Below are 57,275 nucleotides of genomic sequence, written 5' to 3' on the forward strand. Positions count from 1 at the left end.
TCGAGACCTCCGAGAAGCTGGACGCCCCGCTGATCGTGGTCGCCACCGAAGGCGGCAAATCTGCCAAGGCCATTCGCAAGTACTTCCCGCAAGCCTGGATCCTGGCCATCACCACCAACAAGAAAACTGCAGCCCAACTGGTTCTGACCAAGGGTGTGGTGACTCACGTGGTTGACAGCATTGCCTCTACCGACGATTTCTATCGCATCGGCAAAGAAGCGGCGCTGGAAAGCGGCATGGGTCTGAAGGGTGACGTGGTCGTCATGGTCTCCGGTGCCCTGGTACCGAGCGGTACCACCAACACCGCCTCCGTTCACCTGCTCTGATCTGCGTTAAACCCATGGTGAAGAAGACGCCGGCCTCAAGCCGGTGTCTTCTCTATTGCCCTTCGACCGGAGGGTCAGTGAAGGGATTGACTTGCTCAGCGCTGGCGGGCCTTGAATCTGGGATTGCTCTTGCAGATCACGAACAGCTTGCCGCGGCGACGGACAATCTGGCAATCCGGGTGGCGGGACTTGGCTGATTTGAGGGAGGAGAGCACTTTCATGACTTGTCTTTTCCTTTGTTGAAGAATTGGCCGAAACGTTGACCAAAGCGGGCGACCTGACCCTCCTTGCCGATCTGCTTCTGCTTGCCGGTATAGAAGGGGTGCGAGGCACTGGAGACATCCAGCGTCACATAGGGATAGGTCTTGCCGTCTTCCCACAATTTGGTGCGATCTGTCTTGAGGGTGGAACCCACCAGAAAATAGGTGTTGGCGGTCAGATCGTGAAACAGGACCTGACGGTATTCGGGGTGAATGTTGGGGCGCATGATACTCGCTCTATGAATTGGTATGTTATCTTATAACAATTAAATCATGCTCCTGTTGAGAATGAATATCAACTATTTTTTAGGGCGCTATCAGGGTAGATGAAGGGGGCATGGAGCATAAAACGGGCGGGTATGAGCCGCCCGGGAGAAGGAAAACAGGTTATCTGCGACGTCACTGCAACTTTGATTGAAGGCCTGCTTGGGGAAGCAGATAATCCCTCCTTTACTTTTGATTTTTACTGTATAAAAATACAGTTATAAATCATGGAGACTTATCCTATGCGTCTGGAAATCATCATCGACAAGAAACATCAGATCCCCACCACTACCATGGAGGCGCTGCGTCAGGAGCTGCTCAAGCAGTTGGGCGAGAAGTTCCCCGACCTGCATGTGCGGGTCGCGCCGGGCGGCGCCATGGCGATGACGGTCAGCCGTGCCAGCAAGGAAGACAAGGAGCTGGCGGAAGCCATGGTGCAGGAGGTGTGGGAGAACGCCGACAGCTGGATGCCGGAAAACGCCGCCTCCTGAGGCGCGATGGCAACCGCGTGAGCGTAAATAAGGCTGGCCAGGCCTGAAACCGGATTATCGGATCAAATGAAACGCAGCCCTGGGCTGCGTTTTCTGTATCTGGCTATGTTGCGACTCGCACTGTTTAGCCTCTGCTGAAGACAGATGCGCTTACAATCCGGCCCACCGTTTGAGGCTGTTGACCTGCACTCTCTGATCGGCCTGGGTTATCTCGCCATTGGCGCGAAGTGCCTTGATGGCGACAGGCAGGGCGGCGCGCACCTCGGCGGCCGTCATGCCGGCGTGCAGGGCAGGGTGATAGGCGAGCTTGAGCAGCACATAGTCGAGTCCGGTGGGGAAGCTGTCGATGCTGTTGTCGTTGAAGATGGAGGGAAACACCTTGTCCGAGTCGTTGGGTAGCCCCATCACCTGGGTGAGCTCTTCCACCACGCAGTCGAGAAAACGTCCCTTGGCGCGGCTGTAATCCACGGGAATGATGATGGTGGCGCGCGCTATCTCGTAACGGGCATTGATGGCGAAATTGGCCATGCACAGTCCCTCCTTGAGCGCCGTCGTGATGGCTGCACCCTGGCCCATGGTCCGTTTGGCCCAGCTCGCCATCCGGGCACGTTCGGTCATGATGAGCGTGATGTTGGGTTTGTCGTTCACCAGGGTGATGGGGCGGCCTATGATGCCAGCCAGATGCTGGCTCTGGATCTTGACCACTTCGGTTTGCAGCTGCTTGTCGCCAAACTCGTTGATGAGCTTGAGGCGGATGGGCTGTTGCCAGCGGGCAAATCGCACGTTCTGCTCCTCGCCATACTCCCGTTTCATGGCGACTTCGAAAAAGCTGTCGATGAGATACGCATCGCTCTGCCAGCGCTCGGCGGCAGTGAGGGGCAGCGCCAGTAGCTGCGCCATCATGATCCACACTCCCGTCAGCCATCCCTTGAACACGACGGAACGGGGGCGCGGCAACGGGGGACGGCGAAATGAGATCATGTTTCCTCCTTGAAACGGCTATCGATCAGCGAGCGGCACGCTCAAGGTCACGCCAGGTAAGCCAGAGCCTGAGATCAAACTCCAGTTGATGATAGTCCGGCTCCATGTGCTGACAGAGCTGGTAGAAGGCCTTGTTGTGATCCTTCTCTTTCAGGTGGGCCAGCTCGTGTACCACTATCATCTTCAAAAAGGCAGGGTGGGCCTCCTTGAACAGGGCGGCGATGCGGATCTCGTTCTTGGCCTTGAGCTTGTTGCCTTGCACCCGGCTGACGTAGGTGTGCAGACCGAGGGCATCCTTGATCACGTTGATCTTGCCGTCGAAGATCACCTTGGAAAGGGGTGCCGAGCTTTTGAGGTAGCGATTCTTCAACTCCATGGTGTAACCCAGCAATGCCTTGTCACTCTGGATCAGGTGACTGCCCGGGTAGCGTTTTTCCAGCATGTCGCCGAGCTTTCCCGCCGCGATCAGCTGTTGTACCTGGGCCTTGAGCTGGTCCGGGTAGCCCCCGAGATAGGTCAGTTCCGCCATGGTTTGTCACTCGTCACATCAAAAAAAGAGCGCCATTGTAGTCATCCCGCGTCGGCTTGGATAGAGCTTGCGCTTGCCCGAAACGGGTCGTCTGCCCAAACAAAAGGGCCGTCACTGCGATCAATGACGGCCCTTTTCGGCGATGGAGCGGGATCAGCGCCTGCGATAGAGACCCGGATCCACCTCTTCATACTGGCTCACCAGATATTGATAGAAGGCGAGACTGGATGGGGTTGTCGGTTTTTTCAGCTCGTCTGCAACCCGCTCTGGTTTGGCGATGATGAACTTGGGGCTCTGGCGCTTGATGTCGGCCAGCACCCGCTCACGCACATCGTAGGGCGGATTGACGTTGGCAAAGAAGAGGTAGGCCGACGCTGGTTGGCGATCGGTCCACAGATAGTATTGCGGCTGAATGCCATCGACCCAGATCTTGTCGGTCGGGCCGGTTTCGGCCTTGATTCGGTCGACCCGCACCTGGGCTGGCGGGTTGAACGGCTTGCCCTTCAGGCTGCCCTCCCAGGCGTTGTTGAGCAACAGGGCAAGCATGGCCAGCGAGGCTAGCCAGGGGGTGGCACTGCGCACATCCCAGGCGCGCCACAGGGGCACCAGGATCAGCACGGGCAAGGCCCACAGCAGGCTGTTGCCGAGCACTTCCCGTACTCGTTCCAGCGACCACTCCTTGGTGCTCCAGCCATAACCGAGCTGCTGGGCCAGCAGCCAGCTGGCAGTCAGCACCACCAGCGAGATGCAGAGCAGGCCGAGACCATCGGCCTGCTGTTCGCTGCGATCGAGCAGACAGGCGAGCGGCAGCAGGGCCAGCGGCAGATAGAGAACGTCGTAGTGATCAAACACATGGCCGGAGACAGAGTTGGCAATCAGGGTAAAGATCACGCCAAACAGGGTGGCGCACAGGGCGGGCAGATACCACTCCTGACGCCGGCCCATCATCAGGACGATGAAGGCGGGCAGCAGCATGATGAGGCCGGTACGCAGCAGGCCGACGCTGCCCACATCCGGCGAGAAGCCTGTGCCGTAGCTGCCCTCGAAGAAGATGTCGAAGGCGTAATACTTGAATTCGGCCAGCAGGCTGTGGTGCTGGAAGTACGCGAACAGGGGGCCGCCAATCAGGGCCAGACCCAGCAGGCTGGAAAAGAGCAGGGCGAGGGCGCAGCGCCACTGTTCGCGCAGGCACCAGTGGCAGAACAGCACCAGATACCAGGCGCCCCAGAAGGCGCCGTTGTTGGTGCGCATCCAGGCCACAATGGCAAAGGTCAGCGCCGCCACCAGGGCTGGGCCCCAGCTGAAGCGTTTGTCCAGCAGCATGGTGATGAAGGCCCACTGGGCGATGAGGGCCAGGTGGAATGTCCAGTCCTCTGTCATGTTGCCGTAGTAATAGCGGGTGCTGTAGAGCGCCAGCACTGCCAGCATGGTGCCGAGGCGGGCGCGCAGGGAGAGGCCAAGCTGAGCGAATGCCTGCCAGCTGGCCAGCAGACCGAGCCAGCAGAGCGCCCATTCCAGCAGCCAGATCCCGAAGAAACCGCCCATATGATAACCGAGCGCATCGAGGGCGAAGATCATGGGGCCCTTGATGTCGATCATGTCCCGATAGAGCACGCCCCCTTCGCTCCACATCTTGCCCATCACCGCAAACAACGAGGCATCGAAACCGGGGGCCATGCCATGAAACAGCGGATTGCGCAGACAAAACAGCAAGGCCAGCAGACCGGTGAGCAGGATGACTAGCGGCCTCAGGCCCGGATTGACACGAGGAGCGGTAAAACGGATGGCATGATTCATGGGTGACCTGTTCCTGCTGGGAAGTCTCGAAAGCGGGCCTATCTTGCCGAGCCTGACTGCGCTATGCAATGGGCGAGGGTAATGTGCTTGAAATAATTTGCAAAAGTGCCGCTTCCCGGCAAGAAAGCGGCACTTTTTCTGACACAGGAAGGAGAAGCGGTAACGTGAGTCCCTTACCCGCCGACTCACGGCATGGCGTGAGGGCCGTGATACTCCACCAGCTCCGGCAGGGGGGCGAGTTCGGGCAGATAACGGGCCCAGCGGATGAAGGCATCCGCCAGCGTAATGCCGAGCTCCTGATTGTGCTGGGTCAGGGTGCGAGCCAACGCCGTGTAGCCCTCCTTGCCGGAGGCGGTATAGGCACTGGATACTCCCCGATAGATGGCGTCTGCCTCGACTGGCTGCCAGCAGCCTGGCGCGCTTTCCCACTCCAGACGGGTGATCCTGGCCCCCTTGGGACGATCAGCCTGATAACAGAAGCGCATCCCGGCTGTGTAGGGGAAGCTGCCGTTACCATTGCCCGTCACGCCGTTGTTGGTGGCGTTGTCGATGGCGCCTTCCAGCGCCTCTGCCAGCTCATGGCCATGCACCCGGTAGAGGGTGAGGGGGATGGCAAACGGGAGCAGGCGACCTGCGATGTCTGCTTCGCTCAAGGGGCCCGGCTCCAGGGAGCAGCGCACCCCCCCTGCATTGTGCAGGGCGAAATCCACCTGACCAACCTGTTCGCGGGCACCGATCAGCATGGCGTGGGCCACAAGCGGAGCAACCTGGCTGCCGGCGGGCAGATTGGCATCGGGCAGGCGCTGATGATGGAGCGGCCCGGCGAGATGGGTCACGATGCGCTGGGTCATGGTCTCGAGCTCGGGCCGGTAGCGTTTGGCCAGATGCTGCTCGAGCTCGGGGGCCGGCTCGCAGAAGTTCAGCCCGGCAGGGGGCTCTGAGGCAAACGGCCAGGGTTGCCAGGGCAACCATTCCAGTTGGCCTTGACTGCGACTCACACGTCCGCGGGCATCAAACTCCAGCTCGCATACCCCCAGGCAGAGCGCACTGTGGGCGGCATGGAGGATAGCCACGTCGTTCACCATCAACGGATAACTGCCATCGCTCTCGAGCCCCAAGGGCGCGAGATCCCCCAGTTGACTGTGGGTATGGCCGCCAATGATGAGGCTCAGTTCCGGAAAGCGGGCAGCAAGGCGCTTGTCTTGCTCCCGTCCCAGGTGGCTAAGCAAAATAATGTGATGGATGCCCGCAGCCTTGATCTCGCCGATCGCGGCGGTCAGGGTGTCATCGATACCATGAAAGCGGGTATGGGGATCCGGATTGGCGATGGCGGCCATCTGCGGCAGCGTGATGCCAAGCAGCGCAAAGGGGACGCCGTCTATGATGCGTTTGTGCCAGGGACGGCTGGCATCATGAAGCATGGGCAGGCCCTGCAGGCGCAGCGGGGTATCGGCCGGCTCCTGGCTGCTGTCGAGGTTGGCGGCCAGCACGGGAAAATCGAGCTGGCGCAAAAATTCCACCAGAGGACCGTTGCCCAGATCGAACTCGTGATTGCCGATCACCATGGCATCGGGTCGCAACAGGCTCAGCAAGTCGGCATTGGCCCGTCCCTTGAAGCGGTTGAAATAGAGTGACCCCTGAAAGGTATCGCCACCGTGCAGGAACAGGCAGGTCTGGCCCGCCGCATCAGCCTGCTGGCGCAGGGCGGTGAGTCTGGTAAGAATGCGGGCATAGCCGCCACACGGGGTGCGCCATTCTGACTCGCCAACAGGGAAGAAGCGCATGGGGGCGCCATCGAAATGGGAGTGGCAGTCACTGAAATGGGCAAGTTGAACCGTAATACTCATCTCGGTCCTCCTTAGAGAAAAAGAGCACCGAGTCTACTCCAACCTCGGGGGAAGATACTAGCCCGGCAGGACGCCGGGCTAGTAAGGGAAGAGAAGGACCAAGCGGGAGCCTGCTCAGGGAATCCCGTTGGTCCCACGCAGATCTCAGGCGGGAACCATGATCTGGGTGGCGAGGATCACCACCACCAGGCCGACGGCGACCGGTACCGAGGTGCGTTTGACCACCTCGAACGGGGAGAGGTTGCCCATGCCCGCACAGGCAACCACCACGCCGGAGACGGGCGAGATGGTGCGACCCAGGTTGGAGGCTTGCAGCATAGGGATGACCAGATAGGCGGGATTGACGCCGAGGCTGGTGGCCAGGTGCGGGATCAGCTCCACGAAGGCGTAGAAGGGAGCATTGCCGGAGCCTGTGGTAAAGGCGGCCAGTGTGGTGATGACCACCAGTACCAGCATGATGACGATACCGCCGGTGCCAAAGCTCTGGGCCAGATCCAGGAGGTTCGCGATGAAGCCCAGCCCCATCAGACCCTGGGCAAATACACCGGCCCCCACCAGCAGCATGACCACGCCGGCGAAGGCGTCAGCCATGCTGCGCCAGCATACCTGCAGACCGTCGAGCAGATCCTTGCCATTGCGCTTGCGCACCAGCTCCAGCAAGGCAGCCAGCACCAGACAGATGACGATGATGGTCACTATGTCGAGTTTGGGGCCCACTTTGCCGTCAAACAGCAGCACGCCGATGATGGGGGTAAACGGCAGTATGGCGTAGAAGCCGGGAGCATCCGTGATGAGATCGCTCGGTGCGACAGGCTCGTTGTGCTCGCCCGATTTCTGGTCCAGATAACGCTGCCAGAAGAAGTGGGCGACCGCCATGGCGGCTATGGCCACCAGCGAGATGGGCAGGGTCAGCTTGAAGGCAAAGTCGAGCAGCTCCATGTTGGCGGCCTGGGCGGCCATCACGACGTCACCCGAGGTGGGCGCCAGAATGATGGCGGCCGGAGAAGCACACACAGCGGCTGCGGCGCCACGGGAGATCCCCATGTTGACCATCAGCGGGAACAGGGTGGCCATCAAGAGTACGCCCAGACCGGTGGCAGAGCTCACCGCCAGCGACATGGCACAGGCGACCAGATAGGCGGCCACCAGCAGTATGTAGGGGGATTTGATGATGCCGAGCGGCTTGCTGGCCAGCTTCACCAAAATGGTGTTGGCGCCGATGTGGCTCATGTAGCCGGCAAAACCGCACAGCACCATGATCAGCATGCCCAGGCCACCGCCACGATCCACCAGCAGGAAGCGCACATATTCGAAGATATCGGTGGCGACATGGCCGGTGGAGGTGACGCTGGCGGGCAGCACCGTCTTGCCCATCAGGGCGGTAATGGTCAGCAGCAGCAAACCGCCGCTGAGCAGTACCCCGGTGGCCGAGTAGCCCTTGAAGATGTAGCGCCCCACGGTCAGGGTGACCAGGGTACCAATAAGGAGTTCCATCATAGAGTGAGTTCCTGAGTACGAAATGAAGGTGGATGCATTTCATGGGTTAACTTGGTGGTTAATCTGGTCAATTGCGGAAAGCATCAACAGAAAACTCGGCGATTATTATCTAATAAGGGGTAACTCACCATGATGTTGGTCATCACTTGTGATCTCGCTTGCAAATCAATGGGGACGCGGGGTTGCGACTTGTCTGGCTGGCACATAGTCTTTGTGACGGGAGTAGATGACTGCCGACGGGAACGCGGTTAATCTCTTGTTTCGTCTATTAATACGTTGATTATTAATTAAAATAACACTCCAGTCATCAACGAGGTCAAGGCAGCATAAATGGGCATGGTCAGCAAAGTTTTCATGGTGGCACTCTTGCTCCATGCTGCTACGGTCGGGGCCGAAACGTCGCATTATGCCGGCATCAAGGTGGAGCCGGATATCAAGGTGGATTTCCAGTTTTATCGGGTTTTTGGGCAGGATGTCGCCAGTGTGGCCCGGCAGATAGCAAAACAGGGGCCTGCCCAGGCCAGAGGCCATATCGGCATGGCCAGTTACCAACTTTCCTGGCAACTGCAGACCCGCCCCGGGGTGAGCCGCTGCGAGCTGGAACAGGTCAAGGTCATGACCCGCATCAAGGTGATGGTGCCGAACTGGATGGACAAGGCCAGAGCTTCCGCCGCCGAGCGGCAAAAGTGGGACGCGCTGGTGGGGGCCATGTTCGACTACGAGAGCCGTCACAAGGACATATTGCTGGAGAGCGTCAGCCTGCTAGGCATCAAGTTGGTACAACTGCCGGTGGCGCGTGATTGCGCCGCCTTGCAATATCAGGCTTGGCAACAGGGGCAGGAGGTGCTTGCCAGCTCCCGTGAGCGTTTCACTCTGTTGCAGCAGCAGACCGATCATGGCCGCAAACTTGGGCTGGTCTGGCCCAAAGGCATCTAGCACATCGACATGCATGACAAGCGATAAAACGGGCTCCCATCGGGGAGCCCGTTTTTATTGTATCCAAGCCGTCAGCTGCACCAATGGGCTAATTGAGGGGCTTGCCCTTGAGCAGTTTGCGTATCCAGTAGCGGGCAGGATGAAGCGCTTCCAGCAGGTCGGTGGCCAGTGGCAAGGGATCGCCGCAGATCTCGCTGGCGAGCAGTTCGCCGCACAGAGGCGCCGAGCACAGGCCCCGCGAACCGAGTGCCCCCAGCACGTAGAGGCCCGGATTAAGCGGCAGTGGTGCAGCGTTTTGCTGATCACGCTGAAGCTGGGCGTAGTGATCCGCCAACCCTGCCAACCTGGCGATTGGCCCTGCCACCGGCAGGTGATCCCGGCTGGCGCAGCGCACGCCGACTCTGGCCTCATTGCTGCTTACATCCACCTCTGCTGGCCAGGCCTGTTCCGGCAGGCAGACTTGCAGTCGAGACTGGTTCTGAGCTTGTTCTTCTGTGCTGAATGCCTGTGTGCTCTGATTGCGGCCATAGCTGGCGCCGATGCAGTGTTCTGCATTATGGGCTGGCGTGAGATAGCCATCGTAACAGAGCACCGTCTTGAGCTGGCTCAGGGTTGCGGTGGTCGGTACATGGCTCACTTGACCGCGCACCGGATAGAGTGGCAGCTCGGCAAAGGGGATCAGGGCTGGCAACTGATGACCGGCAGCCACTACCAGATTGGGGGCCTGCCATTGACGACCCTCACGGCTTGCAACCAGCCAGCCATCCACTTGCTCATGAACAGCCGTGACAGGGCAATCGTACTCCACTTGCAGCAGACCGCTTGATAGCGCTTCCTTTATTGCTGCGCGGGTGAGGTCGGCCGGACAGAGCCAGCCCCCCAGCGGATAGCTGACCCCGGCATGACCCGAGGGCAGACCACATTCCTGTTCGGCTTCAACGGTCGTCAGCGGGCGCATCAACGCGGGCGGGAAGGGGCCCAGTTGCATCTTGGCCAGCTTGGCGGTGGATTTGTCGTCATAGCCAAGTTGCACCACACCGCATAAATCAAAGGCGATGGGATGGCGCTCGGCCAGGGTCAGCAGCCGTTGGCGTGCATAGCCGAAGGCCAGTGAATAAAAGCGTGACAAGGCATCGTGCTCGCCGTTGAGCAGGGGATAGAGTGCCCCCTGTCGATTGCCGGAGGCACCGGTGGCCAGTTCATTGTCCTCGCAAAGCAGAGTGACCTTGCGGCCCCGCTCTACCAGAGAGAGCGCAGTCATGGCAGAGGCGATGCCGCCGCCGATGATCACTACCTCGCCGCCTCGCCCCGCCGGTCTGGCATACCAGGGGGCAATGGTGCGCTGTGGTCTCTTGTCTACCCGCTCGCCTGCCAACATTGCCCACTTGCTGCCATGGCCCTTGACCTTCTTCATGGCAAAGCCGGCGGCAATCAGGCCACGACGCACGAAGCCGGCGCTGGTAAAGGTGGAGAGGGTTGCACCGGGACGAGCAAGGCGGGCCAGGCCGTCGAACAAGTCTTGCGTCCACATCTCGGGATTTTTTGCCGGTGCGAATCCATCCAGATACCAGGTATCCACCAGCCCCTGTTCACCATGAGGTACTTGCGGCAGCATCTCCTTGATGTCCCCCAGCCAGAGATCGAGCCGAATACGGCCGCCCGCAAAGTGCAGACGATGGCAGCCAGGGACGGGCAGTGGCCACTGTGCTATGAGTGCCTGGCTGAAGGGGGCAAGCTCGGGCCAGGCGGCCAGCGCCTTGTGAAGATCGTCACGGGTGAGGGGGAATTTTTCGAAACTGATGAAGTGCAAACGGGCGCCGTTGCCGGTTTGGGGTGCCTGTTCCAGGAAGGCTTTCATTGTCGCCAGAAAGTTAAGGCCTGTGCCGAAACCTGTTTCACCTATCACGAAACTGTCACTATTGTGGTGCGAAAATCGCGCTGGCAACCCATTTTGCTGCAAAAAGACGTAGCGGGTTTCACTTAGACCGTTATCATTGGAAAAGTACACATCCCCGAAGTCACTGGAGACTGGAGTTCCCGCTTCATTCCAGTCCAATCGGGCATGATGTAAGGATGTTTGACTCACGTTTCCCTCTGCTCGCGTCATAAGAACGCGGGCATTCTACGTGAAAGCAGACCAGTTTGGCAGCCGAAAGCGGGTAGACTTGGCGCCAGTTTTTCCAGACGAGATGAATTAATGAGAAGAGCAGTGATCACCGGTATCGGCGTCATCTCCAGTATCGGCAACAACAAGGAAGAAGTGCTGGCCTCCCTGAAAGCAGGTAAATCCGGCATCACCTATTCCGAGCAGTTCGAGCAGCACAACCTGCGCAGCCGTGTCTGGGGTAACATCAAACTCGAGCCGTCTGAACTGATCGACCGTAAAGTCATGCGTTTCATGGGTGACGCTGCGGCCTATGCCTATCTCTCCATGCAACAGGCCATTGATGATGCCGGTCTGCAGGAAGATCAGGTCTCCAACGAGCGTACCGGCCTGGTGGTCGGTTCCGGTGGTGCCTCCGGCAAGAACACCTCGGAGTCCTGCGATATCGCCCGTGAAAAAGGCGTCAAGCGGGTGGGTCCCTACATGGTGCCGCGTACCATGTCTTCCACCACCTCCGCTTGTCTGGCCACTCCGTTCAAGATCAAGGGTGTCAACTACTCCATCAGTTCCGCCTGTGCTACCTCTGCGCACTGCATCGGTCATGCCATGGAACTGATCCAGCTGGGCAAGCAGGATGTGGTCTTCGCCGGCGGCGGTGAAGAGCTGGATTGGTCCTCCACCATACAGTTCGACGCCATGGGCGCCCTGTCCACCAAGTACAACGACACCCCGGAAAAAGCGTCCCGTACCTATGACGCCGACCGCGATGGTTTCGTTATTTCCGGTGGCGGCGGCATTCTGGTGGTCGAGGAGCTGGAACACGCCCTGGCCCGTGGTGCTCACATCTATGCCGAGCTGACCGGTTACGGTGCCACCTCCGATGGCTACGACATGGTCGCTCCGAGCGGTGAAGGCGCCGTGCGTTGCATGAAGATGGCGATGCAGGGTGTTGGCAAGGTGGATTACATCAACACCCACGGCACCTCTACCCCGGTCGGTGATACCAAGGAGCTGGAAGCCATCCAGACCCTGTTTGGCACCCAGGGCCCCAAGATCTCCGCCACCAAGGCGATGACTGGCCATGCGCTGGGCGCTGCTGGCGTGCATGAAGCTGTCTACTCCCTGCTGATGATGGAACATGGCTTTATCGCCCCCAGCATCAACATCGAGACTCTGGACGAGAAGGCCGAAGGTCTGCCCATAGTACGCGAGTACGAAGCGGCCGATCTCAATACCGTCATGTCCAACAGCTTCGGCTTTGGCGGTACCAACGCATCACTGGTATTCAGCAAGTTCAAGGCTTGATGAATCGATGATGTGAAAAAAGGCGCCGAAAGGCGCCTTTTTTATTGGCAGCGGGGTAACCCTCAAGCAGGATCTGGCAGGGGCCGCCGCATGTAAACGGCGCCTTCACCATATTCGTTCAGTGGTTTGGGTGTAGCGGCAGGGACAAAGCCCTGTTTGTGCCAGAAGCGAGCCGCGCCCTGTACCGCTACCAGACCCACATGTTCATAACCTTCCTCACTGGCAAAGGTAAGGGCGGTCTCCAGCAGCAGCTGGCCAACGCCCTTGCCGCGCGCCTGCTTTGAGACGGCCAGATCGTGCAGATAGAACTCGTCGTTTCCCGCCAGGGTCTGCATCCGTACCGACAGGGACGGTGGCTGGTGGGCTTGCCAGGGATGGCAAAGCAGGTAACCCAGCACCTTGCCCTGATATTCGGCCACCCAGCAGCAGTCGGGAGCCAGGTCGGCCTTGTTGCTCATGACCTCGAGGGGCTCAGGATCCAGCTGCTGATAGCACTCGTCCTGAATGGCCATGATAGTGGGCCAGTCGTTGGCCCTGGTGGTACGGATCGTGATCATAGTGAGAGGGCATCACTGCCTGGGTACGCTGATTAATTAATGTGTGCGTTTGCCAGCCTATCAGAATGCGGCCAGGAACTGAACAATCATTTCCAAACGATGCCTTTGATGGCAAGCCTTTTATCGGGCTGCCTGCTTGCTGACGATGTTGATCAGGCGATAACGCAGGGAGGGGGCATCCGCCGGTACATCGGTGAGCTGCTCCTTGCTGACGGTCAAGCGATACCGGTAGCCGGGTTCAAACTGAAATCCTTCAATCTGTTGGTAGAAGAGGCTCCAGGCTTGCTGTTCATCGCTGCGAACCTGCATGCACTGCATGGGGCCGACACCGACACAGTCAATCAGCTGGCTGTTGATGTAGAGGGTTTCCCCTTGTGACGGGGCGGGGGCGCTCTGGCAAGCGGTGAGCAGCAGGGCGGCACTAAGGAAGAGTGGTCTCATGATGGACTCCTTTTGATCGAAAAGGGGCATTAGAGCGGCAAATAAAAAGGCGGTCAATGACCGCCTTGGTAACAAACCATGTCGACTCAGGGCATCAGCGCTGATCGATAGGAGTGAATTCCCGCAGTGCCTGCCCTGTATAGAGCTGACGCGGACGACCGATCTTCTGATCCGGATCCGAGTGCATTTCGTTCCAGTGGGCAATCCAGCCGATGGTACGGGAGATGGCGAAGATCACGGTGAACATGGACATGGGGATGCCGATGGCCTTCATGATGATGCCGGAGTAGAAGTCCACGTTCGGGTAGAGCTTCTTCTCGATGAAGTAGGGGTCGGACAGCGCAATGCGTTCCAGCTCCATGGCCACTTCCAGCAGCGGATCCTTGATCTGCAGCTCTTCCAGCACTTCGTGACAGGTCTGACGCATCACCTGGGCACGGGGATCGTGGTTCTTGTAGACACGGTGACCGAAACCCATCAGACGGAAGGGATCGTTCTTGTCCTTGGCCTTGGCGATGTACTCGGGAATGCGTTCCACCGAGCCGATCTCTTCGAGCATCTTGAGGCAAGCTTCGTTGGCACCACCGTGGGCCGGACCCCACAGGGAGGCGATCCCGGCGGCAATACAGGCAAACGGGTTGGCACCGGAGGAGCCGGCCAGACGCACTGTGGAGGTGGAGGCGTTTTGCTCGTGATCCGCATGCAGGGTAAAGATGCGGTCCATGGCGCGTTCGACGATGGGATTGACCTTGTACTCTTCGGTCGGCACGCCAAACATCATGTGCAGGAAGTTGCCGGCATAGGAGAGGGCGTTACGCGGCTGCATGAACGGCTGACCGATGGAGTACTTGTAGCACATGGCGGCCAGGGTCGGCATCTTGGAGAGCAGACGGAAGGCACAGATCTCGCGATGCTCTTCATTGTTGATGTCGAGCGCATCGTGATAGAAGGCAGACAGCGCACTGACCACGCCGCACATGATGGCCATGGGGTGGGAGTCACGACGGAAGCCGCGGAAGAAGAAGGCGATCTGTTCGTGCACCATGGTATGGCGGGTGACCAGACGATCGAATTCCGTGTACTGCGCCTTGGTGGGTGCCTCGCCGTACAGCAGGATATAGCAGACTTCGAGGTAGCTGGCCTGGGTGGCCAACTGGGCGATGGGGTAACCACGGTGCAGCAAGACACCCTGATCGCCGTCGATATAGGTAATGGATGATTTACAAGCACCGGTTGCCATAAATCCGGGGTCAAAGGTGAAGTACCCTTGCGCGCCCAATTTTCTGACATCAATCACGTCGGGTCCGACAGTCCCTGACAGGATCGGTAGTTCTACCGGGTCTTTACCGGGCAGATGTAGGGTGGCTATCTTATCAGCCATAGCACGTCTCCTTTGCTCTTTTATAATTGGTTCCAGCTCTACTTTATTACGAGTTTGATGACGCTGGCAAAGGTTCTGACCCGTACCAGGGCGGCTGGAGCGCCTTATTTGAAACAGAGTTCAGGGTCGTTGTCAATTTTGCTGGATGATCATTAATGATTTGTTAAATGAGTTGTGAGATCTGGTTTACGGTTTTGAGTTTTCTTTGTAGCTAATTGATTGTCATTGGTTAAGCCCGCCGATATACTGCGCCTCGTGGGTGATGGCTGTCGGTGTTTGAAACGCTTTCGCAAAGCCGGATGTGATATTGAAAATGTTATTTTTGGCTTTCCCGAGTTGTTTTGGTAACAAAAACCTAACAAATGCCACTCCGTGCCCTCATAAGCGTGTAAAAACAATAACTAACGTGCTCAATGGAGCTGAGTGGGCAAAGCCGTGAAAAATAAACAGAGACCTGTAAACCTCGACCTACAGACGATCAGCTTTCCTGTCACCGCCATCGCTTCCATCTTGCATCGTGTCTCAGGGGTGATCACCTTTGTGGCGCTCTCTATCTTGCTGTGGATGCTTGGTACTTCACTCGCCTCTCCCGAAGGATTTGAAACAGTGGTGTCCATCATGGACAACTTCCTGGTCAAATTCGTGTTGTGGGGGATCCTGACTGCGCTGGCTTACCACATTGTGGGCGGTCTGCGTCACCTGGTCATGGACATGGGCTATTGGGAAGAGCTGGAATCCGGTAATCAGAGTGCCCGTGTGGCCTTCGTGATCACCGCGATTTTGGCGTTATTGGCGGGGGTACTGGTATGGTAACCAATTCTGCAACATTCGGGCGCAGCGGTGTTCATGATTACATCCTGATCCGCGCCACCGCCCTCATCATGACGGCTTACGTCCTCTATCTGGTTGGTTTTGTCGCCTTCAATGACATCAGCTACGAGGTATGGACCGGCTTTTTCGCCAAAACTTTCACCAAGGTATTCACCCTGTTGACCCTGCTGTGCGTACTGATCCACGCCTGGATTGGTCTGTGGCAGGTGCTGACTGACTATATCAAGCCGGTGGGACTGCGTGGCGCACTGCAATTTGCGCTGGTCGTGGTGCTGTTTGTCTATCTGATGACTGGTTTCGTCGTGCTGTGGGGTGTGTAAGGTGACTATTCCAACTCGTGAATTTGATGCGGTCGTGATTGGTGCCGGTGGTGCCGGTATGCGCGCCGCGCTGCAGATTGCCCAATCCGGCAAGAGCTGCGCTCTGTTGTCCAAGGTCTTCCCGACCCGTTCTCATACTGTTTCCGCCCAGGGCGGGATCACGGTTGCGCTGGGCAATGCCCACGATGACAACTGGCAATGGCACATGTATGACACCGTCAAAGGCTCCGATTACATCGGTGACCAGGAAGCGATCGAATACATGTGCAAGACAGGCCCCGAGGCCATCTATGAGCTGGAGAACATGGGCTTGCCCTTCTCCCGCTTCGACAACGGCTCCGTTTACCAGCGTCCGTTTGGCGGCCAGTCCAAGAATTTTGGTGGCGAGCAGGCGGCCCGTACTGCGGCTGCTGCTGACCGTACCGGCCACGCCCTGCTGCACACCCTCTATCAACAGAACGTCAAGAGCAAGACCACCGTTTTCTCCGAGTGGTATGCGCTGGATCTGGTGAAAAACCAGGATGGTCACATCGTTGGCTGTACCGCCATCGACATGGAGAGCGGCGAAGTCGTCTACTTCAAGGCCAAGGCCACAGTGCTTGCCACCGGCGGCGCCGGTCGCATCTACCAGTCCACTACCAATGCCCACATCAACACCGGTGACGGTGTCGGCATGGCGCTGCGCGCTGGCGTTGGCGTACAGGACATGGAGTTCTGGCAGTTCCACCCGACCGGCATTGCCGGGGCAGGGGTACTGGTGACCGAAGGGTGTCGCGGTGAAGGCGGCTATCTGTTGAACAAGGATGGCGAGCGCTTCATGGAGCGTTACGCGCCGAACGCCAAGGACCTGGCCGGTCGCGATGTGGTGGCTCGTTCCATCATGATCGAAATCCGCGAAGGCCGTGGTTGCGATGGTCCCTGGGGCCCGCACATCAAGCTCAAGCTGGATCACCTCGGCAAAGAGGTGCTGGAATCCCGTCTGCCAGGGATCTGCGAGCTCTCTCGCACCTTCGCCCACGTGGATCCGGTCAAAGAGCCCATCCCGATTATCCCGACCTGCCACTACATGATGGGCGGCGTGCCGACCAACGTGAACGGCCAGTGTCTGGCCCAGGATAAAGACGGCAATGACGTTCCTGTGGTCGGTTTGTTTGCGGTAGGGGAGATAGCCTGCGTCTCCGTGCACGGTGCCAACCGCCTCGGCGGCAACTCTCTGCTGGATCTGGTGGTGTTTGGTCGCGCGGCCGGTATGCACCTGGTCAATACCCTGGGCGAGATGGATCACGGTCGCGATGCCAGCGAATCTGACATCGACGCTGCCATGGCCCGCTTCAATCGCTGGGAAAACACCCGCGATGGGGAAGACCCGGTCCAGATCCGCAAGGACCTGCAGACCTGCATGCAGAACAACTTCTCCGTATTCCGTGAAGGTGACGCCATGGCCGAAGGGCTGGCCGAGCTCAAGCTTATCCGCGAGCGTCTGAAGAATGCCCGTCTGGATGACACCTCCAAGGAGTTCAACACCCAGCGCATCGAGTGCCTGGAGCTGGACAACCTGATGGAGACGGCGTTCGCCACCGCGGTGGCGGCCAACTTCCGTACCGAGAGTCGTGGTGCTCACAGTCGCTTCGATTTCCCGGATCGCGACGATGAGGGTTGGCTGTGCCACAGCCTCTATCATCCGGACACAGAGTCCATGACCCGTCGCGCTGTCAACATGTCTCCGAAAACACGCGAGGCATTCCCACCCAAGGTGCGGACTTACTGACCGATGGTGGAGACAAGCACCATGAAGGGCACATTATCGGCGTATCGCTACATTCGCCGGTCTGTGAAGAGGTGGGAGGCATTCCCATCTCTCTTCTCCAAGGTGCGGACTTAACGATTGCGGAGCCAAACAACATGAACGTCACATTCTCTGTCTACAGATACAATCCGGATGTTGATAACGTCCCCTATATGAAGGAATATCGTCTTGATATTCCTGAAGGTTCCGACATGATGGTGCTCGATGCACTGATCCAGTTGAAAGAGCTGGATCCCACTCTCGCCTTCCGCCGCTCATGCCGCGAAGGAGTCTGTGGATCAGACGGTCTCAACATGAATGGCAAGAATGGTCTTGCCTGCATCACCCCGCTCTCCGATCTGCTGAAGAAGGGCAATAACGTCGTTATCCGCCCCTTGCCTGGCCTGCCGGTGATACGCGATCTGGTGATCGACATGACCCAGTTCTACACCCAGTGGGAGAAGGTCAAACCCTTCCTCATCAACGATGAAAAATTGCCGCCCGTGCGTGAGCACCTGCAATCCCCCGAAGAGCGCGCCAAGCTGGATGGCCTGTACGAGTGTATTCTCTGTGCTTGCTGCTCCACCTCTTGCCCCTCCTTCTGGTGGAACCCGGACAAGTTCATCGGCCCGGCCGGTCTGCTCGCAGCCTACCGCTGGTTGGCTGACAGCCGCGACACCGCCGCCACCGAACGACTTGGTAACCTGGATGACGCCTTCAGCGTGTTCCGTTGCCACGGCATCATGAACTGCGTGAACGTCTGTCCCAAGGGCTTGAACCCGACCAAAGCCATCGGTCAGATCAAGTCGATGCTGCTCAATCGGGCTGTTTAGTATCAGGGCCAGGGCGTCACGCGCCAGGCCCGACCTCTGGATAGCCATCCGACCCCATGGCTGGATGGCTATTTAAACCCTACAAGCTGCGCTGCAGTGAACAAGATGTACAAGGGATAGAAATGCATAACGGCGTGATGAAGGCCTGGTTGGAGTCATCTCACCTGGCTGGTGCGAATGCAAGCTATATTGAGGATTTGTACGAATCCTTCCTGGAAGACCCTGAATCCGTAGCCGAAGAGTGGCGCAGCCTGTTTAGCGAGCTGCCCCAGGTCAATGGCCACGCGGTTGAACAACCTCACTCCCGAGTCCGCGATTATTTCCGTCGTCTGGCCAAGGATCCCTCCCGTTACAGTGCCCCCGTCTCCGATCCGCAAGTGGATGCGAAACAGGTGCGCGTGCTGCAACTGATCAACGCCTTCCGTTTCCGCGGTCACCAGAATGCCAATCTGGATCCCCTTGGTCTCTGGACCCGTGAAACCGTTGCCGAACTGGATCCTGCTTTCCACAATCTGCAGGGCGCAGACATGGAGGCCACCTTCAATGTCGGCTCCTATGCCATCGGTCGCGAGACCATGGTGCTCTCCGATCTCTACGCCTCGCTCAAGAAAACCTACTGCAGCAGCATAGGTGCCGATTACATGCACCTCACCTCTACCGAGGAGAAACGCTGGCTGCAGGACAGACTCGAATCCATCGAGGCCAAGGGCAACTACAGCCTCGAAGAGAAGACCCGTTTTCTCGAGAGCCTGACCGCTGCCGAAGGGCTGGAAAAATACCTGGGTGCCAAGTTCCCCGGTGCCAAGCGTTTCTCCCTGGAAGGGGGCGATGCCATGGTGCCCATGCTCAAGGAGTTGATCCGTCGCGCCGGTGAGCAGGGTTGCAAAGAGGCCGTCATCGGCATGGCCCACCGTGGCCGCCTGAACGTGCTGATCAACGTGCTTGGCAAGCGGGCACAAGAGCTGTTCGACGAGTTCGCCGGCAAGCATGGCGAGTCCTGGGGCACAGGGGATGTGAAGTACCACATGGGCTTCTCCTCCGATTTCGCCACCCCGGGCGGCAACGTTCACCTGGCGCTCGCCTTCAACCCGTCTCACCTCGAGATCGTCAACCCGGTTGTCATCGGTTCCGTCCGTGCGCGGATGGACAGACGTGGCGACAAGGATGGCTCCAGCGTTCTGCCCATCACCATTCACGGTGATTCGGCCATCGCCGGTCAGGGTGTGGTTGCCGAGACTTTCAACATGTCCCAGACCCGTGCCTATGGCGTGGGCGGGACTGTGCGCATCGTCATCAACAACCAGGTCGGTTTCACCACCTCCAACATGCGTGACGTGCGCTCCACCGAATATTGCACCGACATCGCCAAGGCGGTGCAGGCCCCCGTGCTGCACGTCAACGGTGACGATCCGGAAGCCGTGGTGCTGGTGACCCAGATTGCGCTGGATTACCGCAATACCTTCAAGCGCGACGTGGTGATCGAGCTGGTCTGCTACCGTCGTCACGGTCACAACGAGGCGGACGAGCCGAGCGCGACCCAGCCCTTGATGTACCAGAAGATCAAGCAGCACCCGACTCCGCGCAAGATCTACGCCGATCAGCTGGTAGCCGAAGGCAGCATCAGCCAGGAGCTGGCCACCACCCAGGTCAACGACTATCGCGATGCCCTGGACAAGGGGGAGCGCGTGGTCAAGGAGTGGCGTCCGATGGAGCTGCATTCCGTCGACTGGACCCCGTACCTGGGTCACGACTGGGCCATGCACTATGACAGCACTGTGGCGATGGATCACCTCAAGTCACTGGGTGAGCGCATCAGCCAGTACCCGGCCGCCCACACGCTGCAGCGTCAGGTCGAGAAGATTTACGAAGACCGCCGTCTGATGGCGGCTGGCGAGAAGCTGCTGGATTGGGGCTTTGCCGAGACCCTGGCTTACGCCACCCTGGTGGACAAGGGTGCCCGCATCCGCATCACGGGTCAGGATTCCGGCCGTGGTACTTTCTTCCACCGCCACGCCGTGCTGCACAACCAGAACGATGCCAGCACCTACACGCCGCTGTGCAATATCCACGATGAACAGGGTCCATTCGAAGTCTTCGACTCCGTCTTGTCCGAAGAGGCGGTACTGGCCTTTGAATACGGTTATGCCAGCGCCGAGCCGGCCGGTCTCACCATCTGGGAAGCCCAGTTTGGCGACTTTGCCAACGGAGCCCAGGTGGTGATCGACCAGTTCCTCTCCTCCGGTGAGCAGAAGTGGGGCCGTATGTGCGGTCTGACCATGCTGCTGCCCCACGGTTACGAGGGGCAGGGGCCTGAGCACTCCTCCGCGCGGCTGGAACGTTATCTGCAGATGTGCGCAGAGCACAACATGCAGGTGTGCGTACCATCCAACCCGGCTCAGGTATTCCACATGCTGCGTCGTCAGGTGGTGCGCCCCATGCGCCGTCCGCTGATCGTGATGTCGCCCAAATCCCTGCTGCGCCATCCGCTGGCGGTGAGCAAGCTCGAAGAGCTGGCCGAAGGCACCTTCCAGAATGCCATAGGCGAGATCGATGCCCTGGATCCCAAAGGGGTCAAGCGCGTGGTGTTCTGCTCCGGCAAGGTTTACTACGACTTGCTCGATGCCCGTCGCAAGGCCGAACAGCAGGACGTGGCGCTGGTGCGTATCGAACAGCTCTATCCCTTCCCTGAAGCGGAAGTGCGCGCCATTCTGGCCGATTACGCCCATGTCACCGATTTCGTCTGGTGTCAGGAAGAGCCGCAGAACCAGGGCGCCTGGTACTGCACCCGTCATCACTACGATGGCGTGCTGCCAAGCGGTGCCCGTCTGCGTTATGCCGGTCGCCCGGCCTCGGCCTCACCCGCCGTCGGTTATATGTCGGTCCATACCAAGCAGCAGAAAGCCCTGGTGGAAGACGCCCTTACTCTGGCCTAAGCCCTGAACAAGAAGTAACAAGGAACTGATTACATGACTATCGAGATCAAGGTACCGGACCTGCCGGAATCAGTGGCGGACGCCACCATCGCCACCTGGCACAAGAAACCGGGTGATCTGGTTGCCCGTGACGAAGTACTGGTTGACATCGAAACCGATAAAGTCGTGCTGGAAGTCCCCGCGCCGGAAGCCGGTATTCTGGGTGATATCCTGCAAGCGGAAGGGGCGACCGTGTTGTCCCGCCAGCTGATCGCCATGCTCAAGCCGGCTCCCGTGGCCGGTGAAGAGACCAAAGAGAAGCCGGTGGAAGCGGTTGCCGACGACGGCGCAGATGGCTTGAGCCCCTCCGTTCGCCGTCTGGTGGCCGAGCACGCCATCGACGTTGCCAAACTGACCGGCACCGGCAAGGGCGGTCGCGTCACTAAGGAAGACGTGGAAGCCTTCATCAAGGGTGGCAACAAACCTGCCGCCGCGCCGGTCGCTGCTGCGCCCGTGGCAGCGGTAGCGCCACTGGTGGGTCGCACCGAGAAGCGCGTGCCCATGACTCGTCTGCGCAAGCGCATTGCCGAGCGTCTGCTGGAAGCCAAAAACACCACTGCCATGCTGACCACCTTCAACGAGATCAACATGGCGCCCATCATGAAGCTGCGCAAGCAGTACGGCGAGATCTTCGAGAAGAAGCACGGCATCAAGCTCGGCTTCATGTCCTTCTACGTCAAGGCTGTGGTGGAGTCTCTGAAACGCTACCCGGAAGTGAACGCCGGGCTGGACGGTGACGACATCGTTTACCACAACTATTTCGACGTCAGCATCGCCGTTTCTACCCCCCGCGGGTTGGTGACCCCTGTGCTGCGCGATTGCGACAACATGAGCCTGGCCGACATCGAGAAGGCCATCAAAGACTTGGCTGGCAAGGGCCGTGACGGCAAGCTGACCGTGGATGAACTGACTGGCGGCAACTTCACCATCACCAACGGTGGTGTGTTTGGCTCCCTGATGTCCACCCCCATCATCAACCCGCCCCAGAGCGCCATCCTGGGTATGCACAAGATCCAGGACAGACCCATGGCGGTGGACGGCAAGGTCGAGATCCTGCCGATGATGTACCTGGCCCTCTCTTATGATCACCGCATCGTCGACGGTCGTGAGTCGGTGGGCTTCCTGGTCTCCATCAAGGAGCTGCTGGAAGACCCGACCCGTCTGTTGCTGGATGTCTAGGCAATCAGCAAAATTCTGAGCGAATTAGAAAGATAACAAGGGGCCCTTGAGGCCCCCTTCACAGGGGATTGAGAAACACGAGCCCCGGACGGAAATACCTACAACACGGATAGAGCATCTATGAATCTGCATGAATATCAGGCAAAAAAGCTGTTTGCCGAGTATGGCCTGCCGGTCTCCGAAGGTTATGCCTGTGCAACCCCGCAGGAAGCGGCCGAAGCGGCCGATAAAATTGGCGGCACCACCTGGGTCGTCAAGTGCCAGGTCCACGCCGGTGGCCGCGGTAAAGCGGGCGGTGTCAAGCTGGCCAAGAGCAAGGACGAGATCCGCGCTTTTGCCCAGAACTGGCTCGGCAAGAACCTGGTGACCTATCAGACTGACGCCAACGGTCAGCCGGTGACCAAGATCCTGGTGGAATCCTGCACCGACATCGCCAAGGAGCTCTATCTGGGCGCCGTGGTCGATCGTGGCAGCCGTCGCGTGGTCTTCATGGCCTCTACCGAAGGTGGCGTGGATATTGAAAAGATTGCCCACGAAACCCCGGAACTCATTCACAAGGCCGCCATCGATCCCCTGGTGGGCCCGCAGGCCTATCAGGCCCGCGAGCTGGCCTTCAAGCTGGGTCTGGTCGGCGATCAGATCAAGCAGTTCACCAAGATCTTCATGGGTCTGGGCCAGATGTTCCTGGATTGCGACTTCGCGCTGCTGGAAATCAACCCGCTGGTGATCACGACTCAGGGCAACCTGCACTGCCTGGATGGCAAGATCAACATCGATGCCAACGCCCTGTATCGCCAGCCCAAGCTGCGCGAGATGCACGATCCCTCCCAGGATGACCCCCGTGAAGCGCATGCCGCTCAGTGGGAGCTGAACTATGTGGCGCTCGATGGCAACATCGGCTGCATGGTCAACGGCGCGGGTCTGGCCATGGGCACCATGGACATCGTCAATCTGCACGGCGGCTCACCGGCCAACTTCCTGGACGTCGGCGGCGGCGCTACCAAGGAGCGTGTAACCGAGGCGTTCAAGATCATCCTCTCCGACAGCAAGGTGCAGGCCGTACTGGTCAACATTTTCGGCGGCATAGTGCGCTGCGACATGATCGCGGAAGGCATTATCGGCGCGGTCAAGGAAGTGGGGGTCAAAGTGCCCGTGGTAGTGCGTCTGGAAGGCAACAACGCCGAACTGGGTGCTCGTAAACTGGCCGACAGCGGCCTCAATATCATCGCCGCAACGAGTCTGACTGACGCAGCTCAGCAAGTGGTTAAAGCAGCGGAGGCCAAATAATGAGCGTTCTGATCAACAAAGACACCAAGGTGATCTGCCAGGGCTTTACCGGCGGTCAGGGTACCTTCCACTCCGAACAGGCGATTGCTTACGGTACCCAGATGGTCGGCGGCGTGTCGCCAGGCAAGGGTGGCACCACCCACCTGGGCCTGCCGGTGTTCAACACCGTGCGTGATGCGGTTGAAACCACAGGCGCCACCGCTTCCGTCATCTATGTGCCCGCACCCTTCTGCAAAGACGCCATCCTGGAAGCCATCGATGCGGGCATCAAGCTCATCGTCACCATCACCGAAGGCATCCCGACCCTGGACATGCTCGAGGTCAAGGTGAAGCTGCAGGAAACCGGCGTGCGCATGATTGGTCCGAACTGCCCGGGTGTGATCACCCCGGGTGAGTGCAAGATCGGTATCATGCCGGGCCACATTCACAAGCCGGGCAAGGTGGGTATCGTCTCCCGCTCAGGCACCCTGACCTACGAAGCGGTCAAGCAGACCACGGACGAGGGCTTCGGCCAGTCCACCTGTGTCGGTATCGGTGGTGACCCCATCCCGGGTTCCAACTTCATCGACATTCTGGAGATGTTCCAGAACGATCCCAAGACCGAAGCCATCGTGATGATCGGCGAGATCGGCGGCAGCGCCGAGGAAGAAGCGGCGGCCTACATCAAGGCCCACGTCACCAAGCCGGTGGTCTCCTACATAGCAGGCGTCACAGCCCCGGCTGGCAAGCGCATGGGTCATGCGGGCGCCATCATCGCCGGTGGCAAGGGCACGGCAGCAGAGAAATTTGCCGCCCTGGAAGATGCCGGCGTGAAAACCGTGCGTTCCCTTGCCGATATCGGCAAGGCTCTGCGTGAAGTAACCGGCTGGTAAGTTAGTTAGCCTGTTATTTCTGATAGAAAAATGCCGCCCAATGGGCGGCATTTTTTATGGCTGATAAACGTTAGGCTTCACTTCGAACCAACCTACATTATTTTCTGCTTTTTAGGTTGTGGCTGAGCCTGCGAAGCCCAACGCTTACCGCAGACCGTTGCCAACCTTGAAAAATCGGGCCATAAGGCGTATAACCACGCGCTTTACTGGTCTATTTAGCGAGCCCCTCCATGCAGCAAGTCGAGAAAATGCAGCCAACTCCTTTTTGGCAGGAAAAGACCCTGCAGCAGATGACCATGACGGAGTGGGAGTCCCTGTGTGACGGCTGCGGCAAGTGCTGCCTGAACAAGCTCATTGACGAGGACACCGACGAACTGGTGTTCACCAATGTGGCCTGCGATCTGCTCAATACCAAGACCTGCCAGTGTTCCGATTACGGCAACCGCTTCCAGAAAGAGCCTGATTGCCTGCAGATCACATTCGACAAGATTGCCGAGTATGACTGGCTGCCCTCGACCTGTGCCTACCGGTTGCTGGCCGAGGGGCAAACCCTGCCCGAATGGCATCCGCTGATCACCGGCAGTCGCTCCGCCATGCATCAGGCGGGTCAGTCGGTGCGCGGCAAGGTGATACACGAAGCTCATGCCGGTGAGTGGATCGATCACATCATCACCTGGGCGAGTTGAACCCAGGTCAGCCAAGCCGTTATCCGGTCCACAGTGTTGTTGATATGCCGCAGGGGCAGGGGAGTAGTACTCTTCTGCCCCTGCTGCTATCTGGCGGCTTGCCGCGAGCGATACACAGGCTTTGCCTCACCCTGGTCCTCCCTTGCGGGAGAGGGAACCGAGTGCGCTGTGCCTGTGCTCTGGTGGCCAGTCGATGGCGCCCGTTGCGGCTTTTCGCTTCACTGAAAAGAGGGAAGAGACGGGCAGGAGGGTGAAGGCTGCCAAATGGCAAAGTGCGCTGGCGCAGTGGACGCAGCAGTTGATGACACGACAGCCTTCTAATGTGGTGGCCTGTGCGTTGGTCAACAAGCTGGCATGGATCGTATGGGCAGTGCTGGTGAAGGGGGAGGAGTATCGTCCGCCCCCCAATGCTGCCTGAAGGTAAGTAACATATCGCCGAGGTTCCCCGGCGACATGAAGTAACACGCCTGCTTTTGCGATGTTCAGAAAATGATGACGACAGCTGGCCCAAGGGCCTGAGGGTAAACCTAACATAAAAAATAGTCTTCAAGACTGACGGTTTTTTTGAGGTCCCTCAGGCGCGGCTCACATCATGGATCGGGCATGATAGCCCACCAAGAATTCGGATAGATTAGAGCAAGCCTGCGCTTTCAGTACTCATCATCAATCTGGCCTTGCAAAGTTCAGGCTGACCATAGATTTTTATCCTGTGTTCAGGCTTGCTGCTGCATGGCAAAGGCCTGTGGGCGGCGGCGCGGCACTATGATGGGGGCGCCATCGACGGGGGCGTGCAGTATGTCCACGTCCGTCTGGTAGAGGCGGTCGATGAGGGGCTTGGTTACCACCTCGCGAGCCGGGCCCATGGCCTGGATCTTGCCCTCGCCAATGGCGATCAGCTCGTCGCAGTAGCGAGCGGCGGTGGCGAGATCGTGGATGACGATGAGCACTGTCTTGCCCTCGGCGGTGATCTGGTGGATGGCCTCCATCACTTCCGTCTGGTGGCCGATATCCAGCGCGCTGGTGGGTTCATCCAGCAAGATGATGTCAGCATCCTGGGCCAGCACCATGGCCAGCCACACTCGCTGGGCCTGGCCGCCGGAGAGGGAGCTGGCGCTCTGTTGCAAGATGTCGCCAAGCTGCATCCGCTCGCAGGCCCAGCGCACCATGCGGGCATCCTCTTCACTCCACTGATTGAACCAGCCCTGATGGGGATGGCGGCCGTACTGCACCAGCTGCTCGACCTGAATGCCGGCGGGCACCAAGGGGCGCTGGGGCAGGTAGGCAAGCTCCCGGGCCAGCGCCTTCATGCCGTAACTCTCCAGCGGTTTGCCCTTGAGCAGTATCTCACCGGATTGGGGTTGCTCCTGGCCGGCCAGCAGCTTGAGCAGGGTGGATTTGCCGCCGCCATTGGGGCCGACGATGCCGACCAGCTTGCCCTTGGGAATGGTGAAGGAGATGTCGTTGAAGACGGGCTTTTGCTGATAGCCGAAGTGGAGGCGATTTAGGGTGAGGGTCATCAGTCGGTTCTCTGTCTGTCTTTGATCAGAATAAACAGCAGCAGTATGCCGCCAAGAATACGGGTCATGATGCCGGTGGCGACCTCATGGGGGCTGGCCAGCACTCGCACCAGGGTGTCGCTCGCCAGCAGCAGCAGGGCGCCACACAGGGCGGCAATCCACAGCGGCACTATGCGATCCCGGCTCATCCAGGAGGCGAGTATGGGGGCCGCCATGGCGATGAACACCACAGGACCGCCGATGGCGGTGCCAAGGGCCGCCACTACGATGGCTTGGGCCAGCACGCCGAGCTGCACCCGGTTGACGTTCACCCCCAGGCTCTGTGCGGTGACAGGGCCCAGACGCAGCACGCCCAGGGCGCGGGAGAGATAAATGATCCAGGGGCAGACCAGCAGGATCAGGATCCCCACAGGCACCACTGTGCCGTAGCCCTGGCCGACGAAGTTGCCCATGTTCCACAGGTAGAGGCTGGTGAGGTGCACCAGCGACTGGGTGGACATGACGAACTGGCCGATGGCGTTCATCAGCTCGGAGACGCCGATACCGATCACCACGAACAGATAGCCCTGCTCCCCCGGCTTGTTGCACAGGGCATAGAGCACGACGGCGGCAAACAGGGCACCAAGGGGCGCGGCCCACCATGGCCAGCTGCCGAGAGTGAGGTAGAGGGAGAAGGCGATGATGGCCAGCGACGCCCCCTCGTTGACCCCTATCATGTCCGGGGTGGCGAGGCGGTTGCGAATGAGGGTCTGCACCAGGCAGCCGGAGAGGCCCATGGCGGCGCCTGCCACCAAGACGGCGACGATGCGCGGCAGCCTGATCTTGAAGACAGTCACCTCATCGAGCCGGCTCCCCTCGCCAAGCAGGGTTTGCACTACCCCCAGCATGGTGAGTTTGCTTGAGCCCAGGGTCAGCGCCAGCAGGGAGAGCAACGCCAGTGTGAGCACCAACCCCAGCGTGATAAGCCAGGCGCGGCGGTGCAGCAGCAGGGTGCGTTCACCCAGTCGCAGGCAGAGGGTGCCGGAGGGGAGAGAAGCGTTCAGCGATGTGTTCATTGGATTGTTCATGAGGCAGGGCGACCTTATTTGACGGCCAGCAGGGAGCGGAAGCCGCCGCTGCGCACCACCATGATGAGCACGGGGGCACCGATCAGCGCCAGGATCACGCCGTTGGGCAGCTCGAACGGCTGGATCAGCCAGCGGGCCAGTATGTCGGCACCGAGCAGGAACAGCACACCAAACAGGGCGGAGAAACGCACCTGGATGGCGAGGCGCACCGGCTCCACCAGACGGGCGCAGTAGGCGGCCAGAAAGCCGACGAAGCCGATGGGGCCGGCGATGGCAATGGCACAGGCAGTAAACAGGGTGGCGGCCAGCAGCACACCGATCCGCACCCGGGTCGGCCGTATGCCGAGGGCCTGGGCCTGGTTGTCTCCCATCTGCATCAGGGTGAGCTGGCGGCAGAGCGCCAGGGTCAGCAGCAGACCGGCCAGGGCGAAGGGCACCACGGTGAGCACGGCGTCGAGATCCGAGGCCGCCAGAGACCCCAGGTTCCAGAAGCGGAACTGCTCCAGCACCACCTTGTTGGAGAGCAGCAGGAAGTTGGAGAGGCCGCCAAAGGTGGCGGAGAGGGCGACCCCCACCAGGATGAGCTTGAGCGGATTGGAGCGACCCACCATCAGGCCCAGGCCCAGAACTATGAGGTTGCCAAGCAGGGCACCCATGCCGGACCAGAGCAGATAACCGTAGGCCGATTCAACGCCAAAATAGGTCAGCCCTATCACCAGGGCGAAGACGGCGCCGGCGTTGACGCCGAGCAGGCCGGGCTCGGCCAGTGGATTGCGGGTGGCGCTTTGCAGCATGGATGCCGCCAGCGCGAGACAGACGCCCACCACCAGGGCACACAGGGTGCGGGGCAGACGCAGGGTATGAATGATCATGGCGAGCTTTTCGTCGGCCATGAGGGCGGGATCGCCCAGCAAAAATCCGGCGACCTCGCGGCCACCATAGACACCGGCCCCCGTGGCCAGTGACAGACAGATCAGCATGAACAGGAGAACAACTCCCAGCCAGAACAGCTGTGTTTGGTGTCTGAGCACCCGGATACTCCTTATTGTCGAGGCGATAAAAACGGAAAAAGGGAGCCCGCTTGGGCTCCCGAACGGGGGATTACAGCTTGTAATTCACCCCGGCATAGACGGTGCGACCTTCCAGAATGAAGTCGGCGTCGGTGGCGACCTGGTCACGCTGGGTGTTGGTCAGGTTGGTGATGCCGAGTTTGAAGTCGAGCGCCGGCGTGACTTTCCAGTTGGTGTTGAGGTCCAGGGTCTGATAGTGCTTGGACTTGAGCGCCTGGGAGTTGTGCATCGGCACCTTGATGAACTGGCTGCCCACGTATTGCCAGGCCAGGTTGGTGCTGACGATCTCGGTGGCTTGCCAATCCAGGCTGAGGTTGCCGGTGTGATCCGGGGTCTTGGCCAGATCGTCGCCCGTGCTCTTGTCTTGGGAATCCAGCAGGCTCCAGTTGCCGGTCAGCTTGACGTTGTCCAGTACATCGACCCAGCCGGTCAGCTCCAGCCCTTTCACCCGTGCCTTCTTGACGTTGAGGTAGGTCATGACGGTCGGACGGTAGCCCGGGCCCCACTGATCGCTCTGGATCAGATCTTCGATGTCGTTGTGGAAGCCGGTCACACCTGCGCCGAAACGCTCACTCTCGTAGGCGGTGCCCAGCTCATAGCTGACGGCGGTTTCCGGTTTCAGGTTCGGGTTGCCGACCACCTTGCAGGCGCCACGGCAGGCGGTGGTGGCGAAGCCTTCGCTGGACTGGGCCAGGGTCGGTGCTTTGAACGCCTTGCCGGCGCCACCCTTGATCACCCACTCGTCGCTCAGTTTGTAGAGCGCATAGGCGCGCGGGCTGAACTCGTTGCCATAGGTTTCGTGGTGGTCGAGGCGGCCGGAGAGGGTCAGCGCCAGATCCCCCAGGCTGAATTCGTCCTGCAGATAGAGGGCGCTCTGGCTCGCATCCACGCTGCCGTTGGTGATGCTGCGGCTGTGCTCCAGCTCGGTCTTGCGCATCTCGGCACCCGAGGTCAGCAGGTGATCCCCCAGATAGCCGCTCAGCTGGCCATCGACCGTGTGGTTGGTCTGGGTGACATCGGCGGCGCCGCCATTGAGCTGGGAGTCATCCATCAGATCCGTCTGCTCGAAGTAGTAGCGGGCGCGGCTGTCGAAGTGTTCCCAACGGCCGTTGTGGGTCAGCCCCAGGCTCAGGCGATCGAGTTTTTGCACGTTGTGCGGGGTGGCCGGTGCGGTCGGGGCACGGGGCACGTTGTTGAAGTAGCTGTCCATGTCGTTCTGGTTGTAGCCCAGATCGAAATCGATGTCCTGGTTGTCACTGACCAGCCATTTCAGGCTGGAGAGCACATTGACCACTTCCCGTTTTTCCAGCGCATCGGCATCCAGGTTGTTGGACTGATCGCTGTGCCAGCGGTCACGCTGGTAGCCTTCCACCACCACGCTGCCCAGCAGCTTGTTGTCGATGAGGGCACCGGAGACAAAGGCGCTGCCCTGGTTGGCATCGCCACCGTCGCCCTTGGTGGGCATGGAGTGGGTGTAGCCGAAGGCCGCTTCCGTCTTCTCCTTGGCCTGGCGCAGGATCACGTTGACCACGCCGCCCAAGGCATCGGCACCGTACAGGGAGGAGACGGGGCCACGGATCACTTCGATGCGCTCTATGGCCGCCATGGGGATGGAGCTCAAGTCGAAGTCATTGCCAAAGGAGCTGCCCAGGGTCTCGCGGGCGTTGACCCGTTTGCCGTTGATCAGCAGCAGTGTGTAGTCGCCGCCCATGCCGCGGATCTTGATCTCGCTGCGACCTGTGGGGTTGGTGCCTATGATGTTGACACCCGGGACATGCTTGAGGGCATCGCCTATGTTGTTGGCGTTCATCTTGTCCAGATCGGCGCGGGTCACAACAGAGACGCTGGCCGGGGCGGACAGTTCCGTGTGCTTGGTCTGGGTGGCGGTGACCACCATGGTCTCGTTGGCTTTGGGCAACTCGGCCTGGGCCAGGCCCGGCAGGGCAAACAGACCGAGGGAGAGCAAAATCGGGTTCAAGCGAAATACGCCAGGCTGCAACTGCATAGTCAAAACTCCATGAATAAAACAGAGGTTATGGGGTCCGGCTCTGGGGCCGGTGGCTCACTGACTTCCCTGTCTGGCCGTACCAGACGCGGGGTTATTGTTATTCCTTGTCTGCGCCAGTCCCTTGAGCAGGAGCCAGACGCCACCACAGGCCAGCAGGCTGCAGGCAATATTGATCCAGGCAAGCCCTGCAAAGCCGTGCAGGGCACCAGTGCTGTCCGAGAAGAGATACCTGGCCGAGATCAGGCTGCCGAGACCCGCCGCCACATTGGTCACTGTGCCCTGAAAAGACATGAAGGCGGCGCGCTGATGGGGGGCCGGAATGGCTGCCGTGATGGCGAGTGTGGTGCTGGATCGTGCCGAGCTCAGCGCCATGAAGAGGGTAAACAACAGATAGACGGGCACGCCAACGGGGGCGGCGAAGCCGAGCAGGGTGATCAGGGCCAGCAACAGGCTGGTGATCAGAATGGCGGCCAGCGACCGGCCCTTATCGATCCAGCCACCGCACAGCCGCATGGTCGCCATGCTGGCAAGGCCGCCACACAGGTAGAGTGCGGCGATCTGCTCGCGGGGGAAGGCGAGGTTGAACTGGAAGTAGTTGGCAAAATGCGGGATCAGCAGGAAATGACCGAACATCTGCAAAGAGAGAATGAGCAGGGCGCCCTGGCAGAGCGGCGATCCCAGCAGCTGGCGCAGCCCGCTACCCTGGGGAGAACGGGTGACCGGCAGGGAGGGCAGCAGCAGGGCGCACAGCAGCGCCAGCAGCAGGCCGCCAGCACCGAACAGCAGGAAGGGGCTCTGCCAGCCGAGCCACTGGGCCAGGATGAGGGCAATAGGTACTATCAGGATGGCGGCCAGCGAGAACGCCATCCCCACATAGGCGAGGCGGCGGCCCCGCTCGGCCGGAGGAACAAGGTCCAGCACGGCGGCCATCAGGATGGCGGAAAGGGGCCCGGCCACGCAGCCGGACAGTATGAACAGCATCAGCAGCTGCTGGCTGTTCTGGACCAGGGCGCAAGCCATCAGCAGCAAGAAGCGCAGGGTCAGCAGTACCAGCAGGGCGGGTTTGCGGTTGACGCGATCGAGCCAGGGGGCGGCGATGAGGCCCATCAGGGCCGCGCCAAGGGTAGCGCCGCCACTGAAATAACCGGTTTGCTCCGGTTGCATGCTGAGGCTGATGACCAGATCCGGCCCAAGGGGCATCACCATCATCATGCTGCCCATGGAGAGCATGTTGATCAGCATCGCCAGATGGATGGCAGCAGGGGTATTGGTGACGGCGTTTGCTGGCTTCATCAGAAGTGGGCTCGAAAAAATGAGTCCGAATTGTATCCGAGCGATTTTTGTGTGACAACAAATGGTAATCATTTTTATTTGTGTTATTTAATCTATCTCCATCCTTTCCGCTCGCAGGCTGCCAAGGGGGGCGCTCCGGCCCATGCCGCCATTGCCCCTGGGGTGCAAAGTCATTGAAAAGCGAGGCAGATGGATCATGATGGTGATAGCCAGACTGGCAGAGGCGGTGAGCCGGGCTTCCGGACAGGAGAGAGAGATGAAAAGGTGGTGTTGGAGCGGGATCTTGTTGCTGTGGGGGCTCTGGTGCCTGCCGCTGCGGGCCGAGGTCAAGGTGATCCCGGTATTCGAGGCCGAGGCCATGGTGCAGACCCTCAAGGAGATCTACCCGGACCTCGGGGTGAGTGCCATGGGCAACCAGCTGGTGCTGAGCGGCAGTGCGGCCCAGTTGCAGGAGGCCGACGCGACCCTGGCCAAACTCAACCAGCCGCCCCAGAGCCTGCTTGTCGAATGGCGGGTGGATGGTGCCTCAAGCGGTCAGCATATAGAGGCTGGTATCGGTGGTGATGCGGCCAAACGACAATGGATGCTTGAGGGCAATGCCCGGCAATACCAGCGCAGCCAGAACGACAGCTGGCAGGTGCGCGGCCTGTCGGGGCGGCCCGTGTTGCTGCAGATGGGCTCCTACCAGCCGGTCACCTTCTATCAGTGGCGCGGTGGTCAGGTGGTGGGCTTGATACCGCTCATCAACGGTCTCTACGCCACCGCTACCCTGATAGGGGACAGGGTGCAGATAGCGCTCAGCAGCGAGCAGGCCAGACTGGAGCAAGGCACCCTCACCACGGGGCAGAGCGCCACCGAGGTGAGCGGTGCCCCGGGTCAGTGGCTGACTGTAGGGGAGTTATCCACCAATTCGGCCGGGCAAGGGAGCAGCCTGGGTACCCAGTTGCAGGGAGGCCACAGTTCTCAGAGCGATCGCCAGACCCTGCAGATCCGAGTCACTCGTCAATGAGTGACCCCTGCATGCTCAGTGAGGTTGATCGGCCGCGTATTCGCGGATCTGGCGGCTGCGCAGCAGATACCAGAGTGCCCAGAGGCTGCCGATCAGCACCAGGGCGGTGGGCCAGCTGAACGACCATTTCTGCAGGTTGAGGCTGTGCAGCTGCATCACCAGGCCGCTGATGGTGGAGCAGAGCAAGAGGCCGCGGCTGTGGCGTCTGAGCCAGGCGCGCACGCTGTCAGTCTGCTGATAGGTGCCGCCAAAGGCGAGCAGTGCCAGCATGGCGGGCACGTCGGTCAGCAGGCTGATGTAGAGGCTGATCTTGTCCGGATAGAAGAGGGTCAGGATCTCGCTGCCGCTCTCGCGGGTGACCCCGGCCATCAGAAACAGCCAGACCGAGCGGGTCAGCAAGAGGGCGATGGGCCAAAACCAGAGGGGAGGGCGCAACTGGCCGTGATCGTCATATCTGTGTTCGGGGTAGAGGGTCATGGTCGCCCGTTATCGCCTGGGTTGTGCAAATGATGAAGAGGATATGGGGCAGAGTGGCGCCCTTTGCAAGGCGTGCCGGGTGACACGAATTAATCGGGGGGCCAGTGCCCCCCAATCCATCGTCTCTTTTTATCGCACTTTCTGGCGGCGTTACAGCCAGCCCTTGCGCTTGAAGAAGAGGCCTGTGCCGAGGGATGACATCACCATCAGCACCAGCGACATGGGATAGCCATACTCCCAGGCCAGCTCCGGCATACGACCGAAGTTCATGCCGTAGATGCTGGCGATCAGGGTGGGCGGCAGGAAAATTACGGCGGCCACCGAGAAGATCTTGATCACCTTGTTCTGCTCCAGATTGGTGACCCCCATGGAGGCCTCCAGCTGGAAGTTGATCTTGTCGAACAGGAACTGGGTGTGGGGCAAGAGGGACTCTACGTCGTGCAGCATCTCGTCGATCCACTTGTTCTGCTCGCCCGTCATGCGCTGGCGCAGGCTGCGTTTGAGAAAGCGCAGGGCGCGGCGGGTATCGTGCAGGGAGAGACGGATCTGGCCGTTGGCCTCTTCCTGCGCCATCAACTCCTTGAGCATGGGATTGATCTGATCCGGCTCGAAGATTTGATCGGCGGTGTTTTCCAGGGTCTTGTAACCGTCTTCGATGAGATCCGAGAGGTACTCCACCTTGAGGTTCTGCACTTCCAGCAGTATGTCGAGGGCATCCTCCACTTCCAGCCTGTCTTGGCGCATGTAGTGGCGCAGCAGGCGCACCAGGCCGATGTCATCCTCGCGGATGCTGATCAGCAGGTTGTTGCGCAGGGTAAAGGAGACGTGGACACCCTTGGTGTCACGACCGATCCGCTGGGGAAACAGGGAGTGAATGTGCAGACCATCGGTATCCCAGTAAAAGCGGGCGGATGCTTCGATGTCGTCCAGCTCTTCCTTGTCGGGGACCTCTTCCAGAAACAGGCCGGTCAACCATTCTCGCTCCGCCGTGTCCGGCTTGTAGGCATCCAGCCAGACGGTGTTGTCAGGCAGTATGTCGTCAGGCCCGAGCGTGACTATGTCCAGTACCTTGTTATTGAGAATGTAGGCGGTGATCATCTGTCCCCCCTTAAAAAGTCGTGGGTCATCAGGGATGGTTGCACAGGTCATGCGGCCTTAGATCGCGTAGAAAGCGATCCCGTGGATAAGCGAAACGGGCCGATGGAAAACCTGAATGCGGCGAACTATACAGGGGCGGGGAGCGCTTGTCAGGGCCTATTCATCCTAGGTTCAGCCTGTTCGCTCAAAAAAACAGCGAGGTCGGATCAGCGGATCCGGCCGCGAAAGTGACTGCCTGTTCACTGCCGTATTGTGCAAAGTGCCCACTCGGGGGGACAGGCATCACCTATTGGGATAGTTGGGTCCTGACCCTCCCTGCGGTGGTGTTCAGACGGTCTGGTAGCTCTGTGATCGCAATGCTCCCACCCGTCACATATTGGGATAGTTGGGTCCTGACCCTCCCTGCGGTGGTGTCCAGATGATGTTTTGGCTCGGATCCTTGATGTCGCAGGTCTTGCAGTGAATGCAGTTGGCCGCGTTGATCTGCAAGTAAGGCTGGCTCTCGCTCTCCACTATCTCGAACACCCCGGCCGGGCAGTAGCGCTGGGCGGGCTCGGCCCAGGTGGGCAGGTTGACCGTCACTGGGATACTCGCGTCCTGCAACGTGAGGTGGCAGGGCTGATCCTCATCGTGGCTGGTGTTGGCGAGATAAACAGAAGAGAGCTTGTCAAAGCTGAGTTTGCCGTCCGGTTTGGGATAGCTGATGGGCTGACAACGGCTGGCCATGCGCAGCTGACGGTAGTCAGGCTCCTTGTCCAACAGGGTGATAGAGTCCAGCAGAGGGAAGGAGGCACCCCGCTGCTCCAGCCAGTTGAAGGCGCCGCCGAGCCAGGGGCCCCAACGATGCAGGGCCGCCCCAAAGTTGCGGGCGGTTTTGAGCTCCTGCCCCAGCCAGCTTTGTTGCAGCGCATCCTGATACTCGGCCAGATCCCGGCCACCCTCATCACCGCCGCGCAGCGTCATGGCGACGGTTTTCGCCGCCAGCATCCCCGACTTCATGGCGGTGTGGATACCCTTGATGCGGGAAAAATCCAGGGTGCCGGCGTCGCAGCCGATCAAGAGACCACCGGGGAAGTGCATGCGGGGCAGGGAGTGCCAGCCGCCCTTGGTGATGGCGCGGGCGCCGTAGCTGATGCGCTCGCCCCCCAGCAGAGTCTGTGCGATGAGGGGATGGTGCTTGAGGCGCTGGAACTCGTCGAACGGGCTGAGCCAGGGGTTGCTGTAGTTGAGATCGACAATCAGCCCGACCGCCACCTGATTGCCATCCATATGATAGAGGTAGAAGCCGCCCTGGCTCTTGCCGGTGCGCAGCCCGGCCAGTGGCCAGCCGCTGCCGTGCAGCACCTGGCCCGGTTTGGCCTGGCCAGGGGGGACTTGCCACAGCTCCTTGAAACCGATGGCGTAATGCTGGGGCTGGGCGCTGTTTTCCAGATTGAACTCGGCGATTAACTGCTTGCCCAGATGGCCGCGGGCACCTTCGGCAAACAGGGTGTAGCGACCATGGAGCGCCATGCCGGGCACGTGATCCGATTTGGGATTGCCCGCTCTGTCCAGCCCGAGATCGCCGGTGATCACACCCCGCACCCGTCCCGCTTCCATGATGAGCTCGCTTGCGGTAAAACCCGGGTATATTTCGACTCCCAGCTGCTCGGCCTGTTGACCGAGCCAGCGGCAGAGGTTGCCCAGGCTCAGAATATGGCTGCCATCGTTGTGCATGCGCGGCGGCACGGCCCAGTGGGGCAGTTGCAGGGCGCGACGTGCATTTTGCAACAGATGAACCTGATCATCGTTGACGGGGATGCCAAGGGGCGCCTGCTGCCAGCTGTCCGGCAACAGCTCCTTGAGGGCGACGGGATCGAACAGGGCGCCAGAGAGCAGATGGGCGCCGATTTCCGCTCCTTTTTCCAGCACGCAGACCGAGAGATCGGCATTGTGCTGCTTCAGGGCGATGGCTGCACTGAGTCCTGCGGGGCCGCCACCGACGATGACGACATCAAATTCCATTGCTTCGCGTTCCATCTTGCCTCTGCGCTCGACTTGGCCTAGGGTAGTGCTGGTAGTTTACGTAAACGTAAAGTAATTGTAAGCAAAAAAATGCGAGGGTTCGTCAATGGATTCACTCAAGAAAAGCGAGGGATGCGCGTCATGAAGCTGCTGGTCGCGATCAAACGGGTAGTCGACTACAACGTCAAGATCCGGGTGAAGGGAGACGGCTCCAACGTGGAGCTTGCCAATGTGAAGATGGGTATCAACCCGTTCTGTGAAATCGCGGTGGAGGAAGGAGTTCGGCTGCGGGAAGCCGGTATCGCAAGCGAGCTGGTGGTGGTGACCTTCGGACCTGAGGCGGCCGCCGAGCAGCTGCGCCATGCCCTGGCGCTGGGGGCGGATCGGGCCCTTCACTATGTGACCGATGAGACGCTCACTCCGCTGACGGTTGCTCGCGCCCTGCAAAAGGTGTGTGAGCAGGAGCAGCCATCACTGGTGCTGCTCGGCAAGCAGTCCATCGATTCTGACAACAACCAGGTGGGCCAGATGCTCTCGGCCCTCACCGACTGGCCGCTGGCCACCTTTGTCTCTGCCATCAAGCTGGTGGAGGGGGAGTTGCAGGTGACCCGCGAAATCGACGGCGGCCTGGAGACCCTCGGCATGCCCTTGCCTGCCGTGGTGACGGTGGATCTGCGCCTGAACGAGCCCCGCTTTGCATCGCTTCCCAACATCATGAAAGCCAAGCGCAAGCCACTCGAGAGTCCCCCCTTCGCGACCCTTGGCGTCGAACCTGCCGGCCACACCCGGCTGCTCGGTGTGATGGCGCCAGCCGTGCGCAGTGCCGGCATCAAGGTCGGCTCTGTGGACGAATTGCTGGATAAACTCAGGAACGAAGCCAAGGTGCTGCCATGAGCATCCTGGTCATGATGGAACATATCGGGTGTCGCCCCCTGGCTGGGATAAGGGCTGGCGCGGTGGAAAGAGTCGCTAACGATAAGGTGCAGCCATGAGCGTACTGGTTATTGCTGAACATCATCAGGGCAAGCTTGCCGACAATGTGGCCCAACTGGTCACGGCAGCGGGCCAGCTCGGCGGCGAGGTGCATCTGTTGCTGCTGGGCCAGGGACTGACCGAGGCGGGCGAGCAGGGTGCCAGCCTGCAAGGAGTGGACAGGGTGCTGCTGGCCGAGCATCCCATGTTGGCGGAAGGGTTGAACGACGGCGTCGATCCCCTGCTGTCTGATATTGCACGGGACTATCAGCACTGCCTGATGGCGGCGAGCACCCAGGGCAAGGATATGTTGCCCCGGGTAGCGGCACGGCTCGGGATGGAGATGCTCTCCGAGGTGATTGGCATAGAGAGTGGCGATACCTTCCTGCGCCCCATCTATGCGGGCAACGCCATTGCCAGGGTGGCGAGCTCGGCCCCCATCAAGGTGCTGACCATCAGGCCGACCGCCTTTGCCAAAGCCGAGTTCGGGACTGGGCAGGCTGCGGTTGAGCGGCTGCAGGTGGCCGATGTGGCATGTCGTATCCGTCTGGTCGAGCGCCGCGCCGTGTTGTCCGTCAGGCCGGAACTCGCGGCTGCACGGGTCGTGGTCTCCGGCGGACGGGCCCTTGGCTCCAAGGCGCAGTTTGCCCTGATCGAGGCACTGGCCGACAAGCTGGGCGGGGCGGTGGGGGCCTCGCGCGCCGCCGTTGACGCCGGTTTTGTGGCCAACGATCTGCAGGTGGGTCAGACCGGCAAGGTGGTCGCTCCCGAGCTCTATATCGCGGTCGGCATCTCGGGGGCCATCCAGCATCTGGCGGGCATGAAGGAGTCGAAGGTGATAGTGGCCATCAACAAGGACAGCGAGGCCCCCATTTTCCAGGTGGCTGACTACGGTCTGGTGGGGGATCTGTTCACCCTGCTGCCCGAGCTCACCGCCAAACTCTGATCTTGTCTGCAATGGGGGCTTGCTGCTTTGGATGTGTGCAAAGCCCCATTTCCATGCACATTCCCCGCAAGCCCTGACCCGTTCAGGGCTTTTTCGATGGCAGCCCGACTTGACCCGGGTGACAAAAGCTTGAGCCAGCTCCCAAAAAGCCTTTGATCCCGGGGCGGCTCTTGTGTAAAACCAGACAAGTCATCGATTACTCTCATCCACTCACGGAAAGCGTCATGAGCAAACAGATTTACAACTTCTGCGCCGGCCCAGCCATGTTGCCGGTTGAAGTCATGGAGCGCGCCCAGCGCGAATTTTGTAATTTTCAGGGGCTGGGAGCCTCGGTCATGGAGCTGTCCCATCGCGGCAAGCCTTATATGGCGGTCGCCGAGAAGGCCGAAGCCGATCTGCGCGACTTGCTGGCGGTGCCGGACAACTACAAGGTGCTCTTCATGCACGGTGGTGGTCGCGGCCAGTTCTCCGCCGTACCCATGAATCTGCTGGGAGGCGCGAACAAGAAGGCTGACTTCCTGCTGACCGGTGTCTGGTCCCAGAGTGCCGTGGATGAAGCCCGCAAGTATGGTGATATCCAGACGGTGCAAGGGGTTGCCAAGAACGAGCAGGGGATCTCCCAGTTGCTGCAGAGCCCGGCGTTTCGCGCCGATGCAGCCTATGTGCACTACTGCCCGAACGAAACCATTGATGGCATAGAGATGTTCGACATCCCGGCCACCGGCGATGTGCCCCTGGTCGCCGATCTCTCCTCTACCATCCTCTCCCGTCCCATGGATGTGAGCCGTTTTGGGGTCATCTACGCCGGAGCCCAGAAGAACATAGGCCCGTCAGGGCTGGCCATCGCCATCGTACGTGACGATCTGCTGAACCAGGCGAGAGCCGACGTGCCCTCGATTTTTGACTACCAGCTCACTGCCAAGAACGACTCCATGTTCAACACCCCGCCCACCTACGCCTGGTATCTGGCCGGTCTGGTGTTCGAGTGGCTCAAAGAACAGGGCGGGCTCGAGGCGATGGCCGCGCGCAACAAGGCGAAGGCCGATTTCCTCTACGGCTACCTCGACGATTCCAGCTTCTACGGCAACAAGGTGGATGTCAGCTGCCGTTCCCGTATGAACATACCTTTCCAGCTGAAAAATGACGCCCTGGACAAGCAGTTCCTGGCCGAGTCCGAAGCCGCCGGTCTGTTGGCCCTGAAAGGGCACCGCATCGTCGGTGGCATGCGCGCCAGCCTCTATAACGCCATGCCGCTGGAAGGGGTCAAGGCCCTGGTGAGCTTTATGGATGGCTTTGCCAAGCGCCACGGCTGAGGCGTTTTTCCCCGATTGCAGGCGCCGGGGACTCCCCGGCGTCTGTTTTTTCAGTGGATCCTGATCGGCCGCGAGTCTGGCCCGCTTTTGTGCCACGCGCGGTCTTGCCGAGCAAGGCGCGGGCTGCTAACGTCCGGTCAGGTGATTTAATTGAGATAGTACAGGAAGTCTATGAATTCGTTGCGTTTGGAACCCATTTCTCGTGTGGCCGGTGAGGTCAATCTGCCCGGCTCCAAGAGCGTATCCAATCGGGCTTTGTTGCTGGCGGCCCTTGCCCGTGGCACCACCCGGCTGACCAATCTGCTCGACAGCGATGATATTCGTCATATGCTGGCGGCGCTGACCCAGCTCGGGGTCAAGTACAAGCTTTCCGCCGACAAGACAGAGTGCACAGTGCACGGTCTGGGTCGCAGCTTTGCGGTATCGGCACCGGTCAATCTGTTCCTCGGCAATGCCGGTACTGCCATGCGTCCCCTCTGTGCGGCCCTGTGTCTGGGATCCGGTGAATACATGCTGGGTGGTGAACCCAGGATGGAGGAGCGTCCCATCGGCCATCTGGTGGATGCCTTGCGTGAAGCAGGTGCCCATATCCAGTACCTGAAAAAAGATGGTTATCCGCCGCTGGTGGTGGATGCCAAGGGTCTCTGGGGCGGTGACGTACACGTCGATGGGTCCGTCTCCAGCCAGTTCCTGACGGCGTTTTTGATGGCGGCGCCCATGGCGGCCGGTGATACCCGTATCCACATCAAGGGGGAGCTGGTCTCCAAGCCCTACATCGACATCACGTTGCACATCATGAAACAGTTCGGTGTGGTCATCGAGCACGACAACTACAAGCTGTTCTACATCAAGGGCAACCAGAGTTATGTCAGTCCGGGTGACTTCCTGGTGGAAGGGGACGCTTCCAGCGCCTCTTACTTCCTCGCGGCAGGTGCCATCAAGGGCAAGGTGCGGGTGACCGGCATCGGCAAGCACAGCATTCAGGGCGATATCCACTTCGCCGACGTGCTGGAGAAGATGGGTGCCCGCATCACCTGGGGTGACGACTTCATCGAGGCAGAGCAAGGCCCGCTGCACGGCGTCGACATGGACATGAACCATATTCCGGATGCGGCCATGACCATAGCGGTCGCGGCACTGTTTGCCGAGGGGCCCACCTCCATTCGCAACATCTACAACTGGCGGGTGAAGGAGACGGATCGTCTGCACGCCATGGCCACCGAGCTGCGCAAGCTGGGTGTGGAGGTGGAGGAGGGACATGACTTCATCACCGTGACCCCGCCGACCCAGCTCAAGCACGCCGAGATCGACACCTACAACGATCACCGCATCGCCATGTGCTTCTCCCTGGTGGCGCTGTCCGATACCGCCGTCACCATCAATGATCCGGGTTGTACTTCCAAGACCTTCCCGGACTACTTCGACAAGCTTGCCGACATCAGTCAGGCTGTTTGATCTCTTGAGGCCCGCCTTTGCGCGGGCTTTTTTTCAGGCATGTTTTCAGGGATCTCTTCACACAAGGCATTTGGCCTTTTCGTCCGGCTTTGAGACAGTGCGCTAGCAGCATTATCCAAACTTGCAAGACACATTCAGAAAATTCCTTGATGGATGATGTAATTTTCTATTTACACCGTCTCTGCTGCGGGCTAGATTGAAGTTTCTTTATCGCAGTCATCTAGCAGGAAGCCTTGTCATGCAGCATCAAACCGACGACGTTCGTATCAGTGAAATCAAAGAGTTATTACCCCCGGTTGCGGTGCTCGAGAAGTTTCCGGCCACCGAGACAGCCTCATCTACCGTGTTTGAATCCCGTCAGGCCATTCACCGGATCCTGACCGGCGAAGATCCGCGTCTGCTGGTGGTGATAGGTCCCTGCTCAATCCACGATCCGCTTGCGGCACTGGAATATGGCAAGCGTCTCAAGACCTTGCGTGACGAGCTCAAGGGGCAGCTGGAAATCGTGATGCGAGTCTACTTCGAGAAGCCCCGCACCACAGTGGGCTGGAAGGGGCTGATCAACGACCCTTACCTCGACAACACCTGCAAGATCAACGACGGCCTGCGCATCGGTCGCAAGCTGCTGCTGGATCTCAATGACATGGGGCTGCCGACCGCCTCCGAATTCCTCGACATGATCACCCCGCAATACGTGGCGGATCTGATGAGCTGGGGTGCCATCGGTGCCCGCACCACCGAATCCCAGGTGCACCGTGAGCTGGCCTCCGGTCTCTCCTGCCCTGTGGGTTTCAAGAATGGCACCGACGGCACCATCAAGGTGGCCATCGATGCCATCGGTGCCGCCAGCGCGCCGCACCACTTCCTGTCGGTCACCAAGTATGGCCACTCCGCCATCGTCGCCACCCGGGGCAACCCGGATTGCCACATCATTCTGCGCGGTGGCCGCGAGCCGAACTACAGCGCCGCCCATGTTGACGAGGTAGTGAAGGGGCTGGACAAGGCCGGTCTGCCGCAAAAGGTGATGATCGACTTCAGCCACGCCAACAGCAGCAAGCAGTTCAAGAACCAGATGCTGGTGGCCGAAGATGTGGCCGGTCAGCTGCGTGCCGGCAGCAAGGCTGTGTTTGGCGTCATGGTGGAGAGCCATCTGGTGGAAGGCCGTCAGGATCTGGTGGAAGGGTGCGAGCTCACCGTCGGTCAGAGCATCACGGATGCCTGCATCGGTTGGGCCGATACCGAAGTCCTGCTGCGCAATCTGGCGGATGCGGTGGCTACCCGCAACGCAGGCTGATCTGTGCCCGCCCGCGGCTGGCCCCGCAGGCAAACAGCAAGAAACTAAAAAGCGCGACCTCATGGTCGCGCTTTTGCTGAGTACAGCTGTCTTACCAGCGGTACGTCTTGAGCAACTGATCCAGCTTCTTGCACTGTTCTACCAGCTGGATACTGGCGAGATTGGCGGCGTGGGCCTGACCCAGGGTGTCGTTGGAGGTGTTGCGAATGTCGCTCACCGAGCTGTCCACTTCGCTGCAAACCCTGTCCTGCTCCTCGGCAGATTGCGCCATCTGGGCGTTGAGGTCGTTGATGCTGGCGATGCGACCTATGATGTTCTGCATGGCGGCCAGGGTGGCTTCCGTTTTGTGAATGCTTTCATCTGCTTTGGATTTTGCATCCCCGATCACCTCAACGGCGCTCTGTGCCTCTTTTTGCAGCGCGGCAATCATCTGGGAGATCTCCTCGCTGGCGGCGCGACTGCGGTTGGACAGGGCCCGCACTTCGTCGGCGACCACCGCAAAACCGCGTCCCTGTTCACCGGCGCGAGCAGCCTCGATGGCGGCATTCAGCGCCAGCAAGTTGGTCTGATCCGCTATGCCCTTGATCACCTCCAGCACGCCATCGACGGCCAGACAGCGGCTGTCGAGCTGCTGGATCACCCGGTCGACCCGCTCAATTTCGGCCGACATCTCCCCCATGTCGGTGATGGAGTGCTGGGCGAGGCGGCTGGTGTTGGCGGCATCCTGGTTGGTGAGGGCGGAGAGTTCGGCACTGTGGCGGGCATGCTCGCGCACCTCGTGGGAGCTGGCGGCCAATTCGCTGACGGCGGCGGCGACCTGGGTCGTCATGCCCTCCTGCTGGCGGGCCGAGCCTTCGGTCTGGGTGGCGACCTGACGGATCTGGTTTGACTCCTGATAGAGCTGCTGAGTCGCGTGCTCCACCTCCTGCAGGCTGTGGCGAAAACCTTGCACCATGTCACTGACGGCGCGGGTCATCTGTCCCAGCTCATCCTGGCTCGGATTGAGCAGGGGGAGGGAGAGATCCCGCTCCTTGGCCATGCGGGTCATGGTCAGTTGCAGGTGGCGCACAGGTCGCTTGATGTAGTGTTGCAGCACCCAGGCCAGCAGCCCGAAACCGAGCCCGAACACCACCACCAGGCTGCCGCTCAGGATCAGGTTGTTATGGCGGATCTCGCCAAAGGTGTGGCTGAGATCGTAACTGATCCGCACTGCCCCCATGACGGTGCCTTCCGCCACCTGATGGCAGGTGGTGCATTGGGTGCCGCGATACTCTTTGAAAGCCTTGAAGGGTTTGATCAAGGTGAGCTGGTTGCCCTGCTGCTCGAGGATGGTCTCTCCCTGGACTATGGCTCTTTCATCCAGGCTGTCCTGCACCTTCTGATCCGGGTGGCCGGGTCCGAACAGGTCGCTCACGGCGGGGGCGCGGATCAGACGAGCCTCGACTATCCCGGCCTCGCTCTTGAGCTTGGTCTGCACGATTTGTCGATTGGCCATGCCGCCAGTCATCATGAGAACGTTGAGTTGATCCATGTAGGTGTTGGCAGCACTGTCGACTTTTTCACCGGCCAGCCTGATGGCAAGATCTCGCTGCAACCAGGCGGAGAGTTCGAAACTGAGGGCGAAGGTACAGCCGATGACCAGGGTGAGAGGGAGAAAAATTTTCCAGTTTAGTGACAGGTTTTGCATAGTTAGCTGGTCCATGCGCAGGTGGGCGATCGTCAATGGTGGGCGACTCTCCCCACGCTCGCTCGTCAGGAAGGGGGAGATGGTTCTCTATCGGCACACCCTACCTCATCTTGAGTAAATTATCTGTTAACTGGATCCATGATAGAGGTTAATAGTGAGTAGCAAAGGTGAGCTGGATGAGATTGGTTTGATCCAGCACAAACCGGGCATTAATTGATAGTGGTTATCATTTGCATTATTTCCATGTGGTAACCAGCCAGCGATGACATTACACCTGACCCCGACCATGACCGGACTCTCTACGCCGGATCCTCTCAAGTTTGCCTTCAGCGCCAAAACCTCTGCCCACGCCAGCCGGGGCGGCATTCGCCCCTTTTCCCTCGACGATGCAGGCTGGCAAGCCTGGTGGCAGCAAGGGAGCCAGGCCGATGAGCGTGCGCTTTACATCCATGTTCCGTTTTGCCGAAAGCGCTGCAGCTTCTGCAATTTCTTCGAAAATGGCGCCAATCCGGCGCGCATGAGCCGCTATATGGCCGCCTTGTGCGACAGCCTGAACCGGGCAGCGGATACTCCCTTGGCCCAAAGCAGACCCTTTTCGGCTGTCTATGTGGGAGGTGGCACGCCGACCGACATGGCACTCGAGGATCTGGCGAGGCTGGCCAGGGCGATTCAACGCTTTCCACTGACCCTGGATGCCGAGGTGACCCTGGAAGGGCGCCTCAACGGTTTTGATGATGCCAAGTGGCAGACAGCGCTGGCGGGGGGCTTCAACCGCTTCTCGTTCGGGGTACAGAGTTTTGACACCCGGGTGCGCCAGCAGGCGGCCCGCTTCGATGACAGGCAGACCCTGCTGGCCCGTCTCGGCGAGCTGACCCAAGATGATGCGGCCGTAATAGTGGCGGATCTCATCTTTGGCCTGCCGGGTCAGGATGATGCCGTGTGGCGCCAGGATATTGCGGATGTGATGGCAAGCGGGGTACACGGCGTGGATCTCTATCAGCTCATCCCCATGGCGGGTACCAACCTCGAGCGGGCCGAGGCGAGCGGCAAACTGGGCTGGGCGGCCGATGGTCAGCAACGGGCCGCCATGTATGCCTACGGCGCCCAGACGCTGGAGCAGGGCGGCTGGCAGCGGCTCTCCTGCAGCCACTGGCGGCGCAATGAGGCCGAGCAGAGCCGCTACAACCAGATGGCCAAGCGCGGCGCCGAGATCCTTCCCTTCGGGGCGGGGGCCGGAGGCAACGTGCATGGCCATGGCCTCATGTATGGCCGGGATCTGGCCCTCTGGCACGAGGCGCTGGCAGACGGTGTGCGAGCGCCTGGCATGGTGATGGGGCAGAACCCCAATGCTCCCATGGACGGCCTGCTGCGCGGTGCCCTCGACAGCGGCAGGTTGACGCTGGATCGCCTGCCCGCGCCGCTGAGGGCCCATCTGCTGCCGCTGTTTCAGGCTTGGCAGTTGCACGGGCTGGCAGCGTTGACGGAGGACACGCTTGTGTTGACCCTGGCGGGGCGTTTCTGGAACGTCAATCTGCAGGCGGGCTTGTTCGAGTTCTTGCAGCTCAACCCGATGGACGGTACTCGGAGAGCCGTTAATTCGACTGAAGCCGTGCGTCACTCGCTGGTGTAACAGGCTGGCGTCAAAAAGAGGGGGGAGATAAAACAGGGGCACTTTTCAGTGCCCCTGTTTTTAGTCATCGGTTGTGCACTTCTTCTACCCGCACCTGCAGATGCCCCTCTGCGAGCGTGGTGACCAGGGTTTGCCCGGCGTTCACCTGAGCGGCGCGGTTGATCACGTCGCCGCTCTGGGTGCGGGTGATGGAGTAACCGCGCCCCAGGGTGGCGAGCGGGCTTACGCCGTCGAGGCGGGCAGTCAGCATGGCGAGGCGATGGCTGGCCTGATCCTGGCGCTTGGTGATCAATGCATGCAGCCGCTCTTGCGCCTGTTGGTGGCGACGACGACCGATTGCCAGCAGCCGCTCCGGGCTTTTGGCCTGCAGGCGAAGTTCGAGGTTGGCGAGGCGCCTCTCCCCCTGATGCAGCCGCTGGTTCAGCAGTTGCTGCAAGCGGGCGGAGAGCTCGTCGAGACGTTGGGATTGCTGCTCCAGTCGGCGTTTGGGATCCTGATGGTCGAGCCGCTTTTGCAGCAGCACAAAGCCGTGGCGGGCGGCGGTTTGGTGGCGATTAATCACCTGCACCAGTCTCTGCCATAGGTGGGCGAGGCGCTGGGCGCGAGCGCTTTGATCCGGTGCCACCAGTTCGGCGGCAGCCGATGGTGTGGGGGCGCGAAGATCAGCGGCAAAGTCGCTGATGGTGACATCCACCTCATGGCCCACAGCGCTGATCACCGGAATGGCAGAGTTGGCGATGGCGCGCGCTACCACCTCTTCGTTGAAGCACCAGAGATCTTCAAGGGAGCCGCCGCCGCGACCGACGATCAGCACATCCACCTCGGCGCGGCGGTTGGCCAGGGCAATGGCCGCCACTATCTGGCCGATGGCAGCGCTGCCCTGCACCTGTGTCGGGTAGATAAAGATGGGCAGATCCGGGGCGCGGCGTTTGAGCACTGTCAGCATGTCGTGGAGGGCGGCGCCGGTGGCGGAGGTAACCAGCCCCACGGCGCGCGGTTCGCGAGGTAGCGGCCGTTTGCGGCCCTCGTCAAACAATCCTTCTGCCCCTAGCCGGCGCTTGAGCTCTTCAAAGCGCAGGGCCAGCACGCCGTCGCCAGCGGGTTGCATCGATTCGATGATGAGCTGATAGTCGCCGCGGGGCTCATAGAGGGAGACTCGGGCCTGTACCAGCACCTGCATGCCATCTTGCGGGCGAAACGCCACCCGCCGGTTGTTGCCCTTGAACATGGCGCAGCGCACCTGGGCGCCCAGATCTTTTAGCGAGAAGTACCAGTGGCCCGAGCTTGGCATCGCCAGATTGGAGAGCTCCCCCGTCAGCCACACCAGCCCCAGATCCTGCTCCAGGATCATGCGCACGGCGCTATTGAGGCGGGTGACGGTAAAGACCTGCTGTTGTCTGGTTTGGCTGGATTCGTTGCTGTGATTCAAGGCTGACCCTGCTGATATGCCCCCAAGGCAAGGGGGGAGAAGACAATGGCGTCATCTTAACGCAGTTCGCACCAAGAGCCGAGCCCAGGGATGGCTCGGCTCTTCATCGACATCAGGGTTACATTTTTTGCACCAGGGGTTAGCCTGCATCCGGTTGGCTCACAAAGGCAATCTTGTGCAATCCATGCTGGGACGCCTGCGCCATCACCCTGGCTATGATGCCGTACTCGACCCGCTTGTCGATGCGCAGCTGGATCTCGGGCAGCTCCCCCTCGGCCTTGCCGGCAGTCTCCATCTGGGCGAGCAGGGCGGCCTCATCGACCTCCTTGTCGTTCCAGTAGAGTTTGCCGGCCCCATCGATGGCGAGGGTGATGTCCTCCTTCTCCGGCTGATTGAGCTGGCTGCTGGCTTCGGGCAGCTCGAGCTTGACCGCATTGGTGAGCAGGGGGGCCGTGATCATGAAGACGATGAGCAGCACCAGCATGACGTCGATCATGGGGATCATGTTGATCTCGGAGAGGGGCTGATCGTCCCCGTCGTCCGACAATTTGCCAAATGCCATTACCCGTGCCCCTTCTTGGTTTCCCGCTCGGCCAGCTGGGTCACGTTGGAGGCGCGCTGTTCAAATCCCGTCACCAGCAGGGCAAACAGGTCGTAGGCAAAGGCCTCGAGCGCGGCTAGCTTGAGGCGATTGCGCCGCACAAAGAAGTTGTAGACAAGCACAGCCGGCAGGGCGACGGCGAGGCCAAAGCCGGTCATGATCAGGGCCTCACCCACGGGGCCTGCCACTTTATCCAGGCTGCTCTGGCCTGCCGCACCTATGGCCAGCAGCGCATGATAGATGCCCCAGACGGTACCGAACAGCCCGATAAAGGGGGCCGCCGAACCCACCGAGGCGAGAAAGGCAAGGCCCCGTTCCAGCCGTACCCGCTCATGGGTAATGGCCTGGCGCAGTGCTCGCAGTAAAAACTCATCCGGTGAACCCAGCTTGAGCGACACAGCTCGTTCATCGGCCCGGTTCAGCAGCGTTACCGCAGCCAGCGCCGCACTGGTCACACGCCCGTAGGCCTCCTGCGGGGGGAGATGGGCCAGCTGGCGCTCCATATCCTGCACGCTTTCGTGCTGCCAGAAGCGGGTCACGAATTGTGCGTTGAGGCGGCGCTCGCGCTGCCCAAGCACTATTTTCAGCAGGGTGTAATAGCAGGTGCCGAGGGACATCAACACCAGCAAAATAAAGGGAAGCAGTCCCACACCGGTATTTTGACTGAGTAGATGGTAAACCCCCATACCGTTACTTGTTATTTCCGGATCCATAGTTAAGCCCTTAATTGAAAGAGAATGGTGACCTTTGTCCAGGCCTCGACGGCCGCATTGTTCTGTTTGGCGGAAATAAAGCGCCAGCGACTGACCGTCTTGCGTGCCGTCATATCCAGCCGCCGATAACCGCTGCTTTTATCTACTTCTACCGAGGAGGCGGTGCCATCGGCTGCCACCCGCACCTTCAGGATGACGCGTCCTTCCTCACCCCTTCTTCTGGATTCATAGGGATAAGGTGGCTCAGGGTTGTTCAACCGCGGATCACGAGCGATGGGTGCGCTGCTGCCAGCCCCATTGCCGCTCTGCCGGGACTTGATCGGGGTGGTGGCACTGTCGCCTTGTCGGGTATCGGCCGATATCGGCGTGGCAGGGGCTGCTCTCTCCGCGACCGGTTCTGCCTTGGCAATTGGAGTGGCCTTGGGGGTTGGCGGTCTGGGTACTCTGGGTGCCGGTTTGGGAATGGGCTTGCTGGCCGGTTTTTGAACTGCCCGCTTTTGGGCGGGTATCGGTTTTTTTACGACAGCTTGAGCTGGGATTGCTGCCGCTGCCGCTGCCGCTGCCGCTGCCGCTTTGGCCGGTGCGTCATTGACGCTGGCATCGCCGACCCAGCGGGCAGACAGGGTCAGCGGCAGGGGGGGCGTGATGGCTGCAGGGCGGTTTTCATATATCAGCCACAAAACAGCCAGGTGCAAGACGACAGTGATGGCAAGGCAACACAGGCGGACCGAACCAGGGTTGTCAGCGGTCAGCGCTGGCCTCGGATTACAAGCCTCCATCACTTCTCTATCCTCCTGATATTCATACTCAAACAGTGTGCTTTAAGCCCTGAACGCAGGCTCCAATGGCGGCAGCATGCCCCATACCCAGCACCTCAAACAATAACTATTATCAATCGCGTTTTAATCATGTGGTGCACGTTTCAGCGTCGATCAGGGGGCCTGTTCAGAGCGAATGCTGGAATGAAAAGACGCGAGAGGGGTCAGGTGAAATTATAAAATTAATTAAACCCCTCTATTTTCAGTTCTATTTTTCATGAGCAAGTCAAGGTGCTTAAATATTCTGGTGAGGATTTTTAGATTTGTTTATTTGGTGGCTTTCTGAACATCAAAAATAGCGTTTATTTTGTTGTCTATCTTGTCAAAGATAATCAATGAGGGTCCAGTGATAGATAGCGACAGGTGATGGTCATTATTTTAAATGGATATTGATCAATATATTCACAATCGTATTCAGGTATGGGCGATGAGGATCTTGTGTTGTCGGCTCATGCTCCGGTTTGCGAGGGGAGGGGTGCCGTTGAGGGACTGGAGTGGGGAAGGGGGCGCAGCCGTTGGCAAGAAAAAGTCGTCGGGCGCTTTTTGCATAAAACAGCAGTCTGGCAACTCTTCTGCCCCCAAAGTGCCCTTTTAGGACTGATAATCTTGGTTTTTTGGCCCCTTGGCACGTCAAACACGGGCTACGCCATAAAAAATTCAAAAAACTTCTTTACCAGTGACCAATCGGTGAGTAAACTTCGTCGGCAATATTTTACACCCCCACTTCCTCAACGGTGAGATATTGCCATGCTCAGGATTGCCAAAGAAGCGTTAACCTTCGACGATGTACTGTTGGTTCCCGCCCACTCCGATGTTCTTCCCAATACTGCCGATCTGCGTACCCAGCTGACATCCTCTATCAGCTTGAATATCCCCATGATTTCCGCTGCCATGGACACAGTGACCGAAGCCCGTCTGGCTATCGCACTGGCCCAGGAAGGGGGCATTGGCTTTATCCACAAGAACATGTCCATCGAGCAGCAGGCTGCAGAAGTGCGCAAGGTCAAGAAGTACGAGAGCGGCGTGGTCACTGATCCCGTCACAGTACGCCCTGACATGACCATTGCCCAGGTCAAGGAGCTGAGCCACAAGAACGGCTTCGCCGGCTACCCGGTCGTGACCGAGGGCAACCTGCTGGTCGGTATCATCACTGGCCGCGACGTGCGCTTCGTGATCGATCTCTCCCAGACAGTCGAACAGATCATGACCCAGAAAGATCGTTTGGTGACAGTGCGTGAAGGGGCTCCTCGTGAAGAGGTGGTTGCCCTGATGCAAAAGCACCGTATCGAGAAGGTGCTGGTGGTCAACGCCGATTTCAAACTCAAGGGCATGATCACCGTCAAAGACTTCCAGAAAGCCGAACGCAAGCCGAACGCCTGTAAAGACGAGCGCGGCCGCCTGCGCGTCGGCGCTGCCGTCGGTGCCGGTGCCGGTAACGAAGAGCGCGTTGCAGCCCTGGTGGAAGCCGGTGTGGACGTGCTGCTGATTGACTCCTCCCATGGCCACTCCCAAGGCGTGCTGGATCGCATCAAGGCGACCCGCGATGCCTATCCTGAGCTGCAAATCATAGGTGGCAACGTGGCCACTGCCGCTGGCGCCCTGGCACTGGTCGCCGCTGGCGTCAATGCCGTCAAGGTGGGTATCGGTCCTGGCTCCATCTGTACTACCCGCATCGTGACCGGTGTCGGTGTCCCCCAAATTACCGCCATCTCCGACGCCGTTGACGCGCTGGAGGGCACTGGCGTGCCCGTGATTGCCGATGGTGGCATCCGCTTCTCCGGCGACGTGGCCAAGGCCATCGCCGCTGGCGCCAGCTGCGTCATGGTGGGCTCCATGTTCGCCGGTACCGAAGAGGCGCCGGGCGAAATCGAGCTCTATCAGGGCCGCTCCTTCAAGTCCTACCGTGGCATGGGTTCTCTGGGCGCCATGTCCAAGGGCTCCAGCGATCGTTACTTCCAGACCGACAACGCCGCTGACAAGCTGGTGCCGGAAGGGATCGAAGGGCGCGTGCCGTACAAGGGCCGCCTCAAAGAGATCATTCACCAGCAGATGGGCGGCCTGCGCTCCTCCATGGGCTTGACCGGCTGCGCTACCATAGACGATATGCGCACCAAGGCCGAGTTCGTGCGCATCTCCGGCGCCGGGATGAAAGAGTCCCACGTCCACGATGTGACCATTACCAAAGAAGCCCCCAACTATCGGATGGGCTGATAAAACGGGGCTGCGGCCCCGTTTCTCCACCAGTTTTTATCCCCGAGCCTTTTGTTACAACATCAGCCTGATGCAGGAATAAAATGACTAAAGACATTCACCAGCACCGTATCCTGATCCTGGATTTCGGTTCCCAGTACACCCAGCTTATCGCCCGCCGTGTCCGTGAAATCGGCGTCTACTGCGAACTGTGGGCCTGGGACGTGACCGAAGAGCAGATCCGCGAATTCAATCCGAGCGGCATCATCCTCTCCGGCGGCCCCGAGTCCGTGACCGAGGCTGGCAGCCCCCGTGCCCCCGAGTATGTGTTCAATGCCGGCGTGCCTGTGTTCGGCATCTGCTACGGCATGCAGACCATGGCAGAGCAGCTGGGTGGCAAGGTGCAATCCTCCACCGAACGTGAATTCGGTTATGCCCAGGTTGAAGTGCTGGGCCAGACCAATGCCCTGCTGCGCAGCATCGAAGATGCCATCGCCCCCAACGGCAATGCGCTGCTGGACGTCTGGATGAGCCACGGCGACAAGGTCACCGCCATCCCGGCCGACTTCACCACCATAGCCCAGACTGCCACTTGCCCCCATGCCGCCATGGCCTGTGAGTCCAAGCACTTCTACGGCGTGCAGTTCCACCCGGAAGTGACCCACACCCGTCAGGGTGCCCGCATGCTGGAGCACTTCGTCAAGGACATCTGCGGCTGCGAATGCCTGTGGACCCCGGCCACCATCATCGACGACGCCGTTGCCCGCATCCGCGAGCAGGTGGGTGACGATGAAGTGATCCTGGGCCTCTCAGGCGGTGTCGACTCCTCCGTGGTCGCCATGCTGGTACACCGTGCCATCGGTGATCGCCTGACCTGCGTCTTCGTCGACAACGGTCTGCTGCGCCTGAACGAGGGTGAGCAGGTGATGGAGATGTTTGGCGATCATTTCGGTCTGAACATCATCAAGGTCGAAGCCGAAGAGCGCTTCCTCTCCGCCCTGGCGGGTGAAGATGAGCCGGAAGCCAAGCGCAAAATCATCGGCCGCGTCTTCGTCGAAGTGTTCGACGACGAAGCCAAGAAGCTGAAAAATGCCCGCTGGCTGGCACAAGGCACCATCTATCCGGATGTGATCGAATCGGCCGCCAGCAAGACTGGCAAGGCCCACGTCATCAAGTCCCACCACAACGTCGGCGGCCTGCCGGCCGAGATGAAGATGGGTCTGGTCGAGCCGCTGCGCGAGCTGTTCAAGGACGAAGTGCGCCGCGTCGGTCTGGAGCTGGGTCTGCCCTACGACATGCTCTACCGTCACCCCTTCCCGGGCCCGGGTCTGGGCGTACGCGTCCTTGGCGAAGTGAAGAAAGAGTACTGCGATATCTTGCGCCGCGCCGACGCCGTCTTTATCGAAGAGCTGCGCAAAGCCGACCTCTACAACCAGGTCAGCCAGGCGTTCGCCGTCTTCCTGCCGGTGCGCTCTGTTGGCGTCATGGGCGATGGCCGCAAGTACGACTGGGTGATTGCCCTGCGCGCCGTCGAAACCATCGACTTTATGACCGCCCACTGGGCCCATTTGCCCTACGACTTCCTGGGTCATGTGTCGAACCGCATCATCAACGAGATCAATGGCATTTCCCGCGTGGTGTACGACGTATCCGGCAAGCCGCCCGCCACTATCGAATGGGAATAAGCGGCTCGCGCCCTTCTGCCCTTCGAGCATAAAAATGCAAAAAAGACGCCCTTGCGGCGTCTTTTCTTTTTCCAATCGTTTGCGCCTCAATTTTCTGCTCATTAGCCGCTTTTGGACCTCCTCGCCCCTGTCAGATATGACAGAGGCGCTTTGCGGATCCGGTACTAGGCTCTGCCATGCCAATTGAGACCGGTGCTGTGAGGCGGCGATCGTGGCAAAGGGGAGGGCCAACAGGCGCGTCAGCCAGCGCAAGATGGCCCATCGTCATACCATCGAACTTTCTCGGTATGTCACCCCAGTGGAGACCAGCAACCACTTGAATCAACGGGGCGGAACCCGAACAGCCATACGAGTAGGGACAAGAGATCACGGAGGGTTTGTTATGTCAGAACAAGCAGTGTTGGTGGGTGGATGGACCGCATATCACAAGCTGACCGCCGAGGATCAGGCGGTATTTGACCAGGCGCTGAAAGGATTTGTCGGGGTGCAGTACGTACCCTTTGAAGTCTGCACCCAGGTGGTGGCCGGCACCAACTACCGCTTCAAGTGCAAGAGCACAGTGCCGCTTGCCAAACCGATCCATGGCGAAGCCGTGGTGCAGATCTTCAAGTCACTGGACGGGGATGCCCATATCACCTCCATTACCCCAATCTGATAGGGTTGTGGGGCAAGGCGGGGAGGGGGATAACCTCCAGCCGGTTGGCTCTAACAACCAGCAATAAGAAAGACGCCTTAGGGCGTCTTTTCATTTTCCAATCGTTTGCGAGAAAATTTTTCCCCTGGCGCGGGGATTGGAGATCGTGTTGCCAACCTCGTAAGTTCGTCCTTGACTCGATCGGCGGAACGTCGTCTATAGCTTCCGCACATTGCGACAGGCTGTTGCCTCTCCAGGCAGGGGAGGGGGGAGCAAATCCTGTCCGTCAGGTGCCATGCGAGTAATGGAGCCGGACATCGTCGTTTCGATGCCCCATATTGATGCGAGATGGTGATACTAGCGGCTGATGCCCCCCCAAGATGGGGTAATTTCTTGATCTGGCTTGGGAAATGCTCACCTTCCGCTTTTTCTTGTCGCTCTCGCTCGCTAGGATAGTTGTCTGGATATGGCCTCTTTGGAGTCACCTATGAACCAGACCAGAGATACCACATGGGTCAAAGGCAGCAAATGGGAGGCTGCCCTGCGGTAGCCTTGCTGTTATTCGGGAATGGCGCGTGCACGCCGAGCGCCAGTGGGGGGCGTAGTGCATGGAAGGGTATGAAACAGCAGATCCAGTCCTAACAGGACTTTTCTGTACGGGTGCAGCGGTGATGCAAGTACACTAGAGTCCAGATTTGTTCACCTAGGCGGGGTTTGTGTCCAAACAGCTAGGTACTTGCCGTTATCAGAAGACCCGGCTTTAACGACAAAATATTTACAAACTGTTGGCCCATGAGTTTGATGTCCAGCAACCCAATCAGATGTGGTATGGCTACGTCAGCTATGTCTAGACTGGTGGGGAGTCGATATTACCTAGCTCCTGTACTCGATCTATACCCACCTAGTCGTGTGTTAGGCGAGGTTTGATAAGCCTGACGTAGAGCATGATTCGGTGGGGAAACTGTTGATATAACGCACCGATGGTGTGTGTTTAGAATTATTAAAATAGATTGTTTTTCATAAACAGGCTATATAAATCAACAGGAAATATAGTGGGGAATGAGTTATGAGACTATAACAGGTTACATCCACATTAATACATTCATGAAATACCGACAACAGAGTCCATAATTACTGATTTATATGGCGTGCAGGGGGGGGGGCAGTGTGTGGTGATACCAAACAGAAGATAATTTTTAATTTAGTGGAGGTGTTATAATGGATGATATAGATATTGAAGTGAATCAAGCTGAAATAATGCTACGTCTTCAAGATTCAATAAATAGTAAAATTAACAGTGCATGGCGTGATGAAAAAACACCTTGGTATCGAGCGGTTTGGACCGAATGCGCTGAGCTGATGGACCATGTGGGATGGAAATGGTGGAAGTATCAAGAAAATGATATCTATCAGATGAAGTTGGAGTTAGTAGATATATGGCATTTTGGTTTGAGTGAGGTATTGGCTAAAACAAAAAATATTTCTGAGGCTACAGACTTAGTGACTCAGGTTATGAAGGAGATAGGATTAATAAATTCGATGCGTTCAAGAGAGGAAATCCTATCGGCGGTTGAAAATTTTACATCAATGACTATTGGCACTAAAGAATTTGATCTACCATCATTTATTACATTGGTCAAATTTGGCGGGTTGGGAAATAAAGATTTATATAAGATGTATGTTGGTAAGAATGTACTAAATACCTTTCGACAAGATAAAGGATATAAGACAGGTGGCTATGTAAAGGTGTGGTCTGGTAAAGAAGATAATATTTGGCTTAGTGAGATTATCAACAACCTGTCCATAAGCTCACCAAGTTTTGTCACAGATTTGTATAAAGAGTTGGAAAACACATATAAATATAAATCATAAGCGGAGCAAAATATGGAAGTTGTATTGCCTGTAGATAAGTGGCGTTACATGGTCACTACTGGTTTATGGCCAAAAAAAGGAAACTTTGATCCCAATGGTTGGTGTTCAAATTTTAAAGATGATGAACTACCCTTAGCACTAAGGTTGCTTGAGGGTTTTACATTTTTTTCTGATGAGCTTGTTAAGCAAATGTTTAGAAGTGCTTTTCTTAGTATTTCTCAGACTGTTATCTCTGATAAGAAATATTTGTACAATGCACGAAAACAGTGGTCTGATTTTGTTGAGTCATTAGTAGTGGTAAGAGTTACGGGGGAAGTCCCCACTGATTCGGATAGTGGTTTTGCATTCTCTCGACTTGCGCGAGATGTATTGCTTTTGAACGAGAGTAGGATATTCTCCCCAGAGATCGCTATTAAGCATATTGCTGAAGGTCATAAATTTAATATCTTGTTTGTTGATGACTTTGTTGGTTCTGGGAACCAATTTAATGATACATGGAAAAGAAAATACTCAATTCTTGGGGGGGAGCTATCCTTCGAAGAAATTCAAAGGTATTTTGGGGGGGGGATGCGATTCTTCTATTGCCCAGTTATTTGTACTGAATTGGGAAAGAATAATATTTCTCAGAATTGTAAGGCTGTAGAGATAATGCCAGCACATATCTATACATCTCGCCAAAGTGCGTTAAGTGATGACTCGGCTATTTGGCGTGATGATATGCGAACTGAAGGACCTGAGTTTGTGAAGAATGCAAGCATGCGCGCTGGGATCCCAGACGAAAATGGGGGCGAGAATTGCTGGCGAGGATTTCATAAGTTAGGACTTGCACTTGCATTTTCTCATGGGTTTCCAGATGCAACACTTCCAATATTTTATCATCAGTTAAATAACTGGAAGCCATTAATAAAAAAAGGTGCATTGTAATGACTTCAGAGTTGCAAGATACGGCACAACGTTTGAGTAAAACACTTGGTTTATATAAGGCTGAGTGGTTGAACGAAGCTATATTCT

51 protein-coding genes and 1 pseudogene (1 of these 52 running past the window's edge) are annotated in these 57,275 nt (G+C 59.0%); 28 read left to right on the plus strand and 24 right to left on the minus strand.

All coding sequences use genetic code 11. The annotated features are described in order from the left end of the window. Window positions 1-326 (plus strand): pyruvate kinase alpha/beta domain-containing protein (locus GWQ27_RS06005; protein ID WP_275906909.1); only part of this gene is annotated, 326 nt, incomplete at its 5' end. A 95-nt stretch (window positions 327-421) separates the two neighbouring features. On the opposite strand, the gene ykgO is transcribed toward GWQ27_RS06005, so the two are convergent. Then, a complete protein-coding gene (gene ykgO / locus GWQ27_RS06010; protein ID WP_005300174.1) occupies window positions 422-547 on the minus strand; it encodes a type B 50S ribosomal protein L36 in 126 nt (41 codons plus the stop codon). Continuing rightward, window positions 544-813, minus strand: coding sequence for a type B 50S ribosomal protein L31 (locus GWQ27_RS06015; RefSeq protein ID WP_021140431.1), 270 nt, complete (start codon window positions 811-813; stop codon window positions 544-546). The genes ykgO and GWQ27_RS06015 overlap by 4 nt, the downstream gene beginning before the upstream one ends. Before the next feature lie 279 nt (window positions 814-1,092). Here GWQ27_RS06015 and GWQ27_RS06020 point away from each other — a divergent pair, with 279 nt between their 5' ends. Further along, window positions 1,093-1,341, plus strand: coding sequence for a DinI family protein (locus GWQ27_RS06020; RefSeq protein ID WP_021140432.1), 249 nt, complete (start codon window positions 1,093-1,095; stop codon window positions 1,339-1,341). Window positions 1,342-1,491: 150 nt separating this feature from the next. On the opposite strand, the gene GWQ27_RS06025 is transcribed toward GWQ27_RS06020, so the two are convergent. The 5 genes from GWQ27_RS06025 to dcuC form a co-directional block, all read right to left on the minus strand. Beyond that, on the minus strand, window positions 1,492-2,322 hold the full coding sequence (locus GWQ27_RS06025) for a DUF2927 domain-containing protein (RefSeq protein WP_169046240.1): 831 nt from the start codon (window positions 2,320-2,322) through the stop codon (window positions 1,492-1,494). A gap of 25 nt (window positions 2,323-2,347) precedes the next feature. After that, a complete protein-coding gene (locus GWQ27_RS06030; RefSeq protein ID WP_169046239.1) occupies window positions 2,348-2,851 on the minus strand; it encodes a M48 family metallopeptidase in 504 nt (167 codons plus the stop codon). A gap of 153 nt (window positions 2,852-3,004) precedes the next feature. Next, window positions 3,005-4,648, minus strand: coding sequence for a hypothetical protein (locus GWQ27_RS06035; protein ID WP_059167568.1), 1,644 nt, complete (start codon window positions 4,646-4,648; stop codon window positions 3,005-3,007). 185 nt (window positions 4,649-4,833) lie between these two features. After that, window positions 4,834-6,495 carry a bifunctional metallophosphatase/5'-nucleotidase gene (locus GWQ27_RS06040; RefSeq protein ID WP_275906910.1) on the minus strand — a complete coding sequence of 554 codons (1,662 nt, stop codon included), beginning with the start codon at window positions 6,493-6,495 and terminating at the stop codon, window positions 4,834-4,836. A 144-nt stretch (window positions 6,496-6,639) separates the two neighbouring features. Next, window positions 6,640-7,992, minus strand: a complete 1,353-nt coding sequence (gene dcuC / locus GWQ27_RS06045; protein ID WP_059114290.1) for an anaerobic C4-dicarboxylate transporter DcuC — start codon at window positions 7,990-7,992, stop codon at window positions 6,640-6,642. A gap of 336 nt (window positions 7,993-8,328) precedes the next feature. Between dcuC and GWQ27_RS06050 the strand changes: the two genes are divergently transcribed. Continuing rightward, window positions 8,329-8,928, plus strand: coding sequence for a DUF922 domain-containing protein (locus GWQ27_RS06050; RefSeq protein ID WP_192896017.1), 600 nt, complete (start codon window positions 8,329-8,331; stop codon window positions 8,926-8,928). Between the two features lie 88 nt (window positions 8,929-9,016). Here GWQ27_RS06050 and mnmC read toward each other — a convergent pair whose 3' ends face one another. Next, the gene (gene mnmC, locus GWQ27_RS06055) at window positions 9,017-11,035 is read right to left on the minus strand and encodes a bifunctional tRNA (5-methylaminomethyl-2-thiouridine)(34)-methyltransferase MnmD/FAD-dependent 5-carboxymethylaminomethyl-2-thiouridine(34) oxidoreductase MnmC (RefSeq protein WP_275906911.1); all 2,019 of its coding nucleotides are present in this window, start codon (window positions 11,033-11,035) and stop codon (window positions 9,017-9,019) included. Window positions 11,036-11,125: 90 nt separating this feature from the next. Here mnmC and fabB point away from each other — a divergent pair, with 90 nt between their 5' ends. After that, the gene (gene fabB / locus GWQ27_RS06060; RefSeq protein WP_058394627.1) at window positions 11,126-12,337 is read left to right on the plus strand and encodes a beta-ketoacyl-ACP synthase I; all 1,212 of its coding nucleotides are present in this window, start codon (window positions 11,126-11,128) and stop codon (window positions 12,335-12,337) included. A gap of 62 nt (window positions 12,338-12,399) precedes the next feature. Here fabB and GWQ27_RS06065 read toward each other — a convergent pair whose 3' ends face one another. The 3 genes from GWQ27_RS06065 to GWQ27_RS06075 form a co-directional block, all read right to left on the minus strand. Continuing rightward, entirely contained in the window at window positions 12,400-12,894 is a 495-nt protein-coding gene (locus GWQ27_RS06065; protein ID WP_155603723.1) for a GNAT family N-acetyltransferase, read from the minus strand. A 120-nt stretch (window positions 12,895-13,014) separates the two neighbouring features. Beyond that, window positions 13,015-13,335: a DUF4377 domain-containing protein gene (locus GWQ27_RS06070; RefSeq protein ID WP_058394625.1), complete on the minus strand. Its 321-nt coding sequence runs from the start codon at window positions 13,333-13,335 to the stop codon at window positions 13,015-13,017. 94 nt (window positions 13,336-13,429) lie between these two features. Continuing rightward, window positions 13,430-14,716 carry a citrate synthase gene (locus GWQ27_RS06075; protein ID WP_159166252.1) on the minus strand — a complete coding sequence of 429 codons (1,287 nt, stop codon included), beginning with the start codon at window positions 14,714-14,716 and terminating at the stop codon, window positions 13,430-13,432. Window positions 14,717-15,139: 423 nt separating this feature from the next. Here GWQ27_RS06075 and sdhC point away from each other — a divergent pair, with 423 nt between their 5' ends. From sdhC to GWQ27_RS06125, 10 genes and pseudogenes are all read left to right on the plus strand, one after another. After that, entirely contained in the window at window positions 15,140-15,529 is a 390-nt protein-coding gene (gene sdhC / locus GWQ27_RS06080; protein ID WP_275906912.1) for a succinate dehydrogenase cytochrome b556 subunit, read from the plus strand. After that, window positions 15,523-15,867 carry a succinate dehydrogenase, hydrophobic membrane anchor protein gene (sdhD, locus tag GWQ27_RS06085; protein WP_005310895.1) on the plus strand — a complete coding sequence of 115 codons (345 nt, stop codon included), beginning with the start codon at window positions 15,523-15,525 and terminating at the stop codon, window positions 15,865-15,867. The genes sdhC and sdhD overlap by 7 nt, the downstream gene beginning before the upstream one ends. A gap of 1 nt (window position 15,868) precedes the next feature. After that, window positions 15,869-17,635 (plus strand): succinate dehydrogenase flavoprotein subunit, encoded by a 1,767-nt coding sequence (sdhA, locus tag GWQ27_RS06090; RefSeq protein ID WP_034524204.1) that lies wholly within the window; start codon window positions 15,869-15,871, stop codon window positions 17,633-17,635. 134 nt (window positions 17,636-17,769) lie between these two features. Continuing rightward, window positions 17,770-18,486: a succinate dehydrogenase iron-sulfur subunit gene (locus tag GWQ27_RS06095; protein ID WP_005310899.1), complete on the plus strand. Its 717-nt coding sequence runs from the start codon at window positions 17,770-17,772 to the stop codon at window positions 18,484-18,486. 122 nt (window positions 18,487-18,608) lie between these two features. Next, window positions 18,609-21,419: a 2-oxoglutarate dehydrogenase E1 component gene (sucA, locus tag GWQ27_RS06100; RefSeq protein ID WP_021140442.1), complete on the plus strand. Its 2,811-nt coding sequence runs from the start codon at window positions 18,609-18,611 to the stop codon at window positions 21,417-21,419. A gap of 33 nt (window positions 21,420-21,452) precedes the next feature. Then, a complete protein-coding gene (odhB, locus tag GWQ27_RS06105; protein WP_059167560.1) occupies window positions 21,453-22,637 on the plus strand; it encodes a 2-oxoglutarate dehydrogenase complex dihydrolipoyllysine-residue succinyltransferase in 1,185 nt (394 codons plus the stop codon). A 120-nt stretch (window positions 22,638-22,757) separates the two neighbouring features. After that, on the plus strand, window positions 22,758-23,924 hold the full coding sequence (gene sucC, locus GWQ27_RS06110; RefSeq protein WP_021140443.1) for an ADP-forming succinate--CoA ligase subunit beta: 1,167 nt from the start codon (window positions 22,758-22,760) through the stop codon (window positions 23,922-23,924). Then, window positions 23,924-24,796: a succinate--CoA ligase subunit alpha gene (sucD, locus tag GWQ27_RS06115; RefSeq protein ID WP_005310908.1), complete on the plus strand. Its 873-nt coding sequence runs from the start codon at window positions 23,924-23,926 to the stop codon at window positions 24,794-24,796. The genes sucC and sucD overlap by 1 nt, the downstream gene beginning before the upstream one ends. A gap of 248 nt (window positions 24,797-25,044) precedes the next feature. Then, complete coding sequence (locus GWQ27_RS06120) at window positions 25,045-25,482, plus strand: YcgN family cysteine cluster protein (protein WP_058394505.1); 438 nt, start codon at window positions 25,045-25,047, stop codon at window positions 25,480-25,482. A 256-nt stretch (window positions 25,483-25,738) separates the two neighbouring features. Beyond that, a pseudogene (locus tag GWQ27_RS06125) lies at window positions 25,739-25,900 on the plus strand (IS110 family transposase); the annotation flags it as partial. A gap of 295 nt (window positions 25,901-26,195) precedes the next feature. On the opposite strand, the gene GWQ27_RS06130 reads toward GWQ27_RS06125, so the two are convergent. From GWQ27_RS06130 to GWQ27_RS06150, 5 genes are all read right to left on the minus strand, one after another. After that, window positions 26,196-26,999, minus strand: coding sequence for an amonabactin ABC transporter ATP-binding protein (locus GWQ27_RS06130; RefSeq protein ID WP_275906913.1), 804 nt, complete (start codon window positions 26,997-26,999; stop codon window positions 26,196-26,198). After that, on the minus strand, window positions 26,999-28,066 hold the full coding sequence (locus GWQ27_RS06135; RefSeq protein ID WP_034523720.1) for an amonabactin ABC transporter permease subunit 1: 1,068 nt from the start codon (window positions 28,064-28,066) through the stop codon (window positions 26,999-27,001). Before GWQ27_RS06135 ends, GWQ27_RS06130 begins: the two co-directional genes overlap by 1 nt. 14 nt (window positions 28,067-28,080) lie before the next feature. Further along, window positions 28,081-29,097 (minus strand): amonabactin ABC transporter permease subunit 2, encoded by a 1,017-nt coding sequence (locus GWQ27_RS06140; RefSeq protein ID WP_005315288.1) that lies wholly within the window; start codon window positions 29,095-29,097, stop codon window positions 28,081-28,083. Window positions 29,098-29,167: 70 nt separating this feature from the next. Next, on the minus strand, window positions 29,168-31,141 hold the full coding sequence (locus GWQ27_RS06145; RefSeq protein ID WP_059168040.1) for a siderophore amonabactin TonB-dependent receptor: 1,974 nt from the start codon (window positions 31,139-31,141) through the stop codon (window positions 29,168-29,170). Between the two features lie 57 nt (window positions 31,142-31,198). Beyond that, window positions 31,199-32,437, minus strand: a complete 1,239-nt coding sequence (locus tag GWQ27_RS06150; protein WP_275906914.1) for a siderophore amonabactin export MFS transporter — start codon at window positions 32,435-32,437, stop codon at window positions 31,199-31,201. Window positions 32,438-32,693: 256 nt separating this feature from the next. Here GWQ27_RS06150 and GWQ27_RS06155 point away from each other — a divergent pair, with 256 nt between their 5' ends. Beyond that, a complete protein-coding gene (locus GWQ27_RS06155; RefSeq protein ID WP_275906915.1) occupies window positions 32,694-33,446 on the plus strand; it encodes a hypothetical protein in 753 nt (250 codons plus the stop codon). A 15-nt stretch (window positions 33,447-33,461) separates the two neighbouring features. Here the strand turns inward: GWQ27_RS06155 and GWQ27_RS06160 are convergent, their stop codons facing one another. The 3 genes from GWQ27_RS06160 to GWQ27_RS06170 form a co-directional block, all read right to left on the minus strand. Continuing rightward, window positions 33,462-33,923 (minus strand): DUF2919 domain-containing protein, encoded by a 462-nt coding sequence (locus tag GWQ27_RS06160; protein WP_021139146.1) that lies wholly within the window; start codon window positions 33,921-33,923, stop codon window positions 33,462-33,464. Between the two features lie 150 nt (window positions 33,924-34,073). Continuing rightward, window positions 34,074-35,021: a magnesium/cobalt transporter CorA gene (gene corA, locus GWQ27_RS06165; RefSeq protein WP_005315297.1), complete on the minus strand. Its 948-nt coding sequence runs from the start codon at window positions 35,019-35,021 to the stop codon at window positions 34,074-34,076. Between the two features lie 369 nt (window positions 35,022-35,390). Beyond that, window positions 35,391-37,040 (minus strand): electron transfer flavoprotein-ubiquinone oxidoreductase, encoded by a 1,650-nt coding sequence (locus tag GWQ27_RS06170; protein ID WP_275906916.1) that lies wholly within the window; start codon window positions 37,038-37,040, stop codon window positions 35,391-35,393. Window positions 37,041-37,166: 126 nt separating this feature from the next. Between GWQ27_RS06170 and GWQ27_RS06175 the strand changes: the two genes are divergently transcribed. The 5 genes from GWQ27_RS06175 to aroG all read left to right on the plus strand — a co-directional run bounded on the left by GWQ27_RS06175 (window position 37,167) and on the right by aroG (window position 43,005). Further along, window positions 37,167-37,919: an electron transfer flavoprotein subunit beta/FixA family protein gene (locus GWQ27_RS06175; protein ID WP_275906917.1), complete on the plus strand. Its 753-nt coding sequence runs from the start codon at window positions 37,167-37,169 to the stop codon at window positions 37,917-37,919. A gap of 94 nt (window positions 37,920-38,013) precedes the next feature. Beyond that, window positions 38,014-38,943, plus strand: a complete 930-nt coding sequence (locus GWQ27_RS06180) for an FAD-binding protein (RefSeq protein WP_275906918.1) — start codon at window positions 38,014-38,016, stop codon at window positions 38,941-38,943. A 224-nt stretch (window positions 38,944-39,167) separates the two neighbouring features. Then, window positions 39,168-40,256 carry a 3-phosphoserine/phosphohydroxythreonine transaminase gene (gene serC, locus GWQ27_RS06185; protein ID WP_096119376.1) on the plus strand — a complete coding sequence of 363 codons (1,089 nt, stop codon included), beginning with the start codon at window positions 39,168-39,170 and terminating at the stop codon, window positions 40,254-40,256. 171 nt (window positions 40,257-40,427) lie between these two features. After that, entirely contained in the window at window positions 40,428-41,711 is a 1,284-nt protein-coding gene (gene aroA, locus GWQ27_RS06190) for a 3-phosphoshikimate 1-carboxyvinyltransferase (RefSeq protein WP_058394033.1), read from the plus strand. Between the two features lie 238 nt (window positions 41,712-41,949). Next, window positions 41,950-43,005: a 3-deoxy-7-phosphoheptulonate synthase AroG gene (gene aroG, locus GWQ27_RS06195; RefSeq protein ID WP_212540691.1), complete on the plus strand. Its 1,056-nt coding sequence runs from the start codon at window positions 41,950-41,952 to the stop codon at window positions 43,003-43,005. A gap of 91 nt (window positions 43,006-43,096) precedes the next feature. On the opposite strand, the gene GWQ27_RS06200 is transcribed toward aroG, so the two are convergent. Further along, a complete protein-coding gene (locus GWQ27_RS06200) occupies window positions 43,097-44,692 on the minus strand; it encodes a methyl-accepting chemotaxis protein (protein ID WP_219598910.1) in 1,596 nt (531 codons plus the stop codon). Window positions 44,693-44,954: 262 nt separating this feature from the next. On the opposite strand from GWQ27_RS06200, the gene hutW reads away from it, so the two are divergent. Continuing rightward, on the plus strand, window positions 44,955-46,322 hold the full coding sequence (gene hutW, locus GWQ27_RS06205; protein WP_275906919.1) for a heme anaerobic degradation radical SAM methyltransferase ChuW/HutW: 1,368 nt from the start codon (window positions 44,955-44,957) through the stop codon (window positions 46,320-46,322). A gap of 64 nt (window positions 46,323-46,386) precedes the next feature. Here hutW and xseA read toward each other — a convergent pair whose 3' ends face one another. From xseA to GWQ27_RS22250, 4 genes are all read right to left on the minus strand, one after another. Further along, entirely contained in the window at window positions 46,387-47,751 is a 1,365-nt protein-coding gene (xseA, locus tag GWQ27_RS06210) for an exodeoxyribonuclease VII large subunit (RefSeq protein WP_275906920.1), read from the minus strand. Window positions 47,752-47,890: 139 nt separating this feature from the next. After that, window positions 47,891-48,313, minus strand: coding sequence for a biopolymer transporter ExbD (locus GWQ27_RS06215; RefSeq protein ID WP_265461786.1), 423 nt, complete (start codon window positions 48,311-48,313; stop codon window positions 47,891-47,893). Beyond that, complete coding sequence (locus GWQ27_RS06220; protein WP_275906921.1) at window positions 48,313-49,065, minus strand: MotA/TolQ/ExbB proton channel family protein; 753 nt, start codon at window positions 49,063-49,065, stop codon at window positions 48,313-48,315. Before GWQ27_RS06220 ends, GWQ27_RS06215 begins: the two co-directional genes overlap by 1 nt. 2 nt (window positions 49,066-49,067) lie before the next feature. Beyond that, window positions 49,068-49,322: an energy transducer TonB gene (locus GWQ27_RS22250; protein WP_345893536.1), complete on the minus strand. Its 255-nt coding sequence runs from the start codon at window positions 49,320-49,322 to the stop codon at window positions 49,068-49,070. Between the two features lie 16 nt (window positions 49,323-49,338). Between GWQ27_RS22250 and GWQ27_RS22255 the strand changes: the two genes are divergently transcribed. The 7 genes from GWQ27_RS22255 to GWQ27_RS06255 all read left to right on the plus strand — a co-directional run. Further along, window positions 49,339-49,551, plus strand: coding sequence for a hypothetical protein (locus tag GWQ27_RS22255; protein ID WP_345893537.1), 213 nt, complete (start codon window positions 49,339-49,341; stop codon window positions 49,549-49,551). A gap of 1,079 nt (window positions 49,552-50,630) precedes the next feature. Further along, a complete protein-coding gene (gene guaB / locus GWQ27_RS06230) occupies window positions 50,631-52,094 on the plus strand; it encodes an IMP dehydrogenase (RefSeq protein WP_017412971.1) in 1,464 nt (487 codons plus the stop codon). 83 nt (window positions 52,095-52,177) lie between these two features. Continuing rightward, window positions 52,178-53,758 (plus strand): glutamine-hydrolyzing GMP synthase, encoded by a 1,581-nt coding sequence (gene guaA / locus GWQ27_RS06235; protein WP_005315336.1) that lies wholly within the window; start codon window positions 52,178-52,180, stop codon window positions 53,756-53,758. Window positions 53,759-54,140: 382 nt separating this feature from the next. Next, complete coding sequence (locus tag GWQ27_RS06240) at window positions 54,141-54,413, plus strand: hypothetical protein (RefSeq protein WP_021141118.1); 273 nt, start codon at window positions 54,141-54,143, stop codon at window positions 54,411-54,413. Between the two features lie 1,197 nt (window positions 54,414-55,610). Beyond that, window positions 55,611-56,264, plus strand: a complete 654-nt coding sequence (locus tag GWQ27_RS06245; RefSeq protein WP_275906923.1) for a dUTP diphosphatase — start codon at window positions 55,611-55,613, stop codon at window positions 56,262-56,264. Window positions 56,265-56,276: 12 nt separating this feature from the next. Further along, entirely contained in the window at window positions 56,277-57,188 is a 912-nt protein-coding gene (locus GWQ27_RS06250) for a hypothetical protein (protein WP_275906924.1), read from the plus strand. Beyond that, on the plus strand, window positions 57,188-57,275 hold the beginning of the coding sequence (locus GWQ27_RS06255; RefSeq protein ID WP_275906925.1) for a hypothetical protein. The gene runs 1,793 nt beyond the window's last position; 88 of the gene's 1,881 nt are visible here — the first part of the coding sequence; the start codon lies at window positions 57,188-57,190; its stop codon lies beyond the right edge, outside the window. Before GWQ27_RS06250 ends, GWQ27_RS06255 begins: the two co-directional genes overlap by 1 nt.

Origin of the sequence: Aeromonas sp. 5HA1 (genome assembly GCF_029237245.1) — a bacterium.
Lineage (GTDB): Bacteria > Pseudomonadota > Gammaproteobacteria > Enterobacterales > Aeromonadaceae > Aeromonas > Aeromonas salmonicida.

Bases quoted from the DNA above. Each gene is read 5' to 3' on its own strand.
- guaA (WP_005315336.1), top strand. From the start codon at position 52,178: ATGACTAAAGACATTCACCAGCACCGTATCCTGATCCTGGATTTCGGT.
- GWQ27_RS06025 (WP_169046240.1), bottom strand. From the start codon at position 2,322: ATGATCTCATTTCGCCGTCCCCCGTTGCCGCGCCCCCGTTCCGTCGTG.
- GWQ27_RS06155 (WP_275906915.1), top strand. From the start codon at position 32,694: ATGAAAAGGTGGTGTTGGAGCGGGATCTTGTTGCTGTGGGGGCTCTGG.
- GWQ27_RS06245 (WP_275906923.1), top strand. From the start codon at position 55,611: ATGGATGATATAGATATTGAAGTGAATCAAGCTGAAATAATGCTACGT.
- ykgO (WP_005300174.1), bottom strand. From the start codon at position 547: ATGAAAGTGCTCTCCTCCCTCAAATCAGCCAAGTCCCGCCACCCGGAT.
- aroG (WP_212540691.1), top strand. From the start codon at position 41,950: ATGCAGCATCAAACCGACGACGTTCGTATCAGTGAAATCAAAGAGTTA.
- GWQ27_RS06145 (WP_059168040.1), bottom strand. From the start codon at position 31,141: ATGCAGTTGCAGCCTGGCGTATTTCGCTTGAACCCGATTTTGCTCTCC.
- GWQ27_RS06180 (WP_275906918.1), top strand. From the start codon at position 38,014: ATGAGCGTACTGGTTATTGCTGAACATCATCAGGGCAAGCTTGCCGAC.
- GWQ27_RS06220 (WP_275906921.1), bottom strand. From the start codon at position 49,065: ATGGATCCGGAAATAACAAGTAACGGTATGGGGGTTTACCATCTACTC.
- GWQ27_RS06075 (WP_159166252.1), bottom strand. From the start codon at position 14,716: ATGGCTGATAAGATAGCCACCCTACATCTGCCCGGTAAAGACCCGGTA.
- fabB (WP_058394627.1), top strand. From the start codon at position 11,126: ATGAGAAGAGCAGTGATCACCGGTATCGGCGTCATCTCCAGTATCGGC.
- GWQ27_RS06035 (WP_059167568.1), bottom strand. From the start codon at position 4,648: ATGAATCATGCCATCCGTTTTACCGCTCCTCGTGTCAATCCGGGCCTG.
- sdhD (WP_005310895.1), top strand. From the start codon at position 15,523: ATGGTAACCAATTCTGCAACATTCGGGCGCAGCGGTGTTCATGATTAC.
- hutW (WP_275906919.1), top strand. From the start codon at position 44,955: ATGACATTACACCTGACCCCGACCATGACCGGACTCTCTACGCCGGAT.
- GWQ27_RS06050 (WP_192896017.1), top strand. From the start codon at position 8,329: ATGGTCAGCAAAGTTTTCATGGTGGCACTCTTGCTCCATGCTGCTACG.
- guaB (WP_017412971.1), top strand. From the start codon at position 50,631: ATGCTCAGGATTGCCAAAGAAGCGTTAACCTTCGACGATGTACTGTTG.
- GWQ27_RS06150 (WP_275906914.1), bottom strand. From the start codon at position 32,437: ATGAAGCCAGCAAACGCCGTCACCAATACCCCTGCTGCCATCCATCTG.
- GWQ27_RS06215 (WP_265461786.1), bottom strand. From the start codon at position 48,313: ATGGCATTTGGCAAATTGTCGGACGACGGGGACGATCAGCCCCTCTCC.
- sucC (WP_021140443.1), top strand. From the start codon at position 22,758: ATGAATCTGCATGAATATCAGGCAAAAAAGCTGTTTGCCGAGTATGGC.
- GWQ27_RS06170 (WP_275906916.1), bottom strand. From the start codon at position 37,040: ATGGAACGCGAAGCAATGGAATTTGATGTCGTCATCGTCGGTGGCGGC.
- GWQ27_RS06200 (WP_219598910.1), bottom strand. From the start codon at position 44,692: ATGCAAAACCTGTCACTAAACTGGAAAATTTTTCTCCCTCTCACCCTG.
- GWQ27_RS06120 (WP_058394505.1), top strand. From the start codon at position 25,045: ATGCAGCCAACTCCTTTTTGGCAGGAAAAGACCCTGCAGCAGATGACC.
- GWQ27_RS06135 (WP_034523720.1), bottom strand. From the start codon at position 28,066: ATGAACAATCCAATGAACACATCGCTGAACGCTTCTCTCCCCTCCGGC.
- sucD (WP_005310908.1), top strand. From the start codon at position 23,924: ATGAGCGTTCTGATCAACAAAGACACCAAGGTGATCTGCCAGGGCTTT.
- odhB (WP_059167560.1), top strand. From the start codon at position 21,453: ATGACTATCGAGATCAAGGTACCGGACCTGCCGGAATCAGTGGCGGAC.
- corA (WP_005315297.1), bottom strand. From the start codon at position 35,021: ATGATCACCGCCTACATTCTCAATAACAAGGTACTGGACATAGTCACG.
- GWQ27_RS06030 (WP_169046239.1), bottom strand. From the start codon at position 2,851: ATGGCGGAACTGACCTATCTCGGGGGCTACCCGGACCAGCTCAAGGCC.
- GWQ27_RS06160 (WP_021139146.1), bottom strand. From the start codon at position 33,923: ATGACCCTCTACCCCGAACACAGATATGACGATCACGGCCAGTTGCGC.
- aroA (WP_058394033.1), top strand. From the start codon at position 40,428: ATGAATTCGTTGCGTTTGGAACCCATTTCTCGTGTGGCCGGTGAGGTC.
- GWQ27_RS06250 (WP_275906924.1), top strand. From the start codon at position 56,277: ATGGAAGTTGTATTGCCTGTAGATAAGTGGCGTTACATGGTCACTACT.
- GWQ27_RS06095 (WP_005310899.1), top strand. From the start codon at position 17,770: ATGAACGTCACATTCTCTGTCTACAGATACAATCCGGATGTTGATAAC.
- GWQ27_RS06065 (WP_155603723.1), bottom strand. From the start codon at position 12,894: ATGATCACGATCCGTACCACCAGGGCCAACGACTGGCCCACTATCATG.
- sucA (WP_021140442.1), top strand. From the start codon at position 18,609: ATGCATAACGGCGTGATGAAGGCCTGGTTGGAGTCATCTCACCTGGCT.
- serC (WP_096119376.1), top strand. From the start codon at position 39,168: ATGAGCAAACAGATTTACAACTTCTGCGCCGGCCCAGCCATGTTGCCG.
- dcuC (WP_059114290.1), bottom strand. From the start codon at position 7,992: ATGATGGAACTCCTTATTGGTACCCTGGTCACCCTGACCGTGGGGCGC.
- GWQ27_RS06240 (WP_021141118.1), top strand. From the start codon at position 54,141: ATGTCAGAACAAGCAGTGTTGGTGGGTGGATGGACCGCATATCACAAG.
- GWQ27_RS06040 (WP_275906910.1), bottom strand. From the start codon at position 6,495: ATGAGTATTACGGTTCAACTTGCCCATTTCAGTGACTGCCACTCCCAT.
- mnmC (WP_275906911.1), bottom strand. From the start codon at position 11,035: ATGACGCGAGCAGAGGGAAACGTGAGTCAAACATCCTTACATCATGCC.
- GWQ27_RS06130 (WP_275906913.1), bottom strand. From the start codon at position 26,999: ATGACCCTCACCCTAAATCGCCTCCACTTCGGCTATCAGCAAAAGCCC.
- GWQ27_RS06020 (WP_021140432.1), top strand. From the start codon at position 1,093: ATGCGTCTGGAAATCATCATCGACAAGAAACATCAGATCCCCACCACT.
- GWQ27_RS06070 (WP_058394625.1), bottom strand. From the start codon at position 13,335: ATGAGACCACTCTTCCTTAGTGCCGCCCTGCTGCTCACCGCTTGCCAG.
- GWQ27_RS22255 (WP_345893537.1), top strand. From the start codon at position 49,339: ATGGGTGCGCTGCTGCCAGCCCCATTGCCGCTCTGCCGGGACTTGATC.
- GWQ27_RS06015 (WP_021140431.1), bottom strand. From the start codon at position 813: ATGCGCCCCAACATTCACCCCGAATACCGTCAGGTCCTGTTTCACGAT.
- GWQ27_RS06175 (WP_275906917.1), top strand. From the start codon at position 37,167: ATGAAGCTGCTGGTCGCGATCAAACGGGTAGTCGACTACAACGTCAAG.